Raw genomic sequence first — 55,292 nt, forward strand, 5'->3', positions numbered from 1 at the left:
GTCCAAGGCTACAATCTCGCTCTGAGCTGCCGCAGTTGCGGCCGCCGCAGCGTTCTCAGCCGCCATGCCGTCTGGTGGCGGTTTCGCAACAAGGGATGGTCTCAATGGCTTCGCGACGTTCCGAAGCGCTTCCGCTGCGGGGGCTGTGGCCGACGCGGGGCGGATATGGCGCTGGTCCGCGAGGATCCGACGGACTGCTCACTGCCGATGCCGAGCCAATCGGAATGGAAGCGGGAACTTGGCCGGCGGCGCTGACGGTCTTTTGACGCACCCGGCGATTGCTGGCCGAAGATCGACATCCGTTCGAAATCGGACAGCGGCTGTCCACGCGCGAACAGCCCGGTACCTCGCACGCCCTCCAGTCCAGCGGGAGCAGCGTGGCCCCGAACTTGCAGCAGCGATGCTCGTCCAGATGCATTGGAATTGATAGGAGAAGAGAAGACCGTGACCCCTCCCAGGATACGCTCCGCCTTCGTCGTCGCCCTGCTTTCGAGCTTTGCGGTTCCGTTCGCGTCCCCGGCGCTCGGCGCCGCCGCTCTGCAGTCGGCAGAACGCATGTCCTACATTCTCATGTCGCCTGGCAACCGAACCAACACCATGAGCGGGTCGGTGGACGACTTGAACCGCGCTCGGGCGCTCCGGTCCGGAGACGAGGGCCTCCTCTTTGTTCGCCGGGGCAGCGCCGCCTACGTGATTCGAGACGCCGCCACTCTGCGCCGGGCCGAACTCATTTTCGAACCCCAAAGGGCGCTCGCTGCCCGCCAAGCGCAACTGGGCTCGCGCCAAGCGGCGCTTGGAAGCCGCCAGGCCGCACTTGGCGCGCAGCAGGCACGCCTCGGCGCCCAGCAGGCAAGAGCCTCGGCGCACGAGCAGGCCGAACTCGGTCGCGAGCAGGCCGTTCTGGGCCAAGGCCAGGATGAACTCGGTCGGCAACAGGATGCACTTGGCCGGGAGCAGGAGGCCCTCGGCGGCGAGCAGGATCGTGCCGGTCGGCAAGCAGAGGCTCGGCTGCGCGCGCTTGTTGCCGAAGCATTTGAGAATGGCGTGGCGCGGAGAATAGACTAGTTCAGAGGTCCGTCCGCAGAAGCAGGCTGCGGTGCGGCCCGGCAAGCGATCCGGAGCCCGACGGGCGGGCTCCGGACCCGGCTCAGCCGAGGAAATGCCAGCCAAGGGCGGCGACCGGCCCGACTGTCAGTGCCACGAAGGCGAGCGTCGGAACGAGGCCAAGACGGAAATGCTCCCGATGATCGGCCTTGAACCGAGCCAGAGACGGCTGGAGCCCCTCTCGGGCCGTGGCAAGGCCGACCTCCAGATGGCGACCCCTCTTGAGAAAATCGAGCAGGGCGAGCCGTTCCTCGTCCGCAATCGACGGATAGCGCCGAAGTAGATCGGACATTCGAGACACGCGATCCTTGTCGAACGCATGACCGCTGGTTTCGAACGGGTCATTATCGCCGAGATCCTGGACCTCAGCGGCGTGGAAAGTCTTCATATTGTACGCTCCCATGCGAGCGGGCAAACCGCGCGCTACCGGATTGGATTCGCTGATCGCGAGGCCGCAACCCCACGGTGGGAAATCAGGCCTCGGGAGGAGCGTGAGACTGGAATCCGGACGCTACATGAATCGGGACCCGCGATGACTCGGCTCCGGAGTCGGGCACAGTAGGCCATGTGCCACGGTCCAACGAGGTGAGGGCCGGCGTCGGGCGGTCGGCTTCGTCCGAGTTTCCGCCCAACGAACGGTCGGGCCTTCCGGCCACATCCTCTGCGCTGGCAGGACTGAGGCGCGGGAAAACAAGTTTCCACCGGTCGGCCGATCCAGCTTCGACATGCCGCGGACCCTGGTCACCGGCGACCGCGTCGGGCACTCCCCACAGCAGGCCGAGAAGCAGCGACAGGAGAATGAACGGCCGGCTCCATTCCATGTTCGTCAGGCGCTCGGTCGGCATGGCTCGTTCATCGTCTTCAACTGCCATGTAGGCCCGGGCGTCACTCAGACAACCCGCCGACGATAGCCGAACAGTGGGTGCTGATTCAGGTTAGCTCGCGGATCGGCGGCTCGGCAGTTCGCGCCAGCGGAAGCATCACAGCCCGAAGACCTTGAGAGCCGCGTCACCGAGACCACGCAAGCCGCGGCCCCACAAGCCGCCTTTCTCCGCCGCTCGCGGCATTTCCTCATAAAGGCACCAGCCGGCCTCGCTTTCGAAACTGTCGTTGAACAGTTCCTGTCGGCCGATCAGATAGGCGCCGAACGCCTCGGTTCGATACACCGCATAAGCCAGACCGGCGCTGAATCCGATGGTCGCGGCCTGGTTGATCCCGCGGCCACGTGCCGCCCGCTCGACTCGCACCCCGCGCGTTCCCTGAACGATCAGGGTACAAGGCCCATGGAAGACCAGGTAGCGGAGCTGAAGCGTCAGCCAGGCCGAAAGGTGACCGATCCGCCAGTGTCGAGTGATGCGCATCGGCTCGGCAATCGGCTGAAGCAGCCCGCGAAGCGCCCGAGGGCGAAGAGCGACCGCCGAGCCCCGGCCGATCCGGACCAGAGTGATCTCCGCGAGCGGATCCGGAGTCGCCGAAACGAGGACGTGATCAGGAATCCCGGTTCGGATCCTGACCAGAGCGACCATTCCCGCGGCGATGCTGCTGAACGGCATCCTCCAGCTTAGCAGCCATTGGGTTGCCTTGTCGGCGCCGTGCGGCGAGCTTTGAAGCGCTTCCGGCAGGACCAGCAATTCCCAGCCCGGCTCGAGCTCAACCGAGTGCGAGACAGCGGACGCAGCGCTCGCGACCGCCACTTCTCCCCTTTCCCCCGAAATCAGTCGAACCGGCGGACGGCGGGCCGCCATTGGCGCCACGACAAAATAGAGCGTCGCCTTGACGAGAAGCGGCGCCAACATCGCCACCGCAAGGATCAGCAGGGCCGTTGGAAGCGTTTCAACGATCGGCTGGCGGATCCAGAGCAGCCAGTTGCGCTCTGCAGCGCGGCGAAGCCGGTTCTGGCGTTCGGCCAGATCTCGCCTTTGAGCATCGAAAACGGCGGACAGGTCATCGGCCGCGGCTTGGGTGGCCACGGTCGCACCGAGCAGGCGATCGAGTGTTTCGATCGTTTGGCGTGCGCGGCGATTCTCCGACAAGGCCCGAGCACGCTCCGCCCGAGCGGATTCCAGAGCGCGATAATTGGTGCAGCCCAGAGGCGGTCGAGCACTCTGGCAGAGCAGGTTTCGAGGACCGGAAAGCGGCCGCGCATTGAGTGTTCTGATCCGCTCGTTAGCCTGCTGCCAGCGGGCATGGCTCGATCGAAGCACCTGCAGGGCCTGTGCCCGACGCTGCTGCAGGTCCTGGCGCCGTCCCTGCGCCGAACGGGCGGCGAGCAGCCGGTCGATATAGTCGCGCTCTCGTTCGAACAGGGCTATCTCCGCTCCGGAGCGATAATGGCCAAGAACCCGGTCTGAGCTTCCCGAAGCCGCCGCCAGCGCGAGGCCGGTCGAACTCAATTGCTCCGCTTGTCGTTCCTTGATCAGGTCCGGAATCCTGGCACGGCGCTCTCGAAGCGCCTGTTCTGGAGCGTCGGCGAGCGCCGCGGTTCGGCGCTCCGCCTCGCGGCGGCGCTCGCCGGACCAGCTTTCGAAGCGCTGCCGCGCCTCACGAAACGCCAGCTGCTGCTCGGGCAGAGTCCGCGAGGCTCGAGACTGATCTCGGATCCAATCGATTGCCGGCGGAAGCGCGTAGCGGCCCGCGATTAGGATCAGGACGATGAAAGTGAGAGCCAGCAGGTGCCGGAGCAGCCATAGCAGAGCATTGCGAACGAAAAGGATCACGACTCCATAACGCGCCGGATCGCCTCGGCGTCCCCGCCTCCGATTCCGCGATCCTTCTTCAGCAATTTAGAACCCATGAGCCTCCGGTCCGTTGGCAGGACGAGATGCCTGATACGGAAGCGATGACGATGGTGGAACGGGCAGGTACCAGAAGAAGTGCCCTTCGTCTGCTTCGTATCGCTTCGGTTTCGCGCTGGCGGCCGAGCGGGTCCGGCGGGTGAGCGGCGCCGGCCATCCATCGGCCTGCGCCGCAGCGGCGATGAGGGAGGACGGAAAGATCCCATCAGTGCGGATCGAGCGTCTGTCCCGGCAAGCGCCTCCCCCTGACCATTCGGTTGTGGGCGTCGACTCCCGCCTTGATCCGTCCCCGGTGGTGGGCAACGGGGTTCCTTCGCTCCAAATCGGGGCAGCCTGGCGCCGAGAACGGGAGGAAGCTGAAGAATGATCGTTCTGCTCGCGCTCCTGCCCTTCGTTGGGGCGTTGATCACCGCCCTGCTCCGCCCGCTCGGCGAAGCCGTTCAAGCGGCCGCCGCCGCGGCGTTCACCGTCGCGGCCCTTCTTGTCCTGCTTGGCGAAGCGCCGGCCGTGATCGGCGGCGAAGCCCTGACGGCGCGGTTCGAATGGGTGCCTTCCGTCGGATTGAACGCCAATTTCTTTCTGGATCCACTGGGGCTGATGTTTGCCGGCCTGATCCTCGGCATCGGGCTGCTCGTCATCATCTATGCCCGTTTCTACCTGTCGGCCGCAGACCCGATGGGCCGATTCATGATCTTCCTTCTGCTCTTCCAGGGCGCGATGCTCGGGATCGTCCTGTCGGACAACATCCTTCTGCTGATCGTCTTCTGGGAGCTGACCAGCCTCTCCTCGTTTCTGCTGATCGGCTTTTGGAGGCACCTTCCGGAGGCACGGCAAGGCGCGCGGATGGCGCTTGCGGTGACCGGCGGCGGCGGGCTCGCGCTGCTCGCCGGAATGCTCATGCTCGGCAACATCGTCGGCTCCTACGATCTCACGGCAATCCTTCGCAGCGGCGACCTGATCAGGGCCTCGCCGCACTACCCGCTCGCGCTGGTCCTGATCCTGGCGGGGTGTTTCACCAAATCGGCCCAGTTCCCCTTTCACTTCTGGCTTCCGCACGCCATGGCCGCGCCGACTCCGGTCAGTGCCTATCTTCATTCGGCGACGATGGTGAAGGCCGGCGTCTTCCTTCTCGCGCGGCTGTGGCCATCGCTCGCCGGCACCGACCTGTGGTTCTATGTCGTCGCCACCACCGGGCTGGTCACGATGCTCGTCGGAGCGGCGATCGCCCTGTTCAAGCACGACCTCAAGGCGCTGCTGGCCTATTCGACGATCAGCCATCTCGGTCTTCTGACGATGCTGTTCGGCTTCGGAACGCCGATGGCGGCCGTGATCGGGGTGTTCCACATCCTCAATCACGCCACCTTCAAGGCCGCGCTCTTCCTCAATGCCGGGATCGTCGATCACGAAACCGGCACTCGGGACACTCGGCGGCTCGGCGGGCTCCTCGGCCTGATGCCGATCGCGGCGACCATCGGGATCGTTGCGGCTGCCTCAATGGCGGGCCTTCCGCCCCTCAATGGCTTCCTGTCCAAGGAGATGATGCTCGAAGAGGCGGCACATACCGTCTGGTACGAACTTCACTGGCTCGTGCCGCTCGTCGCCACGCTCGCGGCGACGCTTTCGGTCGCTTACTCGCTCCGCTACATCGCCCATGTCTATCTAGGCCGTCGACGGAACGATTATCCGAAGAAGCCGCACGATCCCGGGGTCGGTCTCTGGGGCCCGCCTGCGTTGCTGGCTCTGATGGTCGTCGCCATCGGCCTGTTCCCGGCGAGCCTGGCCGGGCCGCTCGTCCAGTCGGTATCGGGATCGGTGATCGGGACTGAGCCGCCTGATTTCGCCCTCAAGATGTGGCACGGCTTCACTCCGGCGCTGCTGATGAGCGCCTTTGCCATTCTCGCCGGTGCCTTGATCCTCTGGCGCTACGCGACGGCCGAGCGCATCTGGAACCGCCTTCCCCTGCCGGAGGCGAAGCGACTCTTCGACCTGTCATTCCAGGGGTCGGTCGCGGCAAGCCGCTCCTTCATTTTCACGGTCCACAATGGATCGCTCCAGCGCTACCTGGCGATCATCTTCCTGGCCGGCCTCGTGGTCGCCGTCGGCGGCGCATGGTCAGGCGGAATCGCTCCCGGAGACCGTCCGACGATCCCCGCAACGCCGGTGGCGATCGCCGCCTGGTTCGCCCTCATCGCCGCCACTGGAGCGGTGATCTGGGCCCAGCGGCGGCGATTGCTTGCCCTGATCTTCATCAGCGTCATCGGACTCGTCGTCTCGATGGGCTTCATCCACCTGTCCGCACCCGATCTCGCCTTGACACAGATTTCGGTGGAGGTGGTGACCATCCTCCTCCTTCTCCTCGCCCTCAACCTCCTGCCCCACAAGCCCTCGGCAATCAGCTCGCCTTCCAGACGGGTTTGCGACGGCTTTCTGGGCCTTCTCGGCGGTGGGGCGGCGGGCTACGCCGCCTGGGCGGTGATGACCCGCTCGCCCCGCGACCCGATCTCCGATTTCCATTGGCAGAACAGCTATTCCGGCGGCGGCGGCACCAATGTGGTGAACGTCACGCTGGTCGATTTCCGCGCCTTCGACACGTTCGGCGAAATCATCGTCCTGGGCATCGCCGCGCTCGCCATCTACGCCTTGCTCCAGCCGGCGGTGCGCGGGATTTCAGGGCAGCGCCTGCTTCACTGGAAGTTTGAGCTTACCCAGTCGCCCGAGCGTCATCCGATGATGCTGGTGGTCGCCACCCGCCTGCTTCTCCCGCTCGCAATCATTGCCGGTCTCTACATCTTCCTTCGAGGCCACAATATGCCGGGTGGCGGCTTCATTGCCGGTCTCATCTTCTCGGTCGCGATCTTGATGCAATATATGGCTTCGGGCTTCGAATGGGCCGATCGCCGAAGACCGGTGGACCGGCACGCCATGATTGCCTGGGGCGTTCTGATCGCGGCGGCGACCGGGATCGGTTCGGTCCTGTTCGGGGTTCCGCTCTTCACTACCGGCTTCGACTATTTCGACCTTCCCCTGATCGGCGAGGTCGAGCTCGCGACGGCGCTTCTGTTCGACCTCGGTGTGGCGCTGGCAGTCGTCGGCGCGGTAATGCTGGCTTTGGCCGAACTGTCGCACGTCGCCCAGCGCGCGGAGAAGATCGAGCATAGGGACGAGCCGATGGACGTCGACCCGAGCCGAAGCACGGAGGAACTGGCATGAGCCTCGAATTTCTCGTCGCGAGCACGGTCGGGATCCTGACGGCGGCGGGAATCTATCTGTGCCTGCGCGGTCGGACCTTCCCGGTGGTGCTCGGCCTGGCGATGCTCTCCTACGCGACCAACGTCTTCCTCTTCGCGATGGGTCGCCTGGTGGTGAACAGGCCACCCATCTACGGCAAGTCGGTCGCCGCTTATACCGACCCGCTGCCCCAGGCGCTGGTGCTCACCGCGATCGTGATCGCCTTCGGGATGACGGCTCTCGCCGTCGTCCTGGCGCTCCGCACGTACCTGGAAACGGGCACCGACCAGGTCGACGGCAAGGTTCAGCCGGGAGACGACGAGCGGTGGTGAACCACCTCGTTCCCGCGCTCATACTGCTTCCGGCGCTGGTCGCGGCGATCAGCCTGTTCGGCCTTCGCCGGCCGCTGATCATCGGCCGAACCTTTTCGATCCTTTCCACGGTCGCCCTCGTCATGCTCTCGATCCACCTGCTCCGACTGGCGAGCGACGGTACCGTCATCGCTTATTCGCTTGGCGACTGGCCGGCACCATACGGCATCGTTCTCGTTCTCGATCGCTTGTCGGCGTTGATGCTGCTCGTCACGTCCCTTCTCGCGCTGATCGTGCTCTGGCATGTCATCCAGACGGGGCTCGATCGGCGCGGCTGGCATTTTCACCCGCTTTTCCATTTCCAGCTGCTGGGCCTGAACGGCGCCTTCCTCACCGGCGACCTGTTCAACCTGTTCGTCTTCTTCGAAGTGCTTCTGATCGCCTCTTACGGGCTGATGCTCCATGGCCAAGGGGCCGAACGGCTCAAGGCCGGAGTTCATTATGTGGTGATCAACCTCGTCGGCTCCACCTTCTTCCTGATCGCGCTCGGGATCCTCTACGGAGTGACCGGGACCCTCAACATGGCCGACATGGCCGGGCGCGTCGCCGGAATCGCGGAAGCCGATCGCGGCCTGCTGCGCGCGGCGGCATTTCTGCTGTTTGCGGTGTTTGCGCTGAAAGCCGCGCTGCTTCCGCTTCATGTCTGGCTGCCGCGCACCTATGCGCGCACCTCGCCGCCAGTCGCGGCCCTCTTCGCGATCATGACCAAGGTTGGGGTTTATTCGATCATTCGGGTGGCTACCCTGATCTTCGGAGTGGGGTCCGGGGCGGAGGCCTGGCTGTTGGGCGCCTGGATGCTCCCGGCGGCTCTGCTCACGACGACGATCGGTTTCGTCGGCCTTCTAGCCGCGCCGGCGCTTCGCGATCTGGCAGCCTTTGCGCTGATCGGATCGACGGGGACCCTGCTCGTCGCGGTTACGCTTTTCGACCAGCAGGTCCTGGCGGCGGCGCTTTACTACCTTCCGCATACCACGCTTGCGGCCGCGGGCCTGTTCCTCGTCTGCGACCTGACCGACCGCCGGCGTTCGCGGTCGGCGATTGAGTCGGCGGGCGGTGTTCCCCCGGGATGGGACGCCGTGGCGGCCCTGTTCCTACTCGTGGCGGTCGCCATCATCGGATTGCCGCCGCTGTCCGGCTTCGTCGGCAAGCTACTGATCCTCGAAACCGCCTTCGCTCTTCCGGCGGCACCCTGGATATGGTCGACGATCCTGATCACGACCTTCATCGGCCTGTTGGGCTTCGCTCGCGCAGGAAGCCGCTTGTTCTGGAAGGGCGTCCCTGAAGCGCCGGTGCTGGAGGGCGCCAACCCACCGGGGACGTGGAGCGAGCTGATCCCGTCCTGCGCCCTTCTCGCCCTGCTCTTCGCCCTGACCGTCTTCGCTGCGCCGGTGCTTGCCTATATGGACGAGTCTTCGGCGCAGCTCTTCTTCCCCAGCGACTATGTCCAGGCGGTGCTCGGCTCCGCCGGAGGAAGGTGATTGGATGCTGACTCGGTTCTTCCCTCACCCCGGCCTGTCGGCGATGCTGATCCTCGTCTGGGTGCTGCTTCTCAACAGCCTCACCCTGGGCGGAATCCTGCTGGGGCTCCTGTTGGCGGTGCTGGTGCCGATCCTCACCGCTCCCTTCTGGCCGGATCGCCCGCCGCTGCGCTTTGGCTGGGCGATGGCCGATTATCTGGCCGTGGTCGTGTGGGACATCGTCGTCGCGAATTTCGAGGTCGCCTGGCTGATCCTGTTCAGGCGCAGCGCCGACCTGCGCTCGCGCTGGCTGGTCGTCCCGCTCGATCTGCGCTCGCCCGAGGCGGTCACCATGCTTGCCGGAACGATCAGCCTCACCCCGGGAACCGTGTCAGCCGATGTTTCGGCGGATGGTCGGTCGCTGCTGGTCCACGCCCTGGACGTGGCCGACGAGGCGGCGGCGGTCGACCGGATCAAGCAGCGCTATGAAGCCCGACTGGTGAGGATCTTCCGATGATCGCCCTTGCCCTGTCCTTTGCCTTTCTTTGCCTCAGCCTGGCTGTCCTGCTCAATCTCTATCGCCTTTTGGCGGGGCCGGCGCCGGTCGACCGAATCCTGGCACTGGACACGATGGTGATCAATTCTATCGCCCTGATCATTCTCTTCGGAATCCACCAGTCAACGACGCTCTATTTCGAAGCGGCCTTGCTGCTTGCCATGGTCGGCTTCGTCGGCACCGTGGCTTATTGCAAGTTCACCCTTCGCGGCGACATCGTGGAGTAGCCCATGCTGGTCGTCGAACTGATCGTTTCGGCTCTGTTGATCCTCGGCGGTGCCTTCGCCCTCATCGGATCCTGGGGTCTGGTCCGCCTGCCCTCGCTGATGACCCGTCTTCACGGCCCGACCAAGGCGACGACCTTGGGCGTGGGAAGCTGCCTGATTGCCTCCGCCATCTACATGCCGGCGACCACGGGCACCTATACGGCGCACGAATTGCTGATCACCCTGTTCCTCTTCCTGACCGCGCCGGTTTCCGCGCAGATGATGGCCAAGGCTCATCTCCACCGCCACGGCAACCACCTTGATCCCAACCCCGCCGATGGCATCGAGCAGGGGCTTCCGCAGCCGGAGGGCAGCGCGGGCTGGGCAACATTCGCCTGCGATCTGGAGGGCCCCGATCCCGAGCGCACGCCAAGGCAGGAGCGGCCGGGAAAGTAGAGCAGGGCTCGGCCGGAGCGCATCCGGTCACTGGGGGAGCGACGGCGCCTGTTCGAACTGCTCCGCTCCGTCGGCGATATCGTAATAGTCGCCCTTGTCGGCCGTGTAGATGTGAATGGCGAGGCGGGTGTTGGTGGGGCCGTCGAACGCCCCCATCGCGATCGCTATCGAATCACGGCCGATCGGATCCCAGAACAAGGTCGAACCGCAAGTCGAGCAGAACCCTCGGCGCGCTTTGGCGGAAGATCGATACCAGCCGATACTCTCTTCTCCGCTTACCTTCAGCAAAGACCTGGGAACGTCGGTCGAGGCAAAGTAATGCCCCGACTGCTTTCGACATTGGCTGCAATGGCAGCCGTCCGGCGCCTTGAGCTCGCCCTCGATCTCGAAGGTGACGGCGCCGCAAAGGCAGGAACCTCTGTGCATATTCGATCGCTCCAGCTTGTGAACTGGCGCCGACACTATTGACTGGCCGACCGCCCGGCAATTCGCTGCACATCATGATCGCGCGGGCTGGGGACCGGCCTCAGTTCGGCTCGCCACGTCAGTACCAGGCGTCGAAATGGCTTCCGGGCCGTTCACGAGGGACCTGCCCCCGAAGGCTGGCAGGCAGATGCGGCATCAGCTTTTCCTCCCACGACGAGCGGACACCGGACGGGCGACCCGGACACTGGTGATAGCCGATCTGGCGGTCTCCGTTGGCTCCGGCGAACACGGCAATGCCCGAAAAGGTCCGACCGGGATCGGTCGCGAGCGAACCATTTTCGCCCTGGAAGACGACATAGTGCACGTTTCCGCGGTTGAAGCGGACGTGTGACTGGTGTCCGCCTCCCTGCCCGACGACCTGACCGACGCGCACATTGTTCCACCCGCCGTCGCTGGCGAGGTCGATCTCGGGGCGGCCCGGCGGCCCGAAGCGGTAATGGACGGCGCCTTGCCGACCGCAGACGCTCCCGACCCGGCGGCCGAACCGACAGGAATAAAGCAGGTCCTCGTCCGCCCGGCAGTGAGAAGTGGCGGACCCGGCCGGTGCCTGAGCAGCAGCTCTGTCCTGAGCCAGCATTGCCGCGGTGAAGAGCAGGCTGAGCAGCATCAGGACCTCCCTGGTCGCTGCGAGTTTAGCAAGCGCGACCGATCGGCGCATCTCCAACTTCGCTTTAGCACACAGAGGCGAGGCCATGACTTCCGACCTATGGTCCCAAATCGTCCGCTGTGGCAGCCTGGGAGAAATCTTGGGAGACGGGTGATGAGCAGGCTTTCCGACTTCGTTTGGGGAACTTCTGGCGCAATCGCTTCGCTGGGTTTGCCGGTTGCGGCCATGGCCGCTACCCAACAGCTTGGGCCGCCGCCACAGCCGGCCACCCCCGTTCAGGAAAACGAGCTCGTCGAAACCTGGAACCCGCGAGTTGCAACCGGCGCACCGGTTGGCGCCTATCCGGAGTTCGACGGGTGGAGCCTGGGCGCCGCCATGCCCCTCCCCCGCTCCGAGCATGCCATCGCAGAGCTGAACGGCCAGATCTGGGTGCTCGGCGGCTATCCCCCCGGCCGTCTGCCTTCCAATCTCGTCCAGATCTACGATCCGGCGACGAGCCGCTGGTCGCTTGGGCCGCGCCTGCCCCAGCCGATCCACCACATGATGGTCAAGGCGGTCGACGGCCGGCTCTACGTGATCGGGGGCGAGATTGACGGCGCGAGCACCGGGCGGCCGGAAATATTCGTCAACCACGTCTGGATGCACGATCCGGCGATCGGCGGGTGGGTCCAGCGCGCGCCGATGCCGACGCCGAGGAGCGGCGGCGGCTCGGCGGTGGTCGACGGCAAGATCTACGTCGCCGGCGGCCGCCCGCCCGGCGGCTCCGCCTTCGAAGTGTACGACCCAGCCACCGACCGCTGGGAAAGGCTTCCTGACCTTCCGACCCAGCGCAACCATCTCGCCATGGTCGCGATCAACGGCCGGATCATCGTCGCCGGCGGCCGCACTGGCCCCGTTGCGATGGCCGAGCGCGTCGACGTGGTCGAAATCTACGATCCCGCCACCCGTCGCTGGAGCCGTGGCGCTCCGCTGCCGGCGCCGCGGGGCGGGATCACCGGGGCAGTCCATGCCGGCTGCATGTTCGTCTTCGGCGGCGAGGGCGAGCGCAGCCACGTGCTTGGACTGACGCCGACCACATATGTTTACGATCCCCGCACCGACCGCTGGACGCGGCTTCCGGACCTGCCCATCGCCGTCCACGGCCTGAAGGGCAGCGCCGTGATCGGCGGGCGAATCTTCCTGCCGGGCGGCGGCATCACTCTCGGCGGCAATTCCGGTACCAACGCCATGCAGGTCTACCGGCCGACCGTGCGCTGCGAATGACCGCGCGGCCGGGCTCCGCCCCTTACGGGCGCTCGCGCTTTCGCTTCCGAAGTCTTGCCCCTTTGCGGCGATCAGTCATCGCCGACGAGGACCCGACGGACGAACTCCCCGCCAAGCCGTAGCCCGTCGGGATCGACCATGTGGCCGAGACCCGGCGAGACATGCGCCTGGACCTCCAGGCCCAACCGCTCGAGCGCCGCCTTCGAACGGTGCATCGCTCCGACAGGAACGATCGGGTCGGCGGACCCGTGGACGAGCAGGACGGGCGGCCGGCTCACGATTTCATGGACCAGGCGGGCCGCGCCCGTGACCATTCCAGAATAGCCGACGATTCCCGCGACCTGTCGCTTGCGGCGAAGGCCGACATGGAGCGCCATCATCGTCCCCTGACTGAAGCCGACCAGAGCGAGACGATCCTCCGAAAGACCATAATGATCGAGCTGCTCGTCGACATAGGCATCCAGCGTCCCGGCCGCACGCTCGGCGCCCGCCGCAAGCGCCTGGTCAGTCAGGCTCGACAGCTCCCACCAGTGGAAGCCGAGCCCCATGCGCAGCGCCTGGCCGGGAGCGTCGGGGGCAATGAACAGGGCATCGGGAAGGAAGCGTCGCCAGTGGGGCGCGAACGAAATCAGATCGCTGCCGCGCGAGCCGTAGCCGTGCAGGAGCAGGACGATCTGCCGGGGTGGATTGCCGGAGGCCGGCGCGAGTTTGGCGACCGTGCTGATCGAAGGACTGGTCAATTCTTGGTCTCGAGGAAGTCGACGCGGAAGAGCGCCGGAGTGGGATCGACGGGCTCAACGCGACAGCGGCAATCGGTTTCCGTTCGGCAAACGGACTGAGGCAGCCGCTTGGCGAGTCGTGGAACGCCGCCATTTCGGGCGAAGTTCATGTCCGGATAAAGGTTCAGCGAACCGGGCCCTGAATGGCACAAAGCCTGCCCTTCCGGCAAACCGATCAACTCAGCTTGTTGCCTCAATGGCCTCCCGGTCCCTATGCGACTTCCGGGGGGCCGCGACCGGATTCGGAGATTGAATGGCGCAGGCAGACGAAGGCAGCGGATCGGCGAAGCTCCAGGACACGGAGCGCCGACTTCAGGCGGTGCTCGACAATGCGACCGTTTCGGTCTTCCTGATGGATGATCGGCAGCATTGCATCTACATGAACAAGGCGGCTGAGCAGCTGACCGGCTATTCGCTTGACGAGATTCTCGCTATCTCCCGACCGCTCCACGACATCATTCATCACACTTATCCCGACGGACGGCCCTTTCCGCTGTCCGAATGTGCAATCGACCGCGCCTTTCCCGAGCACAATCATGTTCAGGGAGAAGAGGTGTTCGTTCACAGGGACGGGAGCTTCTACCCGGTCGCCTTCACCGCCAGCCCGATCCAGGACGAGAGCTCCGAGACGATCGGGACGATCATCGAGGTACGGGACATCAGCGAGGAAAAGGCCGCTCAGGAACGGCAGCGGCTGCTCATTGCCGAACTCAACCACCGGGTGAAGAACACGCTCGCCGCCGTCCAGTCCATTGCCCACCAGTCGCTCAAAGGCGCGGACACCGCCGCCCGCGACGCGTTTCAAGGTCGGCTGGCGGCGCTTTCGGCTGCCCACGATGTCCTCACTCGCGAAGGATGGACCGGCGCCAGCCTCGCCGCCGTCGTTCAGACCGCGGTCGCGCCCTTTGCTTCACCGGAGCGGATCGAGCTTCAGGGTAGAGACCGAGCCCTGCCCCCGAAGATGGTCGTTTCGCTCTCGATGGTCCTCCACGAGCTTGCGATCAACGCGGCGAAATATGGTTCGCTCTCGAAGCCGGAAGGCAAGGTGCGGGTCATATGGTCGGCCCGCGGCGGCGACGATGATGGGCGGCTTTCGATGCGGTGGGAGGAAGCGGGCGGACCGCCGGTGACACCGCCCGCTCACAGAGGCTTTGGCTCGCGCCTTCTGGAACGCCAGTTCGCAAGGGAGTTCAACGGCACGGTCGAACTCGACTTCCGACCCTCGGGACTGGTCTGCTCGATGGAGCTTGAGCTTCCCCCGCCCGGTGGGAACGTTGAGCAGGTGCTCGAAGACTCGGCGGGCCCGGTCGGGTGAGATGACTGACCAACCGTTTTCTCTTGCCGGCTGCCGGGTTCTGCTCGTCGAGGATGAGAGCCTCGTTGCGGCGCTGACAGAGGATATCCTGCTCGAGGCGGGCTGCGACGTCATCTTGGCCATGCAGCTCGCCGAGGCGCTGGCTCTCGCCGCCGACGAGACCGTCGAGGTCGGCGTCCTCGATGTAAATCTTGGCTCTGCTCGGAGCTATCCCATCGCCGAGACTCTTCGTGCCCGAGGCGTCCCTTTCCTGTTTGTCACCGGCTATGGTCGGGACGGGCTGGACGAAGCCTATCGCCACATTCCGACGATCCAGAAGCCCTACCGGCCTCATCAACTCCTTGCCGCCATTGCCCAAGCGCTTGGCGGATCGGGGGAGCGCTGAACTCGATCGTGGTTATGCGGCCAGTGATGGAGCCCGGCAACGGCCCGAACTCAGCGCCTTGACTGCTTTTGGCACATCCTCTGCCGCGACGGCCCGGCTGTAAAGGAAGCCTTGGGCGTAACGACAGCCGCGGGCGACGAGATAATCGTGCTGCTGGAGGGTCTCGATACCTTCCGCCACCACGCCGATCCCGAGGCTCCTCCCAAGACCGAGCACCGCATCGACGATCGCCGCACCGCCGCCTGGCCTCCCGATCGACTGGACGAAGGACCGGTCGATCTTGATGAAGTCGACCGGAAACTGGTTGAGGTGGGAAAGCGAAGCATAGCCGGTTCCGAAATCGTCCAAGGCGATCTTGAGGCCGGCCGAGCTCAGCGCTCGAAGGGCTTGCTCCACATATTCGGCTCCCCGTCCCAGGAACACCGTCTCGGTCACTTCCAGTTGCAGCGCCGAAGGGGGAATGTTGGCGCCGTGGAGGCGTTCCAGCAGCCGGTCGACGAAGTCGCCGCGCCTCAGCTCGGCGGCGGCGACGTTGATGGCGACATGGCCGAACGGAAGATCCGCTTCCCTCCAGCGGATCACATCTTCGATCACCCGGCCGATCATTCGATCGCTGATTTCCGCGGCCACGCTCATATCCTCGAAGGCGGCCGAGATTGAGGCCGGCATCCGAAGCTCGCCCGAAAAGTCGCGCCAGCGCAGCAGCGCTTCGAATCCGAAAACCTTGCCTTGCCCCAGGTCGACCTTGGCCTGGTAGTGTGGGAGGATCGCGTCCTTTCGGACCGCGTCCCTGGCGAGGTTGAGCATCGATGTGCGCTTCTGCATCTCCTCGCGCATCGACGGACGGAAGATCTTGTACCCCCCTCGCCCCGAAGCCTTGGCGGAGTAGAGTGCGACGTCCGCATTCTTGAGCAGGTCGGCCTTGCACCGGCCATGCAGACCGAAAAGCGTCGCACCGATGCTCGCGCGGCATTCGAGCAGTCGGCCGCTGAACGAGAAAGGTTCAGCCAGCGCGCTCATGATGGCCGCCACGGTCGAGGCCACGGCTTCGGCATTCTCCGCTCCCGGAAGGATCATCGCGAACTCGTCTCCGCCGAGACGAGCGATGGTGTCGTCGGGGCGAAGAGCGCCTTTCAGCCGGCGCGCAAACTCGCACAGCAACGCATCTCCCGCGTCATGGCCGATCGCGTCATTGACCCGCTTCAGATAATCGACGTCGAGCATCAGCAGGGCAAAGCCCCCGCCCGAATGCTCGGCCCGGCCGATCTCTTCCTCCAGCTTCTTCTGGAGCAGAAAGCGGTTCGGAAGCTGGGTCAGCGGATCGTGGTTGGCCGCCCACTGGGCAAGGTCCTCGGCCTGCTTCTGTTCGGTGAAGTCGCGCGAAATGACGACATAGTTGATCGGCTTGCCGGCGGAGCCGAGGATCGGCGCGACCACGACGTCGAACCACCGGTTCCGGCTCGGAGTCCCACGAAGGACCAAGCGGCCAACGCCGCCATTCTGAGCCACCTCCAGCGCGGCTTCGGCCTGGATTCGTTCGCTCCTATTGAATGCGCTTCCCCAGCGCTGCCCGACAAGATCGTCCGCGCTCGCAACTCCATAGGCCCGGACCGTTGCGTCGTTGACGAACAGGACCTGCGCCTCGAGGTCGAGCACCGACACGCAGTCGGGACTCGCCTGGACGATGCCGCGATAAAGCTGCTCGATTTGGTCGCGCTGCCGCTCGGCGCGAACTCTGTCGTCGATGTCGGTGCAGGTGCCGTACCAGCGGACGATATCGCCATCCTGGTTCCGTTCGGGGATCCCGCGAACCAGGGTCCAGCGATAGTCGCCCGGGCAGAGCTGAAACCGGACCTCGGCTTCATAATTCGTGCCTTCGACGAGACAGCGGCCCCACTGGCGAAGGGTCGGCTCCACGTCGTCGGGATGGAGCATCGACAGCCATTCACCCGCCATCAGCCTCGTCGACTCACCGCCGTAGAAGTTCTTCCACTGGTTGCTGATGAAATCCACGCTGCCGTCCGGCCCGGCCGACCAGATGACCTGCGGAATGGAGTGCAGGATCGCTCTCCCACGCGCCTCGCTCCGCCTCAGCTCCTCCTGCTGGACATATCGCTCGTGAATGTCCGTGACAGTCCCGTACCAGCGGATCACATGGCCTGCTGAGTCCTTCTCGGCACGCGCGTTGCAGACCACCCAGCGATAGGTGCCGCTGCGATGGCGGACCCGGAACTCGGCCTCATAGGGTTCACCGCTGGCGCGGGACCGCTTCCAGGCATCGATGGAGGCCTGCCGGTCTTCGGGGTGAACGATCTCGTCCCATTCGCCGCTCGCCGTCGAGCCCTCCGGAAGACCCGTAAATTCGTACCAGCGGCCGTTATAGTAATCGGGCTGGCGGCCGTTTCCGGGTATGGACCAGACCATCTGCGGGATGATGTCGAGCGTCGATCGCCACCGCGAAGCAGCGGCCTTTTCCGCCGCCTCGAGCTTCTTGCGCTGGGTGACGTCGCGGAAGAAGACGGTGATCCCGTCGGGCGCCGGTGTGACTTGAAGCTCATACCAGCTCTTGTGGGATTCCAGATAACCCTCGACCCAAGCTGATTCCCCTCCCTTCATCGCCTGCTCGAACAATTGACGGAAGTCGGACTCGCGTCCGTCAGGGAAAAGGCTGAGGATCGATCGGCCAATCAGGTCCTTATCGCCAAAATATTCGCGCGCGCGCCGATTGAGGTAGGTGAGCCTCCAGTTCCGATCGAGCGAATAAACGCATTCGGAAGTGCTCTCCAGCACCGTCGCGAGCATGGCTGAGCGCTCCTGGGCTGCCGCTTCGGCAGAGCGCGTTGCCTCCTCGAGGTGCCGCACCGCGGTGAGATCGTCGATGAAGCCATCAATATAGACTGGGCCGCCGCCAGCAACCTGGTGGACATGGGCCTGCTCCCGGATCCAGCGCTTGTCGCCGCAGCGATGAGTGATCCGATAGACGATCGAATATTCTCCGGACCCGGCAACGGCTTTCTCCACCGCCTCCCTGACTCTGGGCAGATCTTCAGGATGAATGATCGCTGCCCAACCGCCGGCCTCCTCGAACGTCTCTCGTCGATATCCGGTAAGGTCTTCGACGCGCTTGCCGATGAACAGCATCCGCCACGGTGCCGCTGCCTCGCAGCGATAGACCACTCCCGGGACGTTGTTGATCAGGTAGAGGAACTGACGGCGAATCTCCCGGAGCGCTTCTTCCGAGCGTTGAGCGCGGTCTTCCGCCTCGGCAAGGAGGGTCGCCGAAGCGTCGGCGGGCGCGCAGGGCTTCGCCTGCCTACGCAGCTTCCTAAAGGCGCGACCGCGCCGATACCGCGCTCCAGGTTCTGCCGCCACGCTTCCTCCAACGACGGATCTTCCGCTCGTTGGAAAATTCGTAGAATGAACAGGTTAAGGCAGAGTACCAGGACTTGGGGGAAAACACGGTCGTCGCAGGGCCTGATCGAGCCGGCTTCGGTTTCCGGAGCGGGAAAGGGTTCGTCAAGGATCAGCCTTGCTCAGAAAGCGTAGACGACCGTCGCTCGGCTTGTGGTTCCGGAAGAATCGACCCCTCGCAGGGGATCGCGGTCGAACCTCAGTTCGTACGACATTCGAAGCCGCAGCGGACCGAACAGCGCCGCGTCGAGTGCAGTCGTCGCTCGCGCATTGCTGCTGCCGCCGTCAACGAACAGCGAACCGGTCTGCTTGAGCTCAAGGGCGGAGTTCAGTTTCCAGCTCGCATCGAGCGAGGCCCGTCCGGCGACATTCTCGCGCTTCGAACCGTCGAGGAAATCCGTGAGGCGCAATACTGCGCCGCCCTCCAGTTCCAGGCGCAACGCATTGGCGTTGACCAGCAAATAGCCCGCGCCCAGACCGGCCGAATAGCGGCTGCGATAACCGACAAAGGGATCGCGCTCGAATTGTGCGATCCCAAAGCCGTAGACCTGCCGACTGAGCGCCAGCCGCGGTTGCCACTCGGCGGAGAAGCGCTCGATCGTTCGCCGTCCGTCCGTTTCCTGAACTTCGGCCCGACCAGTCAGCCGGTGAGTCCAGTCGATGCCCGATCGACTGGCCGAAACGGTTCCGAACAGGCCGAAGCTGCTGGCGTCGCCCGTGGTGCGCGACGCGCCCAGTTCCAGATCGCCCCGCCAATTGTCGAACAGGCCAGCCTCGGCCAGGCGCGCTTGCTGCCGGGCGGCCTGCTCGGCCTGACGTGAGGCTCGAGCCGCACTGAACGCCTGGGTGAGCCGGTTGATCTCTTCGGCGGCGGCGGGATGCGCTCGAGCAACGAAGCGGGCGACCATCTCTACAGCAGCCGGATCATCGCTTGCGATCGCCTCCTCGATCACCGCTCGCACCCCCGGCGGGAGGACAGCGGCAGCCGGGCTGTCCGCCTCCACCGGTGATGCCGCTGCCTGGGCGCCGGCAGCTGCGATCAGGAATCCGAAGTCGAGCATGCTCATGCCTTGGGGCCATCCGACGCCGAGTTCAAGTTTGCGACGGTTTCGCTGAACCGATCGAAGCGGCCACACCAGGCCAAGGAGGGCCGGCAGATTGCACCGTCCAGCGCGCTTCGAGTGGGCCTTCGAAGAGCCGCCGACGGCTAGTTCGACTGGTGCGGCACAGGGACTTCAATCTCCGCCGCGTCAAGAAGGCTGCGCACCCTCAGTGCCAGCTGTTCGAGCGTGAAAGGCTTGGAAATCAGCTGGACTCCCGGATCAAGTCGGCCGTGATGGATGATGGCGTTGCGCGAATAGCCGGTGGTGAAGAGCACCTTCAGCCCCGGCCGGATCCGGACCGCCTCGTCGGCGAGCACCCGCCCGCTTTTGCCCGGGAGAACGACGTCGGTGAACAGCAGATCGATGCGCTGGTCGCCACGAATCAAGTCGAGAGCCGAGTCCGCATCCGAAGCCTCGACCACCTGATATCCAAGTTCGCGAAGAACCATTCCGCTAAAATCCCGGACATCGTCATTATCCTCGACCAGCAGAATCACTTCTCCCTCGCTTGCGCCCGGCACCGACGTCTCCTCCTGAGATCGCGCGAAGTGCGAGTCTCCGAAGTAGCGCGGGAAATACATCTTGACGGTCGTGCCCTGACCTTCCTCGCTGTAGATGGTGACGTGTCCGCCGGACTGCTTCACGAAGCCGTACACCATCGACATTCCAAGCCCCGTTCCGCGGCCAACTTCCTTGGTCGTGAAAAAGGGTTCGAAGACCCGAGCGAGAGTTTCCTTGGACATGCCCGAGCCGGTGTCGCTGACGCAGATCGCGACATATTGCCCGGGAATGACTTCACTGTCCGTGGCGGCGTAATTCTCGTCGAGCGCCGTGTTCGCCGTTTCGATGGTCAGCTTGCCGCCTTCCGGCATGGCGTCGCGCGCGTTCAGCGCAAGATTGAGAATCGCGTTTTCCAGCTGATTGCGGTCGGCTTCGATGGTCCACAGCCGGGGGGCAAGCACGCCTTCGAGTTCGACCTGCTCGCCAAGCGTCCGGTGGAGCAGCTCGGTCATGTCCCGGACCAGCGCGTTAAGGTCGAGCGGTTTGGGATCGAGCGGCTGCCGGCGGGAGAAAGCGAGCAGCCTTTCCGTCAGGCTGGCGGCGCGTTCAGCTCCGTGCATCGCCATGTCGAGCGCTCGGCGGATCCGGCGCTCTTCGTCGGGCTTGCTTCGTCTAATCGTTTCCAGCCCGCCCATGATGACGGTCAGAAGATTGTTGAAGTCGTGGGCAACGCCGCCGGTCAACTGGCCGACTGCTTCCATTTTCTGGGCCTGTCTCAGCGCTTCTTCCGCTCTCAACCGCTCGCTTACTTCGCTAGCGACCCGCTCCTCCAGTCCCGCATTGAGTGCTCGAAGCTCGGCCTGCTTCTGTTCGAGGGCGCGGGTCGCGGCGCGCTCCTGGGTAATGTCGATGACGACACCCGCCATTCTCTTTCGGCCATTGGCATCGCGATCGACCCGACCGCGCGCGAGCACGACACGCTCGCGGCCGCTGCCAAGCGTACGATATTCCGCCTCGTAATCCTCGCCCGTCTCGATCGAACGGTTGACGGCGGCAAGCACCCGCTCGACGTCGTCGGGATGGATCCCGCTGACAAACATCTCCAGGGGAAGGCCTGTCTCGGCAGCGTCGGCCGCCACTCCAAAGATCTCGACGAGCGGCCCCTGGATAGCCAGCCGATCCTCGTCGACATTCCATTCGAACACCGCGACGCGGCCCGTGGAAAGCGCCAGCGACAACCGGTCCTGGGTCATCAGATAACGCTGCTCACTCAGGAAGATGGCCCGATTGGCCTCGCGCCTGACCTCCGCCATCTGAATGTTGGCATTGACCCGCGCGATCAGCTCGCGAGCCGCGAAGGGCTTGATCAGATAATCGTCGGCGCCAGCATCCAGTCCCTCGATCTTGGCTTCCTCGCCGGCTCGCGCGGAGAGCATGATCACCGGAACGCTCGCAAGCGTCGGATCCGAACGGATCGCGCGAAGCAGACCAAACCCGTCCAGCCCCGGCATCATCACGTCGGTAAGCAGAAGGTCCGGCGGCGCAGAACGGGCAGCGGCAAGCGCGGAATGGCCGTCCTCTACCGTCTCGACGACATAGCCCTGCGCTTCCAGGAGGCGCGCGACATAGGCGCGCATGTCGGCATTGTCGTCGGCCAGCACTAGCCGCTTTCCGGCGCCTGGTCGGCCCGCCACCTCGGTCACGGCGCCGAGCCCCGCTATCGAGAGCTCGCCGGCGGCTTCGAGCTGTGGAACCGCCTCCGGCAACCAGCGCAACGCTTCGTCGACATATTCATGCGCTCGAATGCCGCTCGGACTGGCCGAGTCCACATCTTGACGGACATGGTCGGCCGGCAGGTGACCCCGGCCGAACGGGATCGAGATCGTGAAGCTGGTTCCCTGTCCCGGAGCGCTCTCGGCGACAATCTCGCCGCCATGCAGCTTCACCAGTTCGAGAACGAGGGCGAGGCCGATGCCGCTGCCCTCGAAGCTGCGCCCTCGCGCCCCTTCCACCCGGTGGAAGCGCTCGAACAGCTTCGGCATCTCGCTTTCGGGAATGCCGATGCCGGTGTCGCGAACCCGCACCAGGGCTGAACGACCGTCCGGCCCAGCCGAAACAGCCACGGAAATCTTCCCCTCGAACGTAAACTTGAAGGCGTTGGAGAGCAGGTTGAGAAGGACCTTCTCCCACATGTCGCGATCTATGAAAACGGGCTGCGGGAGTTCGTCGCAGTCGATCTCCAGCGACAGTCCAGCCTTTTCAACGGCCGATCGGAAGCTGGAAGCGATTTCGGCGCTGAACCCCGCAAGGTCGGTCGGCTCATAGACGGCCCGCACCCTTCCGGCCTCGATTCGGGAGAAGTCCAGAAGGCTGTTCACCAACCGCAACAAACGGGTGCCGTTGCGATGCGCCAGGGCAACCTGCGCCAGCATGGCGTCGGGGTTGCTCTCGCCGGCCAGTATCTCCTCCAGCGGACCGAGCATCAGCGTCAACGGGGTCCGAAACTCGTGACTGACATTGGAGAAAAAGGTTGTCTTGGCGCGATCCAGCTCCGCAAGAGCTTCGGCTCGCCGCCGCTCCTCTTCATAAGCGTCGGCATTGGCGATTGCGGCGGCGATCTGGCCGCCGACCAGCTTCAGGAAACCCTGATACTCGTCATCGAAGAGGCGATAGGGATTGAGCCCTACCACCAGCACTCCGCAGCGACCGGTTTCGCCTGACGGAGCGATGGCAAGCACGGCGGCAGTCTCGCTCGGTCGGTCCCAGGCATGGGTCGGCAGCGCGGCGCCGAAGCGAGCGCCGAGATTGCCGACCAGTTGCGGCTCCGGCTGGGCCAGAGCCTCGCGCACCGGCCAAGGCTCGATCCCGTCAAGGGCAATTGTCGCCGGGACCGCGTCATGATCGGGCTCCAGGCCGGCAGTCCCGCTCAAAGTCAGCACCTCTTCGCCGGGGGCGGCGGTATAAAGGAGGGCGAAGGTGAGATCCTTGGCGTCGCTGGCTAGCGCGCGGACGCTTCGGGCGCAGGCATCGCGCCAGCTCCGCGCATCAACAGTTTCAGCGGCAAGCTCGCGAAGCAGGGCGAGCTGGCGCTCGCCGATGACCCGCTGAGTGTCGTCCGTATTCGCGCAGATGATCCCGCCCGGCGCTCCGTCGTCGTCGGGGATCGGGCTGTAGGAAAAGGTATAGTAGGTCTCTTCCGGATAGCCGTTGCGCTCCATGATCAGGAGCTGTTCCTCGACATAAGTTCCCTCGCTACCGCCCATCGCGGTCGCCAGCAGCGGGCCGATGTCGGGCCAGATTTCCCGCCAGACCTCGGATGTGGGCCGGCCAAGCGCCCAGGGATGCTTGCCGCCGATGATCGACTGATAGGGATCGTTGTAGAGGTAGATCAGCTCCTCGCCCCAGCCAATCCAGATCGGCTGGCGCGACGTGAGCATGATCCGGATCGCGGTCTTCAGGCTCTGCGGCCAGTTCTCCGGCCGGCCGAGCGCGGTTCGGCTCCAGTCGTGCGCGCGGATCAGCGCGCCCATCTCGCCGCCACCTTCAAGGAAGCTGAGGCTGGAAGTCCGGTTCACCTGGTTGAGCAAGCTTCGGGTGTCGCTCATTCCGCAACGAGGCTCGTCAAAGTCTGGACGCCGTTCCCACCACGGCCGAGCCGCTCACCCGACTTCTCTGCTGACATGAAGTCCCCCGTCGCCGTGTCTTCGCACGTCGAACGCTCCGTCGCTTCGCCGGTTCCCGGCGAACTCCGTCCCATCATGGGGCATGACACCTCCCGAAATTGCGGTAACGCTTCCACTCCCCTCGCGACGAACAGGCGGTCAGATGCCGGAGGTATAGGATTCGCAGGCCTGCGGCGAGCCGCCTCGATACCCCCGCATCAGCGCCTGCTGACGCTGAGCGGAAGTGCCGTGAGTGAAGCTTTCGGGCACGACCCGGCCCTGAGCCGCTCGTTGCAGCCTATCGTCGCCAATGGCCGCGGCGGCGGTCATTCCCTCCTCCAGGTCGCCCGCTTCCAGAGCGCCGCGCTCGAGCGACGCCCAAACGCCGGCATAGCAATCCGCCTGCAGTTCCATCCTCACCTGCAGGGCGTTGGCCTCCGCCTCGCTCAGGCGCGCCTGCGCTCGCCTGATCGAGTCGGCCGTACCGGTAACGGTCTGGACGTGATGGCCGACTTCATGAGCGATGACATAGGCCTGAGCGAAATCGCCGGGGGCGCCGTGTCGCTGAGCCAGTTCTTGGAAGAAGGTGGTATCGAGATAGATCCCCTGGTCCGAGGGGCAGTAGAACGGTCCCATCGCGGATTGGGCCGAACCGCAACCGGACCGTCCGAAGCCGTCATAGAATATCAGGCGCGGCGCTCGGTAACGCCCACCGGCGTCGGCGAAGACTCGACTCCACTGGTCCTCGGTCGATGCGAGCACCTGGCAGGAGAATCGGGTAACCGGGTCCGACTGGCACACCGACGTCGCCGATCCTGACGGTCGGCTGGCCTGATGTGGCGCGACAAGCTGCTGCCCGCCTCCGGAAAGTCCCAGCGGGTCGCCTCCCATCACGAACATGATGAGCACAAGAACGACGACCCCGCCGAATCCGAAACGGCTGAACACGAGCCCGAGCAGAAGTCCACCGCCGAACCCTCCACCGCCGAAGCCGCCCCGCTGGCTTTCGACATTGTCGCTGGTACGCCGACCCCCGAACCGCATCGCCCTCTCCTCAAGTGGTCCGGGAACAATGTCCGGCGGGAGCGCCGGTTGCATGCTCAGCGCCGGCGCGATTCGCCATCCTCAAGCAGGGCGGCATCAGCCGCTGATGTTGAAGCCGTCGTTCGGCAGCGCATCGTCCCAAGCCGCGGTGCCTCAGGTGACGGCGCACTCAGCGAGTCGGTTCCAGCCCTTGCCTAGCGATTGGTTCGGCCAAGACCCGAGTCGGCGCTCTGGCCTAGGCCGGCATCATTTTCCCGGTCGCCTTCGACCGTATTCTCGCCCTCGATCAGGTCCGCGTCCTTGCCCTCGTCGCGAGCGAACAGGCCCTTGCTTTGGCCAATGCCCGGATTCTCGTCGAGATCGTCAGGAAGCTCAGCCGGCTGGTCGTTCGGCTCCGGATGCTTGTTGCCCATATATCTGCTCCTTTCGGCAGGGGAAACGCGCACTCGGCAAGTCGGTTCAGCGGCTTGCACGGCCTGTAGCCCAAACGCGGGGAACCGAATAAGGATGGGGCATGAAGCTCCTGCTCCTTCTCGGACTGCTCCTTGTTCTCCCCGCCGCCGCCCAGGCCCAGCTTACACCCGCCGAACGACGAATGGCGGAAATCGTCGAGCGGGAGCGGGAGCGCACGGTCGAGCTGCTCGAGCGGATGGTCAACCAGAATAGCGGCACCCTGAACCTCGAAGGCGTGCGCGCGGTCGGCGACCTGCTACGGCCAGAATTCGAATCGCTGGGAATGCAGGTTCGCTGGGTCGACATGGCTGAAACCGGGCGGGCTGGGCATCTGATTGCCACGAATCGGGCCCGCGGCGGGCGACACCTGCTTTTGATCGGCCACCTCGACACGGTTTTCGAGCCGGACAGTCCCTTCCAGCGTTTCATTCGCGAAGGAAACCGCGCCGTCGGACCGGGCATCGGGGACGACAAGGGCGGCATCGCCGTCATCGTCGCCGCGCTCCGGGCGCTCCACCAATCCGGAGCCCTCGCGGGAATGAACGTCACGGTCGTCCTCACGGGGGATGAAGAACGACCGGGCTCGCCGCTTGCCGTGGCGCGCCGCGACCTGATCGAAGCCGGACGGGAAGCCGACTACGCGCTAGAATTCGAGAATCTCGCCCGCGACGGCGGCCGCGACTATGGAACGGTGGCGCGGCGCAGTTCGACGAGCTGGACGTTGCGGACCAGCGGTCGGTCGGGTCACTCAAGCGGCATCTTCTCGCCGGGGCTTGGCTACGGAGCCATCTACGAGATGGCACGGATCCTCGATGCCTTTCGCCGGGAACTGCCCGAGCCCAATCTCACCTACAATGTCGGCGTGATCGGGGGCGGCACTCCCGCCACCATGGACGATCAGGGCCTCACCGTCACGGCCACGGGCAAGACCAATATCGTGGCCGAGACTGCCGTGGCTCGCGGCGACATCCGCACCCTTTCGGCGGAGCAGGAGCAGAGGATCCGGACGCGAATGCAGGAGATTGTCGCCCAGCATCTGCCGCGCACCGAAGCCGAGCTCGTCTTCGCCGACGACGGCTATCCGGCAATGGCGCCCACCGAAGGGAATCGGCAGCTGCTGGCGCGGCTCAACCGCGTAAATCGCGATTTGGGGCTTGCCGAAATGCCGGAATATGATCCCTCCCGTCGCGGCGCCGCCGACTCGAGCTTCGTTGCCGGCGACGTCGACACTCTGGCTGGCCTGGGCGTTGCCGGCGGCAACACGCACGCCCCCGGAGAGTGGATAGAGCTCGACAGTCTCGTGCGCTCCGCGCAGCGCGCCGCAATCCTGATGAACCGGCTCAGCCGGGAGCGTCGCGACTAGGCGCGCTTCACCGTCACCAGATAATTGAGCGAGGTATCGTCGGTCAGACAGAAACCGCGGCTCACGCTCCAGCCCAGCCCCGTCACATCGACGGCCGTGAGCCCCGAATTCTGGAGCAAGGCGCAAAGCTCTTCGGGACAGAGAAACTTGTCCCATTCATGAGTCCCTTGCGGGATCTGGCCCAGCCCCTCGCCGATCGTGATCATGAGCAGTCGCGACCAGGCGGTGCGATTGGGAGTCGACAGGATGAGCAGCCCGTCGTCGGCGAGCGATTCGGCAAGGCCGGCGACGAAAGCCCGAACGTCGGCGACATGCTCGATCACCTCGAGCGAGGTGACGAGATCGAAGCGACCGTCGAGAGCCTCGACGCCGCCGACGCGGTAGTCGATGTCCAGCCCCTGCCCGAGCGCATGGACTCGAGCCGCTTCCACATTCTCGAAAGCGGCATCCACCGCGGTGACCTTCGCTCCCAAACGCGCCAGCGGTTCGGCGAGCAGGCCGGCACCGCACCCCATGTCGGCCGCGAGCCGGCCGGCAAGCGGCCTGAGATCATGTTCGTCCAGTCGCCAATGCTGGTTGATCCGGTCCCGGATATAAGCAAGGCGGACCGGATTGAGCCGGTGAAGCATCGCCGAGCTGCCCTTCGGGTTCCACCAGTCTGCCGCCAAACGCCCGAAATGCTCCGCCTGCGCGGGATCGATTGTGCTGTGAGTCGCCATGGCCGGATCCTCTTGCACTCAATGCTCGAGGAGGAAAAGAGCGTCCGGCCCCGGCTGGTCCCGGTCGCGGACTTCCCACACTGCCTCGCCTTGCCTTGCGCCCTGCCCCTCCTTAAGCGCCCCGCATGGCCCGCATCGTCATGAAATTCGGTGGAACCTCGATGGCCGGGATCGAGCGGATCCGTCATGTCGCCGGGCTGGTGAGGCGCGAGTCCGAGCGTGGCCATCAGATCGCCGTGGTTGTGTCGGCCATGGCCGGAGAAACCGATCGGCTCGTCCAGCTCTGCCGCGAAGCCGCGTCGCTCTATGACCCACGCGAATATGACGTGGTGGTCGCCAGCGGCGAGCAGGTGACCAGCGGACTTCTCGCCATCACCCTTCAGGGCATGGGAATGAACGCCCGCTCCTATATGGGCTGGCAGCTTCCCATCCGCGCCAGCGGTCATGCCGCCGCCCTCATCGACCATATCGATGCCGACGTACTGGAGCGAGTCTTCGCCTCAGGCGGGATCGCCGTCATTCCCGGCTTCCAGGGTGTCACCCAGGAAGGCGACCTCGCGACCCTCGGGCGCGGCGGCTCCGACACTTCGGCGGTGGCGCTTGCAGCCGCGCTCAACGCCGACCGGTGCGACATCTACACCGATGTCGACGGAGTTTACACGACCGATCCGCGAATTGTTCCCCGCGCCCGCAAGCTCGGTCTCGTCACCTATGAAGAAATGCTCGAGCTGGCCTCCGTCGGCGCAAAGGTATTGCAGACCCGATCGGTCGGTCTGGCAATGCGCTACAACATGCCGCTCCAGGTCCTCTCCTCCTTCGAGGACAAGCCCGGCACCCTGATCGTGGGCGACAACGCCCTTGAGGATGAGTCAATGGAACGGAACGTCATCACCGGCATCGCCCACGACAAGAATGAAGCCATGGTTACGCTGACGGACCTGCCCGACCGGCCAGGCACCGTCGCTGCGATCTTCGCGCCTCTCGCCGCGGCCAACATCAATGTCGACATGATCGTCCAGAGCGTTCCCCGACGCGGTCAGGAGAGCGTGTTGACCTTTACCGTTCCTACCGCCGCGCTTGCCCACAGCGTTGCCGAACTCCGCAAGGTTCAGGACCAGATCGGCTTTGCGGACATACTCACCGAGACCCATGTCGTGAAAGTCAGCGCAGTCGGGGTCGGGATGCGATCGAATGCCGGCATTGCGGCCCAGATGTTCCAGACCCTCGCCGATCGGGGAATCAACATCCTCGCGATCACGACATCGGAGATCAAGGTGTCGGTGCTGATCCCCGAGGAATATACCGAGCTTGCCGTCCGTGTCCTTCACACCGCCTACGGCCTCGATGCGGAGGATCAAGCGTGAACGACATGACGAGCAATGTCGGCCATCATCGTCTCAAGCGACTGATGAAGCGCGGCACCGACTTTCTTGGCTGCGACGTCGCCATCCTGGGCGGAGCGATGAGCTGGATTTCGGAGCGCAACCTCGTTTCCGCCATATCCAACGCCGGCGGCTTCGGCGTCATCGCCTGCGGAGCCATGACCGCGGACCTGCTCGACATCGAAATCGCGGAGACGAAAAAACGAACGACCCGGCCCTTCGGAGTCAATCTCATCACCATGCACCCGCAGCTCAACGAGCTGATCGAGACATGTGCGAAGCATCAGGTCGGCCATGTCGTTCTGGCCGGCGGGCTCCCCCCGGGCGGAGCGATCGAGCGAATCAAGGGCAGCGGCGCGAAGCTGATCTGTTTCGCCCCCGCTCTGGCCCTCGCGAAGAAGCTGGTTCGCTCGGGCGTGGACGCCCTGGTGATCGAAGGCATGGAGGCTGGCGGTCACATCGGTCCGGTCTCGACGTCGGTGCTCGCTCAGGAGATATTGCCGCCTTTGGCCGCCGACGTACCGATATTCGTCGCCGGCGGGATCGGCCATGGCGGACTCGTCGCCGGCTATCTCGAAATGGGGGCGGTCGGCGTCCAGCTGGGAACGCGCTTCGTCTGTTCGCACGAATGCATCGCCCATCCCAACTTCAAGAAGGCCTTCATTCGCGCTTCGGCGCGCGACGCCGTGACGAGCGTCCAGATCGATCCTCGGCTTCCCGTCATCCCGGTCCGCGCGCTGAAGAACCGCGAAATGGAAGCCTTCGCCGCCAAGCAGCGCGAAGTCGCCGACCTGCTCGATCGCGGCGAGGTGGAAATGGCGGAGGCCCAGCTCCAGATCGAACATTATTGGGCAGGGGCGCTGCGCCGAGCCGTGATCGACGGAGATGTCGAGACCGGATCGGTGATGGCAGGTCAGTCGGTCGGAATGGTGAAGGAAGAACAGTCGGTGGGCGAGATAGTCCGGCAGATCGTCGACGAAGCCGCTCAGGCCCTGGAGCGACGCTCGCTGCACTCTTGAATCTGCTGCGGGTCCGCTATTCCAAGCTCAGCCATTTCGCTCTCCACGCTTCCAGCAAGGTCCGAAGCCTCGCCATTGGCGACTTCCCGGCGAGCCGCTTCCGGGAAATCGCACAGGGACGGCGCGACGACTCCGGCCGTCCCTGTGCTTCGTCTTTGTGGCGAGTTCGACCTGCTGAAGCGGGGCGGGTCAGTTGTTCGCGTAGACCCGCGCGGATTGGGCGAGCCGCTGGCGGCTGGTATTGCCAGGCACCGCGATATGCGTTGCCGGGTCGAACTCCCTGCCCACCGCGGAACTGTCCTGGGGAACCCAGATCTGGACCAGGGTGTGGCTGTAGCCCTGCGGCAGGTAGCGGACATGATAGCCGTCCGGATGAAGGCTCCAGCGGCCGGACGGCACGTCCTGGCTGCCTTCGCCGCGCGGCGCCATTCCGGCGAGAACGGCCACTTGCTCCATCTCCTCGAAGCTCGCTCCTGGAGTGGTCAGCATCTGACGCAGCTGCGCCTCGGCTTGCGCGACGGCTCTGAGCGGCGCCGGAAGATCGCCGATTGCCCGCTGAAGCAGCGGTCCGGTCACGACGTCGAGGGCGTTCCGGTTGAGCGACGCGAGCTGACGCGGACTCAGTAGCTGGGCCGCGGTCGCCTTGTGCTCGGCGGACAGGTCCTCGAACTTGGCGCGGGCAATGATCGCCCAAAGCAGAGTCTGGATCCGGCTCTGCGGGATTTCCGGGCGATTCACCGAATTGCGAAGGATCGTCACGACCGCGTCTTCGGCCGGGCCGATCGGCGGCGCATAAAGATAGCCGTCGCCGCCGCCGGGACCGTGAGTGCCCGCCTTCAGGCAATAGCTCTGCGCGTGCATCTCGTAATAGCCCGGCTGAAGGACGAATCCTCCGTTAGGCGTGCGCTGAAGGGTCAAGAGCGATCGCGCGGTCTCGCGCGGAGTGAACTGGTCCCGCGATGCATCGCCCCAGCGAGCATCATCGAGGCTCGTCGTGATGGGCGCCCGGCCGCCGAAAATATTTCCAACGCCGATCCGCTCCCCTGCCTTGCCGAGGGTCCTCCCCAAGCCCCCAAGCTGAGCATCGGCCGGGCCCACGCTGAACAGCAGCGCGGCGGCAAGCGCCGCGCTCGCAAACTTCCCAAATTGCATGCAATTCTCTCTTCGTACCGCTGTTGAACACGCGGTCGGTGCCCCGCCGCGCCGGCCGGCTAGCTTATGTTGCGGTGCATCACCAGCCATTCCGTCGAACCGAATGCCTGCTTCGTCGATCGTGGCCGCGCCGTAAACTGGGCTACGAAAGCCGAAGTCTTTCTGATAGCCCAACGCCATGCCAACGACCTCCGTCACGTCCGCCCGCGAGATTCTGACCGGTCTGCATGACGTGATGGCTTCGAAGGCCAGCGCCCAGGCGAAGCTGAACAAGGTCGTCAAGATCATCGCCGAGGCGATGGCGAGCGAGGTCTGCTCAATCTATCTGTTGCGCGACGGTGTGCTGGAACTCTTTGCCACCGTCGGTCTCAACCAGAGCGCAGTTCACGTTACCAAGCTGGCGATGGGCGAAGGCCTGGTCGGAACCATCGCCAAGCACGTGGCGGTCTTGAACCTCGCCGAGGCGGCCAGCCATCCCGAATTCGCCTATCGGCGGGAGACCGGGGAGGAGCTGTTCCACAGCTTTGCCGGCGTTCCGATCGTCCGGCGCGAGCGGGCCGTCGGCGTTCTCGCCGTTCAGCATGCGGAGCCGCGCGCCTATGACGAAATCGAGATCGAAGCGCTCCAGACCGTGGCGATGGTGCTGTCGGAGCTGATCGCCAATGCCGGCCTGGTCGACCGCGCCTCGGCCGCCGCCGCCGAAAGCCGCGACTCCAGCATGGCGCGTCTCAACGGCTTGAAACTCGTGGTCGGAATGGCTCAAGGCCATGCCGTCTTCCATCAGCCGAGAGTGCTGATCGAGCATACCGTCGCGGAGGATATCGAGGCCGAGCGCCACCGGGTCTACTCCGCCTTCGCGAAAATGCGCGAACAGATCGATTCCATGATGGGCCAGGCCGAATTCGGTACGGTCGGGGAACATGCCGAGGTCCTCGAGACCTACAAGATGTTCGCCTATGACGAAGGCTGGTCGAGGCGGATCAACGAAGCGATCGACTCCGGCCTCACCGCCGAGGCCGCGATCGAGCGCGTTCGGCAGCGGATGCAGATGCGCATGCGCCAGATCGACGACCCGCTCCTCCAGGAACGGATGCACGACCTCGACGATCTGTCGAACCGGCTGCTCCGGATTGTTTCGGGCCAGCTCGGCACGGCGGCGCAGATGGCGCTTCCCCAGGACGCGATCCTGATCGCGCGCAATCTGGGCCCTGCGGAGCTGCTGGAATATGACCGTCGCAAACTGAAGGGGGTCATTCTCGAGGAGGGATCCCTCACCGCCCATGTAACGATCGTCGCGCGCGCCATGGGAGTTCCGATGATCGGCCGAGTTCGCGACGTTCGCCGCCAGGTGCAGGAGGGTGACCTCATCCTGCTCGACGGAACGGAGGCCGTCGCCTTCGCCCGGCCGACCGCAGCCGTCCAGGAAGCCTTCGACGCGCGTCTTGCCGCGAGCCAGAAGCGGCGAGCCGAATATGCTGCAGCCAAGGATCTGCCGGCCGTAACCCGGGACGGCACTCGGATTTCCGTGATGGTGAATGCCGGGCTTCGCGACGATGTCGCCGCGCTCGGACTGACCGGCGCCGATGGCATCGGCCTGTTCCGGACCGAATTCCAGTTCCTTGTTTCCGCCACCCTCCCGCGACGAGAGGCCCAGCAGCGGCTCTATCGGGCGGTGCTCGATGCCGCCGGGGACAAGCCGGTCATCTTCCGAACCGTCGATGTCGGGGGAGACAAGCAGCTCCCTTATCTCCACCCGGAGAATGATGGCGAGGAGAATCCCGCAATGGGCTGGCGCGCGCTTCGGCTCGCGCTCGATCGCGACACGCTGATGAAGGCTCAGGCTCGCGCTCTGCTCGAGGCCGCAGCGGGCCGCGACCTCGACGTCATGTTCCCGATGGTCTCCGAGCCGTGGGAGTTCGAAGAGGCCAAGGCTCTCGTCGAGGAGCAGCGCACTTGGCTCGCTCAACGCAAGAAACTGCTTCCCGCGCACATTCGATACGGCGCGATGCTGGAAGTACCGGCGCTTGCCGAGACTCTCGACCTGCTCCTGCCCAAGATCGACTTTCTGTCGATCGGTACCAACGACCTGACCCAGTTCCTTTTCGCCGCCGATCGCGCCAATCCCCGGTTGGCTGAGCGTTACGACTGGCTATCGCCCGCAATTCTTCGCTTCCTCAGCCGGGTTGTGGCTGCGGCGAACGCGCATGAAGTGCCGCTTGGGGTTTGCGGCGAAATGGGTGGCCGGACGCTCGAGGCGATGGCGCTGATCGGCATTGGCATACGTCGTCTTTCCATCACTCCAGTGGCCGTAGGCCCGATCAAGGCGATGATCCGCTCGCTCGACGGATCGGCAATCCGGTCCGAAATGAAGCGGCTCCTCGAGGCGCCACCGGCCGATCTGCGGGCGGCGCTGGCGCAGTGGGCCGACCGCAATGGCGTGGCGATAGCTTGAGCGGAGCTTCTGCGGCGGGCGCAGGTTGACAGTTGGGGCGAGTGCGTTGAGGAATCGGCTTGATGGAAGAACAGGCGTACGAAGAGCTGCAGAGCGAAGAATCGATCGGCGACCGGCTGAGAAAGGCGCGCGAGGCCAAGGGGCTCAGCCTCGACGATGTCGCAACCCGGACCCGAATACCGATTCGCCACCTTCAGCATATCGAACGCGAGGAGTGGGACGCACTTCCGGCCCCGACTTATTGCGTCGGCTTCGTCCGATCCTATGCCAATACGGTCGGGCTCGATGGCGCTGAGTTGGGTCGCGAGCTTCGTGACCGGCTCGGCGGGACTCGAAGCCGCGCGCCTGCGCCCGAATATTATCAGCCAGCCGATCCGGCGCGCGTTCCTCCACGCTCGCTCGCCATCGTCGCCGCCATTCTCGCGGTGGTCCTGATCGCCGGATACCTCGTCTGGCGAAGCTCGCTGGACGAGGGAGAACCCAGCGCCGCCGTCACCGCCCCGGTTCCCGAGGCCAAGGCGCCCGCGGCAGAACCGCCGCCGGCGACAGCGCAGGCGCCGCAACCGCAACAGCTAGCGGGACAGCCCGTTGTTTTGACCGCGACCGCTCCGGTCTGGGTCCGGATCTATGAACAGGGCGGCGGCACCTTGATGGAACGCACCTTGGCAGCGGGCGAAACCTACCAGATCCCGGCTACCGCCACTCAGCCGATGCTTCGTGTCGGCGCGCCCGAGGCGCTGCGAGTCACGATCGGTCAGACCGTCCTGCCGCAGCTCGGGCCGTCGGGTCGCCCGGTCAGTGTCAGCGCCCGGGCGGAAGATCTGGCAGCTCTCGCCCAGGCACCGGCGCCCGGCGCTCAAGCGCCGACGCGTTGAGCCTTAAGGCTGGCGACAGCCACAATGTTTCACTAAGGCGGCCTTGGGCTAAGCTTTGCGGGGAATATCATGCGTTTTCATCTTCTTGGTCTGATTCTGCTTGCCGGAGTTGCAGCGCCAGCCGCGGCTCAGCGAGCAGAACCCGTGGAGCAGCGCGTCGACCGGCTTGAGCGGGAATTGCGGGCGGTCCAGCGGCGCGTCTTTCCGAACGGCCGCACTCAGTTCGTCGAACCCGAGATTGGACCCGAACGGCCGGCCTCGCCCACGATCCAGCCTACCGGGGATGCTCTTTCAAGCCTGGCGGCGCGACTCGACGCGCTTGAGGCGCAGCTTCGCACGCTCACCGGCCAGGTCGAGGAGCAGGGGTTCCGCACTCGCCAGGTGGAGGACCAGCTCGCCCGTCTTCGCACCGACCTGCAGGGTCGGCTCGACCGTATCGAACAGCAGGCACGGCCGGCGGAACAGCCTCCGGCTTCCGCAACTGTGCCCGCTCCGCCCGCGACGAGCCCGCGTGAGGCCGAACCGGCTCCGGCGACCTCGTCTGGCGGCGACGCGGCCGAGGAGGCGTACAATGCCGGGTACAGGCTCTGGAACGAGCGCCGCTATGCCGAGGCTCAACAGGCCCTCGAAGCGGCCGCCACTCAGCATCCGAACAGCCGCTGGACGAGCTGGATGCGCAACTTGCAGGGACGCGCCTATCTTGATGACAACAAGCCCGCCACGGCGGCGCGCATCCTGCTGGAAAATTATCAGAGCAACCCACGTGGCGAGCGCGCCGCAGACAGCCTGTTCTTCCTTGGCCAGGCCTTGACCCGTCTCAACCGGCGCGCCGAAGCCTGTCGGGTCTATGACGAACTCGAGCAGGTCTATCCTAACATGCGCGACTTCATTCGAACGCGGCTGCCCGATGCCCGCTCTGCAGCTCGCTGCACGGGTGGCTCCGCGACCCGCTAGGTTCGCGAGCGCGCAGATCGGCTGAAGGCGGTTAGGTTCGCGACGTCGCTGACCGAATGGGCGTGGCGAGTGCGATCAGACGGAGAGGTCCGCCGGCACCGGTTACGGCCCCCCACCGCCGAGGTCGCCGCTGTCGTTGGGCGAACCTGAGCCGATCGATCCTCGGCCGGCGCCTGCACCGATCGCCTCCCCTCCCGTTGGTGAGCCGTTGAAGCTGCGGGCTGCGGCGAGCTTGCCCGCGCCGAGCGCATCGCCGTCGTCACCCGAGGCGGCCGAGGCGACAGCCTTCTCGCGATCGCGGGTTCCGCCCGAAGCCTCGCCCGAGCCGGCGACGCTCCCGCCACCACTCGATCCGCCGGTGCCGTCCAGCCCTTCACTTTCCCGCCGCTGCAGTTCCGCGCCATTCAGACCGCCGCCGATTGCGCCCGCTTGCCGGCCAGTCTCGCGCTCATCCATGGGCTTCCTCCTCCGTCCGACGTCCCTGCGCCTGCGGGTCGCGGCTGCTGCCGCCAGGGTGGCGCTGCCCGCCGACACCGGCATCGCCGTGCGGCTGGTTCGACTCACCGCCGGCTGGCATCGGCCGACGGGTGTCGGTGCCCGCTCCGATCGGCCCGTCCTGCGGGCCGTCTTCACCCAGTCGATCCTTTTCTTCGATTCGCTTGCTCATCCTGTCCTCCTTTCCACCCCAACGGTTGAGCCATCGCTGCCGCTCCGCCTCCGGTCGAATGCGGCGAACGCTTCGCCCGCAATCTTGGGAACGGCCGCGGCCTATTCTCGTTGGCCAATGAGCGAGGGTTCAAGAAAAGGAGGTTCTCTCATGAGCGCCACCGGCCTCGATGTTTTCGACAAGACGCTTCAGACCACGAACATGTGGCTCAACGAGATCATGGATCGGCTCGGCGCCGATCGGCAGGCCGCCTGGAAAGTGTTGTCGATCGTCCTTCACAAGCTGAGGGACCGATTGCCAGTCGACCTTGCGGCTCATCTTGGGGCGCAACTGCCATTGCTGGTGCGTGGCGTCTATTATGATCAGTTCGTGCCCGCTCGGCTGCCGCTCGATTGCCACACGCCGGAGCAGTTTCGAGCCGAAGTCGCGGAATGGCTTGCCGACATCCGCCCGGTGGATCCCGACGAAGCGATTGCGGCCGTCTTTGCCGTGCTCGACCGCCATTTGTCGGCGGGGCAGCTTGCGAAGGTACGCAACGCCCTTCCCAGAGGCCTGAAGATGGTGTGGGACGGCGCCGACGCTCGGCTTCTCGCTGAGGCCGGCGCCTAGGCGTCGGGAACGTACCCCCGCAGCCACGAATCTGCTATACGGACTTGGCGGGGGGGGCCTCGAAGGAGACCCTCAATGTCTCAACAACCGAGTCCGTTGCTCGAGCAGGAGCAAGCTCTGGACCATCAGCATCGCCTGATTTCTTCGCGACGAGTTGAAGGCACGCCTGTCTACAACCGCTTCGACCAGCGGCTGGGGTCGATCCATTCCGTGATGATCGACAAGACAAGCGGCCAGGTCGCCTATGCCGTGCTGTCGTTCGGCGGCTTCCTCGGTCTGCGAGAGCATGTGCATCCGGTACCCTGGGAGGTTCTGACCTACAGCGTCGATCTCGACGCTTATGTGGTCGATCTTACCCGGGACCAGCTCAAGACCGCTCCCACCCTTCGACTCGATCAGGCCGATCGTCCGCAGCCGAGCGACTATGAAGAAGTGTCGGGCTATTATTCCAAACTGCCTTGGTGGGGTCTCTAGGCTGACTGGCGCTCCGATCGGGATTCGACCACTATGTCGGTCCTGACGGAATTGGCGATGAAGCAGCGCTCGTGCGCCTCGTGGTGAAGCCGGTCGAGTTCGGCGGAGTCGGGCACGCGCCCGACAAAGGATATTTCGGGTCGGAGGGTGATTCTGGTAATTGCCATTCGCCCCGGAGCGATCCGACCCATTTCCGCTTCGGCCTCGTCCGAATAGCTCTCGACATCCAATCCAGCATCGCGGGCGAGATTGAGGAACCAGAGCATGTGGCAGGACGAGACTGCCGCCAGCAAGGCTTCCTCAGGATCGACCGCAGCCGGATCGGACATCGGCAACGGCACCACGTCGGGCGACGAGGAAGCCGGAACCGTCGCGCCGCCGTCGAACCGCCATTCATGGCGGCGGCTGTAGCGCCCAGAGGCGAATTGGCCATCTGAATGCCAGACGATGAGGGCGCTGTGCTTCATGATCAGTTCGCCGTCGGCTTCCTTTCTGCAAGGGGCGGAAAGAGTCCTCCATCTTTGGCGGACTTGGCGGTCGGCTCCGGCTCCGCCGGAGTGGCGATGAGAACTTCCGCGGCTGAATTGCCCGATACCAGTGCCTCGCGCCGGGCCAGCCGGCCATCGATTCGGCCGCCGGCGGCGATGCTGATCGTCTCGTAAGTGACGTCGCCGGTAATCCGCGCGCTGGCTTCGACGATCAGCGTGCCGGCATTGACCGTGCCCTCGACCAACCCAGCCAGCCGCGCCTCGTCCGCGACGATGTCGCCCGCTATCGTACCGGTTCGCCCCTGGCACAGGTTGGCCGCGCGAACATGGCCATTGATCCGGCCTTCGACGTGAAGTTGCGCGTCGGTCGCGACATCGCCGCCGATCGTTACTTCCGGCCCGATGAAGGAAAGCCCGGGCGCGGATTTGCCAGACCGCCCGGGACTACCCGAGGCAGCGTCTTTGCGTGAGAACATGTCCGGCGCCTCCCCTCGCCCGCCGCGACTATTGCCGCGGGCAGAATCGAGATCAAGGGCGGTCGGCCGATCAGCGGCGATTTTCCTTCTCGCCGGAGAGGGGACTGACGCCTCCCGGCGGGCGATCGTCCGGCGTTCGAGTTTCTGCACGAACTCCACCCATTCCGCCCGGGTCACCGGGATCGATCGGATTGGGAGGGGCGCCGCTCCCTTCGGTGCTGAGCCGCCCGCTATTCGCCACGGACGAACCGGTGCCGCCAATCCGGTCACCGCCGCCCTCCCCGATTGCTTGCTCCCGGGACGCATCTCCGGCCGCGAGGCTTTCTTCCCCCTCGTTCTCGCGCGGAATGCGCTCCGGGCCGTCAGGGGTGGCGTCCAGCGGCCCCGTACCGGCCGTCCCACCGGTGCCACCCCCGATTGCCGGCTTGTTCTCCTCCGCCATGTCGCGTTCCTTTCCGATGTCGATGACGGAAAGCCAACGCCGCGCCGGGGCGGCCGTTCCTGGTGAGCAGTGACGAGTTTCGAAGGCCATGGCCCGGAAACAGTAATGGGGGCTGGCGTCTCCGCCAGCCCCCACTGTCCCGTCGCGGGTGGACACCAAGCCTGGGAGGCGAGGCAGTCCGCTCTGGGCGTTTTCGAGGGCGGTCTCGGGCCTGAGCTCGATGCCGTTCCTCCGGGATCCTTCGCCAAGCTCTCGCTCCGCTCAGGTTTGCCCCGCGGGCTCCCCGTCAGGGCCGAAGCCCTGGCGGTTCGCCGCTCGGCAGATCAGGAGGACCGGGGTTCTCCTGCTCCCTGCCCGCGCTGCTCCCTTCCGCCGAAGCTTGGAGACCAGTGACAGGCAGGTTACCTTGGCCGAAGCCTTAGTTCTGCCTGGCAGTCCATGAGCCGAAGCCCTGGGGCTGCCGATGCAGTTCCGGGCGAACCCTTCCCTGCGCAACGGTCCCAAGCCGGGGCTGGGTACCGCCGATCGCAGTGCGTTGATCCGAAGATCCCGCGTGCTGCCGACAGATCCGACCAAGTCTGACCTGCCTTTCAGCTCCTCGTGCCCGGAGGCCGTAGGAACAAGGTGGGCGCTTCACGAAGCCTGCCGCTTTCGCATCCGCTAAAGGGCGAGCCCGCAGCTTCCGCATGGCGGCGGCTTCGTCAGCCGCCCGGCCTTCGCTCTTCCGTCCGACCGCCTGGTGGGGCGATTCGACGGCTTCGCTCGGGCTGTGACTGGAAGCTTTCGCTCCGGCCACGTCCGAAAGCTGTCACGAAAAGTGATTCGCCCCAAGCCCCTTGAGCCTGTGGATAACGAGGATAGCGGGTATAAGTGAGAGTCGGGATTCCGACGCGTGGCGCTCCTAGCGGGCAGATTCGCGACGTGCAAGAAGGACGATGCTGCTGGAAAGCCGCGGCTTGCGGCGGCGGGCCGGCCCGCATAAAGGGGCGCCAGTCAGCTGTTCAGGCTCGGCCCGGCGCGGCCGCATTTTCTCGGAGGTTCTTGGCGGGATGGACAATCGCTTCAACACGATTGCGGGCTGGGTTCTGGGCTCGGGCATCGTCCTGCTCGGAGCGTCATTGGTTACTGGTGAGCTGTTCCATTCCGAGCGGCCCGAAACTATGGGCTATCCGATCGAAGGCGTCGTCGAAGAAGGCGGGGACGGCGAAGCGGCCGAGCCGCCGATCGCGGCGCTACTCCAGACCGCCGATGCTTCCGCCGGCGAAGCTGTGTTCCGCAAGTGCGCAGCTTGCCATACGATCAATCAGGGCGGCGCCAACGGCCTCGGCCCGAATCTCTGGGGAACGATGGGCGCTCAGGTCGCTCAGGTCGCCGGCTATTCCTATTCCGACGCTCTTCGTTCCAAGGGCGGCACCTGGACGTGGGAAGCCATGAACGAATGGCTTCGCAGCCCCCGAAGCTTCGCGCCAGGCACCAAGATGACGTTCGCGGGTCTCAGCAACCCTGAGGACCGCGCCAATCTGCTCGCTTATATGAATGCTCAGGGCGGCAACCTTCAGATCCCGCCGCCGCCGGCGGCCGACAGCCCGGCACAGAATGCCGCCGAAGCCTCCGACCTGCCCGCCCAGGGCGACCGCGGCCAGGACCAGCCGCAGCTCGATCCCGCCACCACGCCGCGGACGGAAGGCACCGTGAAGGGCCCCGGAGCACCCGACACTTCGGGTCGCACGGTTCAGGAGACCGGCCGCTAGGCACGGCTGGACTCCACAGCGCCGATAGCTGCGCCGGGCATTCGGGCAGAACGGCGCGCGCTCTTCTAGCAGTCCAGCTCAGGTCGCGGTTCGGGCGAAGCCTCGCTTGACACTTCTGGCAAGGGTCGCGTCGCCGCGAGGCCGCTCAGGCGGCCTGCGGCACCTCATAGGCTCGAGCCGCCTCTGATAGCTTCTCGATGAACTCGGCGATGTGCGCTTCCTCGATCACCAGCGGAGGCAGCACGCGCATCACATTGTCGCCAGCGGCGACGGTGAGAAGGCCATGCTCGCGCAGGTGGGTGACAAAGGCTCGACTGTCGCTCTTCATCCGGATCCCGAGCATGAGACCGATGCCACGAACGCTTTCGAACAGATGGTCGTGGTTGGGAATCAGCTGTTCGAGCGCGCCGCGCAGGCGCTCTCCCATGCGGGTGACGTGACTGAGGAATTCGTCATTGGCCACCACATCGAGCACGGCCTGGCCGGCGGCGCAGGCAAGCGGGTTGCCGCCATAGGTGGAACCGTGGGTTCCGATCACCATCCCGGCCGCCGCCTTTTCCGTCGCAAGGCAGGCGCCCATCGGGAATCCGCCGCCAATGCCCTTCGCGGCCGCCATGATGTCCGGCTGGATTCCATATTGTTCATAGGCGAACATCGTCCCGGTTCGGGCGAAGCCGCACTGGACCTCGTCGAGAATCAGCATCAGATCATTCTCGTCCGCCAGCTGCCGAAGGCCCTTCATGAAGGATTCGCTCGCTGGCCTGATCCCGCCTTCCCCCTGAACCGGCTCCACGAGAAAACCGGCCGTGTGCGGTCCCATCGCTGCCTTGGCGGCATCGAGATTGTCGAATTCCACAACGGTGAAGCCGGGCAATAGCGGCGCAAAGCCGTCCCGGAGCTTTTCCTGGTTCGTCGCGCTGATCGTGCCGAGCGTTCGGCCATGAAAGGCGCTGGAGAAAGTGATCAGCTCGTGCTTCTCCGGATTTCCATGATGGTGATGATAACGGCGAGCCGTCTTGATCGCACACTCCACCGCCTCTGCGCCCGAATTGGTGAGGAAGACGGTGTCGGCGAAGGTGAGGTCGACCAGCCGCTGGGCATAGGCTTCGCCTTGTGGCGAGCCGTACAGGTTCGATACGTGGATCAGAGTCGCGGCCTGGTCCTGGATCGCCTTGGTGAGCACGGGATGGCCATGGCCGAGCAGATTGACGGCGATCCCGCTGGCAAAGTCGAGATACTTCTCGCCCTTCTCGCCAAAAAGATAGACGCCCTCCCCTCGGACTGGCCGCACTGGCGAGCGCGGATAGACGGGCATGAGCGGCGTTATGGCCATGTGACGATCCTCAAGGCTGAAAGCGAGAAGGCGGCCCTCAAGGACCGCCTTCCACCTCTTAGAGAGTGAGCCGAGGCGTCGTCAATGCGACGCCCGCTTCGGAGCCGCCGGCTACCAGCGACGACCGTCGCGGTCCCATCGTTCGAAGCGCAGGCGCTGCTCGACGCGATCGATTCGGACCCGAAGCTCATGCACCTCACGATTGCTCAGGCCGTTGCGGGAAGCGCGATAGAGGCGGTGGCGAATTCGGTTGGCTTCGCGGCGGAGGCCGAAAGCCTCGCGCGGGGAAATGAATCCGCGTCGCGCCGACCGGTCGATCCGTACCTGGACCCGATCCAGATCGCGCAATAGAAACTGCGCAGCCCGGCGGTCGCGCCGGTCATCGCGATGATCCCAGCCTCTGTCATGATCACGATATTGGGCGGCAGCCGGAACAGCGGTCAGCGTCGCGGTCGCCACGGCAAAGCAAATCAGCATCTTACGCATGTCTACTACTCCTGCTGCACCATGCAGGATCGACTTACGGCCGATTCGCTGTGACGGCGCTGAATGAAGCCGACAGCATCTGTTCAGCTTCAGAGCGCTTTCTATGAACAGGTCAGGCCTTCAGCTTCCAGCCGCTGCGGAGCAGAGTGAAGCAGAGCGCGCCCAGCACAAGGTTGATGACCAGGAGGATGATGGCGCCGAACCCAACCGGTGAGTCCGCCACTCCGAGAAATCCGTAGCGAAAGCCGGAAATGATATAGAAGAAGGGATTGGCATGGCTGATCGCGCGAAACACCGGCGACAGCGCCTCGACCGAATAGAAGGTCCCGGAAAGCAGCGAGAGCGGAGCCACCACGAAATTGGTCACGGCGGCGGCATGATCGAACTTCTCGGCCCAGACGGAAGTGATCAGGCCCAGGAAGCCGAGCATCATGCTGCCCATCAAGCCGAACCAGAAGATAGCGAGCGGATGGCTCGGGAAGACGTGCACTCCGGGCCAGGCGAGCATCGCCAGCCAAACCGCAAAACCTACCAGAAAGGCCCGGGTGACGGCCGCTCCGATGAGCCCGGTGATCAACTCCCCGACCGACAGAGGCGGCATGAGATAATCCACGATCGTTCCCTGGATCTTCCCGACGAGGAGCGAGAAGCTCGAATTGGCGAAGCTGTTCTGGATCATCCCCATGACGATCAGCCCCGGGGCGAGGAAATCGGCGAAAGGAACGCCGAGCACCGATCGGCCCTCGCGGCCGAGGGCGACGGTGAAAATCACCAGAAACAGCATGGTGGTGACGGCAGGAGCCCAGATCGTCTGCAGCTGGACCTTGAAGAAACGCCGCACCTCCTTCACATAGAGCGTTCCAAGGCCGCCCCAATTGACGTTCCTGATGACAGGCACGCCGGGGGCGGCTCGAACCCAATTCGAAGGCTGGTCGTTCACAGGCGCCGTGGCTAGTCGCAGTCGCCGGGCGGAGCAAGCCGTGAAGCTGGAGGACAAGTGACGCAAATGTCGTGGACGGACGAGCGGATCGAACGGCTCAAGGAGCTGTGGAGCCGGGGAATGACGGCGAGTCAGATCGCCGATGAGCTTGGCGGAGTGTCGCGCAACGCCGTGATCGGCAAGGCACACCGACTTGGGCTCCAGTCGCGGCCTTCGCCAGTCAAGGCGAACGAGGGCGAAGCTGATGAAGCCGCGCCCGTCACGCCACCGCCGCCGCCCGCAGCAGCCAAGCCCGAACCGCGGCCTGCTCCCGCCCGCTCGGCGCCCGAGCCGCAACCAGAAGCGGAAGTGGCACCGCCGGCGCCGCCCGCTGCCTCACCGCCGCCGCCGCAGCCTCAGATCCGTTCGATCGGGCCCGGCGGGTTCGTTCGGCAGGGACCGGGGGACCAGCAGGCGCCGATACCACCCGCGCCACCCCGTCGCCTGGTGCCCGCGAAGCCCAGCCCGGAAATCGCCGACAAGACGAGCCTGCTCGATCTCAACGAGAAGATCTGCAAGTGGCCGATCGGTCATCCCGGCGAGCCGGACTTCCACTTCTGCGGCAAGCCGTCCAATCCCGGCTTTCCTTACTGCGTGGAACATTGCGGCGTTGCCTATCAGGCACAACTTCCGCGACGCGACCGGAAACCTGCTCCGCCCCTTCCGTTCGGTGGTCCGCGGGTAAGATAAGGGCAAGCAATTCAGCGGCTTGCCCAAATTCAGGTTAAGCTGAATCTCAGGAACGGCCGAAGCCATTTCCGCGTTCTTCCTCTAGTTCCGGATGCGAAAGCACCCGGTCCAGCAATCGACCAGGAGAACAAGCAGAAAATGGCCGGTAAGGACGTTCACTATTACGAGCGGCGGGCGGAAGCTGAAATCACGATGGCACAACGTGCGGAGGACAGCCGCGCCGTTCAGGCGCATTATGAACTTGCCACCGCCTATCTCGACCTGATCCACGGCGACTCGCCGGAAGCAGCGCCGAACTTTCTCGGTTCCTGAAGTCTCGGGGGGCGGCTCTTGGGTCGCTCCTTGCCTGCCAGCTCCAGGTCGTGGCCGCGTCACGGCCCTGCATATTGGCGGAAGAACTCTGCTCAGCGTTAACCGTCGTTTGCGGCAGGCGATGACGGCGCGCCTCCTCGAGAAACGACCGCAAGCCGGGCTCGATGTCGTGCGACCGGACCGAGCATGACCAGACTGCCGATGCCGCTTCCGGGCCGATCAGGCCCGGAAGCTCAAGGGTCGTCAGTGCCGAGTCTCGGCATTGATCGGGATCCTGCGACTGCGAGTCGCTTCCGGCGACTTCGGCATGCGGACCGTCAGCATGCCGTCGCGGAAGTTCGCCTCGCAACGCGAGTCATCGGATCCGTCCGGGAGCGCGATGCGGCGTTCGAACCGGCCATAATAGCGTTCGGACCAGCCGCGGTCGCGATCCTGATGCTCGCTCTTCCGCTCGCCGCGGATGGAAAGGATGCCGTCCTGCACATGCAGCTCGACGTCCTTCTCGTTCATTCCCGGCAGCTCGACGGTGATCCGGACCTCGTCGTCCGTGTCGCTCACTTCGATGCTCGGCCAGCTCATCATCCTGCTCCAGCCGCCGCTGAACAACGGAGCGCTGAAGACGTCTTCGAACAGCCGGTCCATTTCGTTACGAAGCCTGAAGAAGGGGCTCCTTTCCTCGTCCCGATACATCGCAGGCATCCTGCTTTCCTGCCGGCCCCACGGGATCAAATCACGCATGGCCATGATCTTCCTCCTTTGTTGCTGACAGTGGACGAGAAGGCGGCTCCCCCGGCGCTCGCGCACCGGAGGCTACCGCTTGGGGGCTTGGCCGATCAGGCGGCCTCGAGCTCCCTGCTGTTGTCGTTTTCGACCTGCTTGGCCGTGGCCTCGCTCTCCAGCTGGCGCACGGAACCACCGCCGATCTCGATCTTGCGGGGCTTCATCTCCTCGGGAATTTCCCGCTGCAGTTCGATCGACAGGATCCCGTCGCGAAGCTCGGCGCCCTTGACCTGGACATAGTCGGCCAGGCCGAAACGACGCTCGAACGCGCGAGCGGCGATGCCGCGATGGATGTAGCGGCCCTCATCCTCGTCCCGCTTGCGGCCGGAGACGATCAGAAGGTTCTGCTGTGCGGTGACGTCGATCTCGTCGGGACGGAACCCGGCCACCGCCAGAGTGATCCGATAACTGTCCTCGCCCTCCCGGATCAGGTCGAAGGGCGGATAGTTGTCACTGATCTGGTTCGGAATGCTGCTTTCCAGCAGGTCGAACAGCCGGTCGAAGCCGACGGTCGAGCGCCGGAAAGGCGTGAAGTCGAAACTGCTTCTCATAGCCATGTCCTCCTTTGAGCAACGTGGTTCCAAAAGAGGGGGCAGCTGAAGAGAGCGGCTGCCCTCCTCGCCGGACCCGACAAGGCGTCCGACAGAACCGATATGGTTCACGCATGAGACAATTCAAGGCCTGATTGGCTCGTTTGGCTATCAGTGCGCCACCGGGCCAGGGCGCAGCCCGCTCACGCAGCTCTGCAGTTTTCCGGGTGTGCTCAATGGCTCCTGATCAATTGGCAAGGGCCGCAGCCGATTGTGGACAGAACAGGCCAAGAACCTTGCTCCTGGAACTCCCCGCCCCCTATAGCTGACCCATGTCAGACCTGTTCGCGTCTTCCGCCCACGCATCGACCGACTACGACGCCCATTCCATCGAGGTGCTGGAGGGGCTCGAACCTGTTCGCCGGCGCCCGGGCATGTATATCGGCGGCACCGACGAGCGGGCGCTCCATCACCTTGCCGCCGAGGTGCTCGACAACAGCATGGACGAGGCGGTGGCTGGTCACGCCACCCGGATCGAGGTCAGTCTGGAGGCCGGCAACAAGCTGACCATCATCGACAATGGCCGTGGAATTCCGATCGACCAGCATCCCAAATATCCGGGCAAATCTGCGCTCGAAGTGATCCTGACCATGCTCCATTCCGGCGGCAAGTTCTCGAACAAGGCTTATGCCACGTCCGGCGGCCTTCACGGCGTCGGGGTCAGCGTCGTCAATGCGCTGTCGAGCGAAACGGTGGTCGAGGTAGCCCGCAACCGGGAAGCGTTTCGCCAAACCTTCGCCAAGGGACACGTCACCTCTCCGCTGACGCCGCTCGGGCCCACGCCCAACCGCCGCGGCACCAAGATCAGCTTCACGCCCGACCCGGAAATTTTCGGGGAGGAGGCGAAGTTCCGGCCGGCGCGGCTTTACCGGCTTGCCCGCTCAAAGGCCTATCTGTTCGCCGGCGTGGAGATACGCTGGCGATGCGATCCTTCGCTGATCAGCGACGACACTCCTTCCGAGGCCGCGTTCCAGTTTCCGGGGGGACTGGCCGACCATCTCAAAGAGCAGATCGGCGAGCGCGAGACGGCGACCAACGCGCCGTTCGTCGGCAAGCATGACTTCCCGGACGGCCAGGGTTCGGTCGAGTGGGCGGTGGCCTGGCCGATCTGGGGCGACGGCAACGCTTCCTATTACTGCAACACGATTCCTACACCGGATGGCGGGACCCACGAGCAGGGGCTGCGCAATGCTCTGACCCGCGGCCTTCGCGCCTTCGGCGAACTCGTCGGCCTGAAGAAGGCCAAGGACATTCAGGCGGAGGACGTCGTCACCGGTGCCGAGATCATGCTTTCGGTCTTCATCCGGGATCCTCAGTTCCAGAGCCAGACCAAGGATCGTCTCACCTCGCCGGACGCGGCTCGGCTGGTCGAGAATGCGGTCCGGGACCATTTCGACCATTTCCTGGCCGACCATATGGAGCGTGGCCGAGCCTTGCTGGGCTTCGTTCTCGACCGGATGGACGAGCGACTGAAGCGTCGCGCAGAGCGTGAGATCAAACGCAAGACCGCGACGTCCCACCGCAAGCTCCGCCTGCCGGGCAAGCTCACCGACTGCGCCAACGACGATCCCAGAGGCACCGAGCTGTTCATCGTCGAAGGAGACAGCGCCGGCGGGTCGGCCAAGCAGGCGCGCGACCGGAAGACTCAAGCGATCCTTCCGATCCGCGGCAAGATCCTCAACGTGGCCGCGGCCACCGCCGACAAGATCCGGGCCAACCAGGAGGTCGCCGACCTCATCCAGGCACTGGGCTGCGGGACCCGCGATCGCTGCAACCCCGACGACCTCAGATATGAGCGAGTCATCATCATGACCGACGCCGATGTCGACGGTGCGCACATCGCGACCTTGCTGATGACCTTCTTCTTCCAGGAGATGCCCGAACTGGTGAAGCGCGGACACTTGTTCCTCGCTCAGCCACCGCTCTACCGTCTCTCCGCTGGCGGAACTGTGGCTTATGCCCGCGACGACGCGCATCGCGCCGAGCTTGAGCGCGACCTGTTCAAGGGCAGGAAAGTTGAGGTATCCCGCTTCAAGGGCCTAGGCGAAATGAACCCGCAGCAGCTCAAGGAGACGACGATGGACCCGAAGAGCCGCGGGCTCATCCGGATCACCTTGCCGCAGGATTATGAGGATCGCGCCGTCGTCAAGGACCTCGTCGATCGGCTGATGGGCCGCAATCCCGAACATCGCTTCGCCTTCATTCAGAGCCACGCCGCCGAACTGGACGAAGAGGCGATCGACGCATGAGCGGCCCCATACCTTTGTTCGAACTCAACCCGGGCCTGAATCGGAAAGCCCTGGCCCGAAACTTCGCGCGCGATCGGCGAATCCAGATCCGCGACGTGCTGACTGAGCGGACGGCCAACGAGGTCCGACGCGTCCTGCAGCATCGCACGTCCTGGGGAGTGGCGTGGCAAGCGGGTGAGACGGACGGCCCGCACCCGATCAAGGCCGAGGAACTGGTGCGGATGACGCCGCAGCAGAATGCGGAGATCGGGCAAAAGCTGATGCGCGCGATGAGCGGGCGTGACTACGCCTTTGTCTATTCTCATTTCCCGATCCTCAACGCCTATCAGGAAAAGTGGGACGAAGGCTCGCCCCACGACCTGCTGATGGAACATATCAACGCCGAGCCGTTCATGGATTTCGTGCGCGAGGTGACGGGATTTTCGACTCTCACCAAGGCGGATGCGCAGGCAACCCTCTATCGGCCGAGCCACTTCCTCGCCCTTCACGACGACAGCCATGTCGCGGAGGGTTGGCGGGTCGCCTATGTGCTGAACCTGACCAGCGAAGAATGGCGGCCCGAATGGGGCGGCTATCTCCAATTCTATGACGAAGAAGGCGACGTGGTCGCCGGCTTCAAGCCGCGCTTCAACTCGCTCAACCTCTTTGCGGTGCCGCAGAAGCATTGCGTCACCTACGTGCCGCCCTTCGCGCCGCTGGCGCGCTATGCCATAACCGGCTGGTTCAGGGACTGGTGAAGAGGTGCTGAAAGGCTGGACCCTGGCTCGTGCCACCGCCGCGGGCATTGCGGCCGGAATCGCCGCCCTCCTGATTGCGGCGCTCATCGACGTCTGGCCGGAGGGTCTCTTCTATCCCTACGTCGCCCTGCTGCTTGCGACAGCCGTTTGCGGCGCCTCGATTCTGTGGATCACCGCCACCGATATGCGCGTGCGTGGCACCACCGGGCGGATGCGGCCGATCCGCGGCTTCGACCTGGCGGTCGGCCTGGCGCTGCTTCTGCCCTCGCTTTACGCCCTGCGCGGAATCTGGCCTGAACTCGGGCTATGAGCCGACGCCCTCGCCGGCCTCGGCGAGCGCCGCCTCGATCATCCTTTCCCAGGTCTGGACATCACCGGCTGCCGCCATCGCCGGATCCGGCTCGCGCATGGTCCGGATGATCGAAAGCGCGTCGGCGCGATAGTCGCGCCAGATCGCGTCGATCCGTTCGCCCGCGGAGGAATCGTCGCCACCCGCATTGATGCTGACGACCCTTCCCGCAATTACCCGCGAAATCCGCTCGACCAGACTAGTGTTCGAAACCGGCATGCTTCGTCTCCCGATGCTTTCGTGCCTGTAACGGTGGAGCGGCCCGGCGGTTTCGCCTAGCATCTCCCCGGGGAGAAGAAGCATGGCGCCACGATTCATATTCGCAGTGCTGGCGTTGATCGGACTTGCCTCGACCGCGCGTGCGCAGGAGGCAAGTCCGGAGCTGAGGAGCCGGGGCGAGCAGGTGGTGGCGCTGCTGCACGGCCGAGGCAATCCCGCCGAAATGTTCACTTCCGAGTTCCTCGCTCAGGTCCCAGTGGCTCAGATCCGCGGCATTTCCCAGCAGCTTGCCGCCCAATATGGCGCTCCTCGAGGACTGGCCCGGATCGAGGCTCAGTCGCCGAGATCGGGCGTGCTGCATATCAACTATGATCGTGCCGTGCTTCGGCTCAACATCGCGCTGGAACCGCAGCCACCCCACCAAATTGCCGGACTCCTTGTGATCGGCGCGGACCTGCTCGGCGACAGCCTCGAGGCGGTCATCCAGGAGATCGGCTCGCTGCCGGGCGAAACCTCAATCGCGGTGGCTCGGCTCGACGGTGCCGCCCCACAGATCCTCGCCGGGATCGAGCCGGACCGGCCGCTGGCCATCGGCTCCACCTTCAAGCTGTTCATCCTTGCCGAACTTTCGCGTCAGGTTCGGGCCGGTCATCGCCGCTGGAGCGATGTGGTCGAACTTGACCGCCGCTCGCTTCCTTCCGGCTCGCTGCAGAATTGGCCCCAGGGCTCGCCGCTGACCCTGCACACGCTCGCGGCGCTGATGATCTCGGTCAGCGACAATACTGCCACCGATATGCTCCTGCACCTCCTTGGAAGGGAGAATGTCGAGCGGATGATGACGATGATCGGGGTGGAATCGGCGCCCCGCAATCGGCCACTGCTCTCCACGCTCGAACTCTCTGCAATCAAGACCGCACCAGAAGCCGCGGTAGAGGCGTGGCGGACGGCGAACGAGGCTCGGCGCCGGCAGCTGCTCGCCTCTGAATATGCTTCGGTCGATGCGAGCCGGATGGATTTTTCCCGCTACACCGGTGCGCCGCTTCATATCCAAAGCGTCGAATGGTTTGCCTCGGCCTCTGATCTGGTCCGGACGATGAACTGGCTGCGACTCAACGGCGACGAGGCCGCTCGCGCCATTCTTGCCATCAATTCCGGCGTTGGGCCGGCGGTGCGCGCCGAATTGCCCTATCTTGGATATAAGGGCGGCTCAGAGCCGGGCGTTCTCAACCTGACTTGGCTGGCGCGCAACCGGGCCGGCACCTGGTACGTCGTCACAGGAAGCTGGAACAACCCCGCCGCGCCGGTCGACGAGGATCGCTTCATCGGCCTGATGAGCCGCGCCCTCCAGCTGGCGCGCTAGCCGGAAACGGCCGGAGCGATGAGCGGAAATCGGGGAATCGCCACGTCGAACGTCGAGCCGTCCGCCCCGACCATGAAATAGCGGCCCTCCATTGCGCCGGTCGGCGTGTTGAGCGGGCATCCCGAAACATAATCGAAGGATCCGCCCGGCTCGAGTACCGGCTGCTCCCCGACGACGCCTTCGCCGCGCACTTCGTGGGAACTGCCGCGGCCGTCGCTGATGATCCATTCGCGGCTGACCAGCTGGACCGCCGAAGCGCCGCCATTCTCGATTCGGATGTGGTAGGCCCAGAACCACCGTCCCTTCCCCGGCTCCGACTGCTCGGGAAGATAGCTTACCGACACCCGGACCGTGATGTCGCGGGTGGTGGCGCTGTGCGGGAAGAACTTGGCCGCGCTTTCGGAGAAGGACTCTTTCACATACTCCTCCTGTAACGCCGCGGTGAATGGGTCAACCGTCCATCCTCTTCAGCCGCTCGATCAGCCTCTCCCGAGCGGCGAGTGCCTCGCCGCGGCGTCCGGTCAGCAGGTCACGTTCGAGCCGCTCGCCACACCGTCGAAGCGCTTGCCAGTCGATCCCGGCGCCGCTCGGCGGGAGGCTGCCGGCCCCAAATCCGGTCTCGCCGAGCAGCAATTGCTCGTAGCGGATCAGAGCCACAACCCAGCCGCGGGCGCTCGGCGCCGATTCGATCGCGGTGAGCAATCCGTCGAGTCCGTCATAGAGACGCGGATAAGGCTGGCCTTCGGGAAGGGCCGTCGCCGTGAGCGTACAGGCCCATTCTATGCCGGCCGCAGCGAGCGCCTCCGAAAGAAGGAAGGCGCGGCTGTGGATCATTTCCACGCTCAGGTGGGGAAGCTGCTCCTCCGAGCGGGAACGATACTCGGCCTGCACCAGATTGCCGGGTACCAGCACCGGTCGAAGTCGCCTCGACTTGCCGCCACGGACATAACCGGCCTGCACCCCCTCTGCCCGGGTCAACGCCCGAGCGATCGCGCCATGCTCGCCATGGCCCCGAACGGCAATGACGATGGCTTCGGTCTCGAGCCTCATCGTCAACCGCCCGGATGGAAGAAGTCGTAGATCCCCCTTGCCGTGGCGCGGGAGATGCCGGGAACCTTCTCCAGATCCTCCAGGGCAGCGCTTTTCACCGCTCGAGCCGTTCCGAAATGCATGAGCAGGGCGCGCTTGCGGCCGGGACCGATACCCGGCACCTCGTCGAGCGGGCTGGCGGCCATGCTCTTCGCCCGCTTCTGCCGGTGCGCGCCGATGGCGAAGCGATGCGCCTCGTCGCGAAGCCGTTGCAGGTAGAAAAGAACGGGGGAGTTGGGAGGAAGGGTGATTTCCCGACCGCCCGGCAGATGGAACACCTCGCGCCCGGCATTTCGGTCCGGGCCCTTGGCGACGCTGACCACCGGCACGTCCTGAACCCCGGCATCTTCGAGCACTTCGCAGACGGCGGAGAGCTGCCCCTTGCCGCCGTCGATCAACAGGAGATCGGGCCATTCTCCACGGCTCCGGTCAGGATCCTCCTTTTCCAGTCTCGCGAAACGTCGCGAGAGAACCTCGCGCATCATCGCGAAATCGTCGCCGGGAGCGGTTTCCGGGCGCTTGATGTTGAACTTGCGATAGGCATTCTTGCGGAAACCCTCCGGACCCGCGACGATCATCGCACCGACGGCGTTGGTTCCCATGACGTGGCTGTTGTCATAGACTTCGATGCGCTGCGGAGGCTCGGGCAGCTCGAACAACTCGGCAATCTCGCGAAGATTCCTGGCCTGAGTCGAGCTTTCGGCCAGACGCCGGTCGAGCTCTTCCTCGGCATTGCGCTTCGCCTGCCGGATCATTCGCGCCTGCTCGCCGCGCTGGGGCGTCTTCAGCAGCACCTTGCGATCGGAGCGGGCGGTGAAGGCTTCCGAAAGAAGCTCCGCCTCAGGCAGTGGCCGGTCGGTCAGGATCAGGCGCGGCGGCGGCACTTCCTCGTAGAACTGGGCCAGGAAGCTCTGCAGCACTTCGGCTTCGGGAACATCGCTGGTGTGAGCTGGAAAGAAGCTGCGATGGCCCCAATTCTGCCCCCCGCGGATGAAGAATGCCTGGATGCACATCGCCCCGCCTTTGGAGGCGAGCGCGAAGAGGTCGGCATCGCCCAGCCGCTCGGCATGAATGGCCTGGCTCCCCTGGATGAACGTCAAGGCACGCAGGCGGTCGCGGAAAATCGCGGCAAGCTCGAAATCCTGCCGTTCCGCCGCTTCCGCCATCAGCGAGCCAAGCTTCTGCTGGATCTTGGTCGAACGGCCGGAAAGGAAGTCCTTGGCGTCGCGGACCAGCTCCTCATAGCCCGCCTCGTCGATCCGGCCGACGCAGGGGGCGCTGCAGCGACGGATCTGGTGCAGGAGGCACGGCCGCGAGCGATTGGCGAAGAAGCTGTCGGTGCAGCTCCTCAAAAGAAAGACTTTCTGCAGCGAGTTCAGCGTCTCGCGCACCGAGCCGGCGCTTGCGAAGGGACCGAAATACTGCCCCTTGTAGCGCCGCGCGCCGCGATGGAGCTGGACCCGCGGAAAGTCGTGATCCTCCCTCAGAAGGATGAACGGAAAGCTTTTGTCGTCGCGGAGGAGGACATTGTAGGGCGGGCGGTACCGCTTGATCAGCTGCGCCTCCAGCAGGAGGGCTTCCGCCTCGCTGTTGGTGGTGACGATCTGCATCGAGCGCGTCTGCGCAATCATTCGCTGCAGTCGCTTCGACTGCCGATTCACCTGCGTATATTGGTTGACCCGGTTCTTCAGGGCCCTGGCCTTGCCGACATACAGAACGTCGCCGCGCGCATCGAGCATCCGGTAGACTCCCGGGCGAACCGGGAGGGTCTTCACGACCGCCCGGACGGCGGCAATGCCTGCCTCCAGATCGGGCGCGTCGGCGCCGCGAACCGTATAGGTGGCCTTTTCCTCGTTGAAACGGGTGGGGGCGTCGGGTTTCTCAGTCACGTCACCCATTTAGGGTCTGGCGAGCGCAACGACCATAACGGACCGATAAAGCAGCAGCTTGTTCCGCGGCTCCTCGAAGCCGTCTCCTCCACCGTCAGACGGCAAGCCTAAGGAACGGAACCGGCGCGGTCGGGCGAAGCACGATCGGTCGGTCGTCATTGGCCTCGAACAGCTCACCGTCGAGGATCACGCTGGAATGAGCGCCTTCGATCCGGATTTCGTCACCGCGCTCGAGATGAACTCCGCTAAGCCGATAGCGGCCGAGCCGGCCCCGAATGGAGGCGACGAGCGCCCGGACGAGCGCCGGCAAACTCCGTTCGATGACGAGGAGCTGCATCGATCCCGTCGCCTTCTCCGAACCGGGCATGTGACCGCTGAACAGAAGCCGCTGCAACGTTGTCACCATAAGGAAGGCGAAGCTTCCCTGAAGCACCCCACGCTTCAGCACCGACACCTTCACCGGCTTTGGCTGCATCGGCAGGAACCTGGGTGGCCGGCCGATCAGCACGGCAAGAAGTCCGAGTACGAGAGTGATCCCGTGCGCCAGCCAGTTGGGAAGGCCGAGGGGATAGATTTTGTGCCGACAATAAAGGATCGTGTCGGCCAGCCCCGCTCCGCCAAGGAACATTCCCAGCACCGGGCGACGTCCCGGCTCGCCGTCGCTCAGCTGGATGAGCTCGCGCTGGACGATGTTCGGACTCATGTCGGTACGGGCAAGCTCCAGCACTCGCTCGAGCGCCACGATCGGATCTCCTTCCGCACCGAGGTCGTGGGCGATCAGGTTGGTCTTGCCATTGGGCAGCACCGCCACGGGAGGCCGCGACTCCGGCGCGAAATGACCGCCATGATAGAGTTCGGTCAGTGCCACCTGGACCGTGCCGTCGCCGCCGTTGATGACCAGCACCTTCGGTTTGACCCGGGCGATCGTCCTCAGCGCCGGACCGATCTGGTCCGCATGCTCGACTTCATAGTGGAAGATGTCGCGGTGCTGGGCGCAGAAACCGCGCACGCGTGGCAGCAGCGATCGGTTACCGGTCGCGCGGGGGTTCGAAAGAAGCGCGACAAGGGCCACGGCTCAGCCCCTCACCGGCCTGATCGACAGGCCGAAGCGATAGTTGAGCACTACCGAGACATTCTCGACCCCGCCGTCAACGCTGACGGCGACATTCCGGAAGTTCGGGCGAAGATTGGTCAGCGACAGGCGCGGATTACGCGAAAAGCCGCCCCCATCGCCCCAGTCATTGCCGTTGCCCGACACATCATGCCTCACCGCAACCGCATATTGGCCGGTGCGGGGCAGGCGCACGCAGATCGGCATCGGCCCTGAGCGGGTTACCGAGACGTTGATCTGCCGCACATAGCGTCCGCGTTCGAGAAACGTATCGGCGCTGTTGTAAACATTGACCCGAAGATTTCCGCGCCGCTCCTTGAAGCCGTCGACATGGACAAGCATCGCGGGACCGCTGGCGCCGCTTCGGCAATGGGCGGCATCGGGGCCCAGAGCCTGCGCGGCGGCCGGCTGTGCCGTCACCGCCAGGGCAAGCAGGGCAGCTCTTGCCGTCAGTTTCAACATGACCACTCGACTCCTGGAGGCTATAGCCCGACGCACCCGCCTGGCTGGTTGTCTCAAGCCCCCATGCATGCCAGATCGGATAAGCTTTTGGCCAAATTGTGGTCTCGGAACGACGAACTTGGGATTTGCGACACAAATCGATCGCTACCTGGCGAGACTGATCCTCGTTCCCATGGTGGGAACCCTCGTGCTCGCCGCCATGCTGCTGCTGCTCGAAAAGATGCTGCGGCTGTTCGACTTCGTCGTGAGCGAAGGCGGCCCCGTCAACGTCGTCTGGCAGATGCTCGCCAATCTGATCCCGGAATATCTCGGCCTCGGGATTCCGATCGGCCTGATGCTCGGAATTCTGCTCGCCTTCCGCCGCCTCGCCTTGTCGTCCGAACTGGATTCGCTGCGCGCCGTCGGCCTCAGCTACGGCCGACTACTGCGCGTGCCCTATTTCTACGCCCTGGTCCTGATCGCCCTCAATTTCGTGATCGTCGGCTTCATCCAGCCCAAGGCCGAATATGCCTATGCCTCGCTGCGTTTCGAGCTCAGGTCGGGCGCGCTCGGAGCGTCGGTCAAGGTCGGCGAATTCACGAACCTGGGACGGCGGACGACTCTTCGCGTGGAGCGTAGCGAGAACGAAGGCACCGATCTTTACGGAGTGTTC

Annotated in this window: 54 protein-coding genes (1 of these 54 only partly in view); 26 read left to right on the top strand and 28 right to left on the bottom strand. The window is 64.8% G+C overall.

Going from position 1 to position 55,292, the window contains the following annotated elements; translation table 11 throughout:
* The first annotated feature begins 444 nt into the window (after positions 1-444).
* A complete protein-coding gene (locus tag ACRYLT_RS00575) occupies positions 445-1,065 on the top strand; it encodes a hypothetical protein (protein ID WP_482662169.1) in 621 nt (206 codons plus the stop codon).
* Between the two features lie 82 nt (positions 1,066-1,147).
* On the opposite strand, the gene ACRYLT_RS00580 is transcribed toward ACRYLT_RS00575, so the two are convergent.
* Together ACRYLT_RS00580 and ACRYLT_RS00585 are read right to left on the bottom strand one after the other, a co-directional pair.
* On the bottom strand, positions 1,148-1,492 hold the full coding sequence (locus ACRYLT_RS00580) for a hypothetical protein (RefSeq protein ID WP_482662170.1): 345 nt from the start codon (positions 1,490-1,492) through the stop codon (positions 1,148-1,150).
* A 592-nt stretch (positions 1,493-2,084) separates the two neighbouring features.
* Complete coding sequence (locus ACRYLT_RS00585; RefSeq protein ID WP_482662171.1) at positions 2,085-3,821, bottom strand: hypothetical protein; 1,737 nt, start codon at positions 3,819-3,821, stop codon at positions 2,085-2,087.
* A 441-nt stretch (positions 3,822-4,262) separates the two neighbouring features.
* Here ACRYLT_RS00585 and ACRYLT_RS00590 point away from each other — a divergent pair, with 441 nt between their 5' ends.
* From ACRYLT_RS00590 to ACRYLT_RS00615, 6 genes are read left to right on the top strand one after another with little or no spacing between them, the layout of a single operon-like run.
* On the top strand, positions 4,263-7,109 hold the full coding sequence (locus ACRYLT_RS00590; RefSeq protein ID WP_482662172.1) for a monovalent cation/H+ antiporter subunit A: 2,847 nt from the start codon (positions 4,263-4,265) through the stop codon (positions 7,107-7,109).
* Positions 7,106-7,459 carry a Na+/H+ antiporter subunit C gene (locus ACRYLT_RS00595; RefSeq protein WP_482662173.1) on the top strand — a complete coding sequence of 118 codons (354 nt, stop codon included), beginning with the start codon at positions 7,106-7,108 and terminating at the stop codon, positions 7,457-7,459. The genes ACRYLT_RS00590 and ACRYLT_RS00595 overlap by 4 nt, the downstream gene beginning before the upstream one ends.
* On the top strand, positions 7,456-8,976 hold the full coding sequence (locus ACRYLT_RS00600) for a monovalent cation/H+ antiporter subunit D (protein WP_482662174.1): 1,521 nt from the start codon (positions 7,456-7,458) through the stop codon (positions 8,974-8,976). Before ACRYLT_RS00595 ends, ACRYLT_RS00600 begins: the two co-directional genes overlap by 4 nt.
* Before the next feature lie 4 nt (positions 8,977-8,980).
* The gene (locus tag ACRYLT_RS00605; protein ID WP_482662175.1) at positions 8,981-9,472 is read left to right on the top strand and encodes a Na+/H+ antiporter subunit E; all 492 of its coding nucleotides are present in this window, start codon (positions 8,981-8,983) and stop codon (positions 9,470-9,472) included.
* On the top strand, positions 9,469-9,738 hold the full coding sequence (locus tag ACRYLT_RS00610) for a K+/H+ antiporter subunit F (protein ID WP_482662176.1): 270 nt from the start codon (positions 9,469-9,471) through the stop codon (positions 9,736-9,738). Before ACRYLT_RS00605 ends, ACRYLT_RS00610 begins: the two co-directional genes overlap by 4 nt.
* Before the next feature lie 3 nt (positions 9,739-9,741).
* Positions 9,742-10,173 (top strand): Na+/H+ antiporter subunit G, encoded by a 432-nt coding sequence (locus tag ACRYLT_RS00615; RefSeq protein WP_482662177.1) that lies wholly within the window; start codon positions 9,742-9,744, stop codon positions 10,171-10,173.
* A 27-nt stretch (positions 10,174-10,200) separates the two neighbouring features.
* Here ACRYLT_RS00615 and ACRYLT_RS00620 read toward each other — a convergent pair whose 3' ends face one another.
* Entirely contained in the window at positions 10,201-10,599 is a 399-nt protein-coding gene (locus ACRYLT_RS00620) for a GFA family protein (RefSeq protein WP_482662178.1), read from the bottom strand.
* 118 nt (positions 10,600-10,717) lie between these two features.
* Entirely contained in the window at positions 10,718-11,266 is a 549-nt protein-coding gene (locus ACRYLT_RS00625) for a hypothetical protein (protein WP_482662179.1), read from the bottom strand.
* 153 nt (positions 11,267-11,419) lie between these two features.
* On the opposite strand from ACRYLT_RS00625, the gene ACRYLT_RS00630 reads away from it, so the two are divergent.
* The gene (locus ACRYLT_RS00630; RefSeq protein WP_482662180.1) at positions 11,420-12,529 is read left to right on the top strand and encodes a Kelch repeat-containing protein; all 1,110 of its coding nucleotides are present in this window, start codon (positions 11,420-11,422) and stop codon (positions 12,527-12,529) included.
* A 71-nt stretch (positions 12,530-12,600) separates the two neighbouring features.
* On the opposite strand, the gene ACRYLT_RS00635 is transcribed toward ACRYLT_RS00630, so the two are convergent.
* Positions 12,601-13,269, bottom strand: a complete 669-nt coding sequence (locus ACRYLT_RS00635) for an alpha/beta hydrolase (RefSeq protein ID WP_482662181.1) — start codon at positions 13,267-13,269, stop codon at positions 12,601-12,603.
* Between the two features lie 292 nt (positions 13,270-13,561).
* On the opposite strand from ACRYLT_RS00635, the gene ACRYLT_RS00640 reads away from it, so the two are divergent.
* On the top strand, positions 13,562-14,623 hold the full coding sequence (locus ACRYLT_RS00640) for a sensor histidine kinase (protein ID WP_482662182.1): 1,062 nt from the start codon (positions 13,562-13,564) through the stop codon (positions 14,621-14,623).
* A gap of 1 nt (position 14,624) precedes the next feature.
* The gene (locus ACRYLT_RS00645; protein ID WP_482662183.1) at positions 14,625-15,008 is read left to right on the top strand and encodes a response regulator; all 384 of its coding nucleotides are present in this window, start codon (positions 14,625-14,627) and stop codon (positions 15,006-15,008) included.
* Between the two features lie 12 nt (positions 15,009-15,020).
* Here ACRYLT_RS00645 and ACRYLT_RS00650 read toward each other — a convergent pair whose 3' ends face one another.
* The 5 genes from ACRYLT_RS00650 to ACRYLT_RS00670 all read right to left on the bottom strand — a co-directional run bounded on the left by ACRYLT_RS00650 (position 15,021) and on the right by ACRYLT_RS00670 (position 25,142).
* A complete protein-coding gene (locus tag ACRYLT_RS00650) occupies positions 15,021-18,380 on the bottom strand; it encodes a sensor domain-containing protein (RefSeq protein ID WP_482662184.1) in 3,360 nt (1,119 codons plus the stop codon).
* 161 nt (positions 18,381-18,541) lie between these two features.
* The gene (locus ACRYLT_RS00655) at positions 18,542-19,486 is read right to left on the bottom strand and encodes a DUF481 domain-containing protein (RefSeq protein WP_482662185.1); all 945 of its coding nucleotides are present in this window, start codon (positions 19,484-19,486) and stop codon (positions 18,542-18,544) included.
* A gap of 140 nt (positions 19,487-19,626) precedes the next feature.
* Positions 19,627-23,628, bottom strand: a complete 4,002-nt coding sequence (locus tag ACRYLT_RS00660; protein ID WP_482662186.1) for an ATP-binding protein — start codon at positions 23,626-23,628, stop codon at positions 19,627-19,629.
* 216 nt (positions 23,629-23,844) lie between these two features.
* Positions 23,845-24,729: a KPN_02809 family neutral zinc metallopeptidase gene (ypfJ, locus tag ACRYLT_RS00665; protein ID WP_482662187.1), complete on the bottom strand. Its 885-nt coding sequence runs from the start codon at positions 24,727-24,729 to the stop codon at positions 23,845-23,847.
* A 194-nt stretch (positions 24,730-24,923) separates the two neighbouring features.
* Positions 24,924-25,142, bottom strand: coding sequence for a hypothetical protein (locus tag ACRYLT_RS00670; protein WP_482662188.1), 219 nt, complete (start codon positions 25,140-25,142; stop codon positions 24,924-24,926).
* A 101-nt stretch (positions 25,143-25,243) separates the two neighbouring features.
* Here ACRYLT_RS00670 and ACRYLT_RS00675 point away from each other — a divergent pair, with 101 nt between their 5' ends.
* Positions 25,244-26,545 carry a M20/M25/M40 family metallo-hydrolase gene (locus ACRYLT_RS00675; RefSeq protein WP_482662189.1) on the top strand — a complete coding sequence of 434 codons (1,302 nt, stop codon included), beginning with the start codon at positions 25,244-25,246 and terminating at the stop codon, positions 26,543-26,545.
* Here ACRYLT_RS00675 and ubiG read toward each other — a convergent pair.
* On the bottom strand, positions 26,542-27,264 hold the full coding sequence (ubiG, locus tag ACRYLT_RS00680; protein ID WP_482662190.1) for a bifunctional 2-polyprenyl-6-hydroxyphenol methylase/3-demethylubiquinol 3-O-methyltransferase UbiG: 723 nt from the start codon (positions 27,262-27,264) through the stop codon (positions 26,542-26,544). The genes ACRYLT_RS00675 and ubiG overlap by 4 nt on opposite strands.
* A 125-nt stretch (positions 27,265-27,389) precedes the next feature.
* Between ubiG and ACRYLT_RS00685 the strand changes: the two genes are divergently transcribed.
* Both ACRYLT_RS00685 and ACRYLT_RS00690 read left to right on the top strand, forming a co-directional pair.
* Positions 27,390-28,628: an aspartate kinase gene (locus ACRYLT_RS00685; RefSeq protein WP_482662191.1), complete on the top strand. Its 1,239-nt coding sequence runs from the start codon at positions 27,390-27,392 to the stop codon at positions 28,626-28,628.
* A gap of 5 nt (positions 28,629-28,633) precedes the next feature.
* The gene (locus tag ACRYLT_RS00690; RefSeq protein WP_482665366.1) at positions 28,634-29,665 is read left to right on the top strand and encodes an NAD(P)H-dependent flavin oxidoreductase; all 1,032 of its coding nucleotides are present in this window, start codon (positions 28,634-28,636) and stop codon (positions 29,663-29,665) included.
* A 189-nt stretch (positions 29,666-29,854) separates the two neighbouring features.
* Here ACRYLT_RS00690 and ACRYLT_RS00695 read toward each other — a convergent pair whose 3' ends face one another.
* Complete coding sequence (locus ACRYLT_RS00695; protein WP_482662192.1) at positions 29,855-30,817, bottom strand: hypothetical protein; 963 nt, start codon at positions 30,815-30,817, stop codon at positions 29,855-29,857.
* 178 nt (positions 30,818-30,995) lie between these two features.
* Between ACRYLT_RS00695 and ptsP the strand changes: the two genes are divergently transcribed.
* The 3 genes from ptsP to bamD all read left to right on the top strand — a co-directional run bounded on the left by ptsP (position 30,996) and on the right by bamD (position 35,098).
* The gene (gene ptsP, locus ACRYLT_RS00700) at positions 30,996-33,269 is read left to right on the top strand and encodes a phosphoenolpyruvate--protein phosphotransferase (protein ID WP_482662193.1); all 2,274 of its coding nucleotides are present in this window, start codon (positions 30,996-30,998) and stop codon (positions 33,267-33,269) included.
* A gap of 62 nt (positions 33,270-33,331) precedes the next feature.
* Complete coding sequence (locus ACRYLT_RS00705) at positions 33,332-34,144, top strand: helix-turn-helix domain-containing protein (RefSeq protein WP_482662194.1); 813 nt, start codon at positions 33,332-33,334, stop codon at positions 34,142-34,144.
* A gap of 69 nt (positions 34,145-34,213) precedes the next feature.
* A complete protein-coding gene (bamD, locus tag ACRYLT_RS00710) occupies positions 34,214-35,098 on the top strand; it encodes an outer membrane protein assembly factor BamD (RefSeq protein WP_482662195.1) in 885 nt (294 codons plus the stop codon).
* Positions 35,099-35,200: 102 nt separating this feature from the next.
* Here the strand turns inward: bamD and ACRYLT_RS00715 are convergent, their stop codons facing one another.
* A complete protein-coding gene (locus ACRYLT_RS00715; protein ID WP_482662196.1) occupies positions 35,201-35,554 on the bottom strand; it encodes a hypothetical protein in 354 nt (117 codons plus the stop codon).
* Complete coding sequence (locus ACRYLT_RS00720) at positions 35,547-35,765, bottom strand: hypothetical protein (protein ID WP_482662197.1); 219 nt, start codon at positions 35,763-35,765, stop codon at positions 35,547-35,549. Before ACRYLT_RS00720 ends, ACRYLT_RS00715 begins: the two co-directional genes overlap by 8 nt.
* A 150-nt stretch (positions 35,766-35,915) precedes the next feature.
* Between ACRYLT_RS00720 and ACRYLT_RS00725 the strand changes: the two genes are divergently transcribed.
* Positions 35,916-36,374: a DUF2267 domain-containing protein gene (locus ACRYLT_RS00725; protein ID WP_482662198.1), complete on the top strand. Its 459-nt coding sequence runs from the start codon at positions 35,916-35,918 to the stop codon at positions 36,372-36,374.
* Positions 36,375-36,449: 75 nt separating this feature from the next.
* The gene (locus tag ACRYLT_RS00730; RefSeq protein ID WP_482662199.1) at positions 36,450-36,848 is read left to right on the top strand and encodes a PRC-barrel domain-containing protein; all 399 of its coding nucleotides are present in this window, start codon (positions 36,450-36,452) and stop codon (positions 36,846-36,848) included.
* Here ACRYLT_RS00730 and ACRYLT_RS00735 read toward each other — a convergent pair.
* The 3 genes from ACRYLT_RS00735 to ACRYLT_RS00745 all read right to left on the bottom strand — a co-directional run bounded on the left by ACRYLT_RS00735 (position 36,845) and on the right by ACRYLT_RS00745 (position 38,254).
* Positions 36,845-37,315: an OsmC family protein gene (locus tag ACRYLT_RS00735; protein WP_482662200.1), complete on the bottom strand. Its 471-nt coding sequence runs from the start codon at positions 37,313-37,315 to the stop codon at positions 36,845-36,847. The genes ACRYLT_RS00730 and ACRYLT_RS00735 overlap by 4 nt on opposite strands.
* A gap of 2 nt (positions 37,316-37,317) precedes the next feature.
* On the bottom strand, positions 37,318-37,812 hold the full coding sequence (locus ACRYLT_RS00740) for a bactofilin family protein (RefSeq protein ID WP_482662201.1): 495 nt from the start codon (positions 37,810-37,812) through the stop codon (positions 37,318-37,320).
* Between the two features lie 70 nt (positions 37,813-37,882).
* Positions 37,883-38,254 (bottom strand): hypothetical protein, encoded by a 372-nt coding sequence (locus tag ACRYLT_RS00745; protein WP_482662202.1) that lies wholly within the window; start codon positions 38,252-38,254, stop codon positions 37,883-37,885.
* Between the two features lie 1,049 nt (positions 38,255-39,303).
* Between ACRYLT_RS00745 and ACRYLT_RS00750 the strand changes: the two genes are divergently transcribed.
* Positions 39,304-40,005: a c-type cytochrome gene (locus ACRYLT_RS00750; RefSeq protein WP_482662203.1), complete on the top strand. Its 702-nt coding sequence runs from the start codon at positions 39,304-39,306 to the stop codon at positions 40,003-40,005.
* A gap of 145 nt (positions 40,006-40,150) precedes the next feature.
* On the opposite strand, the gene ACRYLT_RS00755 is transcribed toward ACRYLT_RS00750, so the two are convergent.
* The 3 genes from ACRYLT_RS00755 to ACRYLT_RS00765 all read right to left on the bottom strand — a co-directional run bounded on the left by ACRYLT_RS00755 (position 40,151) and on the right by ACRYLT_RS00765 (position 42,722).
* Positions 40,151-41,338, bottom strand: coding sequence for an acetylornithine transaminase (locus tag ACRYLT_RS00755; RefSeq protein WP_482662204.1), 1,188 nt, complete (start codon positions 41,336-41,338; stop codon positions 40,151-40,153).
* Positions 41,339-41,449: 111 nt separating this feature from the next.
* Positions 41,450-41,824: a hypothetical protein gene (locus ACRYLT_RS00760; RefSeq protein ID WP_482662205.1), complete on the bottom strand. Its 375-nt coding sequence runs from the start codon at positions 41,822-41,824 to the stop codon at positions 41,450-41,452.
* A 112-nt stretch (positions 41,825-41,936) separates the two neighbouring features.
* Positions 41,937-42,722, bottom strand: a complete 786-nt coding sequence (locus ACRYLT_RS00765; protein WP_482662206.1) for an ABC transporter permease — start codon at positions 42,720-42,722, stop codon at positions 41,937-41,939.
* A 108-nt stretch (positions 42,723-42,830) separates the two neighbouring features.
* Between ACRYLT_RS00765 and ACRYLT_RS00770 the strand changes: the two genes are divergently transcribed.
* Both ACRYLT_RS00770 and ACRYLT_RS00775 read left to right on the top strand, forming a co-directional pair.
* Complete coding sequence (locus tag ACRYLT_RS00770; protein ID WP_482665367.1) at positions 42,831-43,493, top strand: GcrA family cell cycle regulator; 663 nt, start codon at positions 42,831-42,833, stop codon at positions 43,491-43,493.
* A 138-nt stretch (positions 43,494-43,631) separates the two neighbouring features.
* Positions 43,632-43,805, top strand: a complete 174-nt coding sequence (locus ACRYLT_RS00775) for a hypothetical protein (protein WP_482662207.1) — start codon at positions 43,632-43,634, stop codon at positions 43,803-43,805.
* A gap of 243 nt (positions 43,806-44,048) precedes the next feature.
* Here ACRYLT_RS00775 and ACRYLT_RS00780 read toward each other — a convergent pair whose 3' ends face one another.
* Positions 44,049-44,549 carry an Hsp20/alpha crystallin family protein gene (locus ACRYLT_RS00780; protein WP_482662208.1) on the bottom strand — a complete coding sequence of 167 codons (501 nt, stop codon included), beginning with the start codon at positions 44,547-44,549 and terminating at the stop codon, positions 44,049-44,051.
* Between the two features lie 89 nt (positions 44,550-44,638).
* Positions 44,639-45,136, bottom strand: a complete 498-nt coding sequence (locus ACRYLT_RS00785; protein ID WP_482662209.1) for an Hsp20 family protein — start codon at positions 45,134-45,136, stop codon at positions 44,639-44,641.
* A gap of 311 nt (positions 45,137-45,447) precedes the next feature.
* Between ACRYLT_RS00785 and parE the strand changes: the two genes are divergently transcribed.
* From parE to ACRYLT_RS00800, 3 genes are read left to right on the top strand one after another with little or no spacing between them, the layout of a single operon-like run.
* Positions 45,448-47,424 (top strand): DNA topoisomerase IV subunit B, encoded by a 1,977-nt coding sequence (gene parE / locus ACRYLT_RS00790; protein WP_482662210.1) that lies wholly within the window; start codon positions 45,448-45,450, stop codon positions 47,422-47,424.
* Positions 47,421-48,161 carry a 2OG-Fe(II) oxygenase gene (locus ACRYLT_RS00795; protein WP_482662211.1) on the top strand — a complete coding sequence of 247 codons (741 nt, stop codon included), beginning with the start codon at positions 47,421-47,423 and terminating at the stop codon, positions 48,159-48,161. Before parE ends, ACRYLT_RS00795 begins: the two co-directional genes overlap by 4 nt.
* A gap of 4 nt (positions 48,162-48,165) precedes the next feature.
* A complete protein-coding gene (locus ACRYLT_RS00800) occupies positions 48,166-48,471 on the top strand; it encodes a hypothetical protein (RefSeq protein ID WP_482662212.1) in 306 nt (101 codons plus the stop codon).
* Here the strand turns inward: ACRYLT_RS00800 and ACRYLT_RS00805 are convergent.
* The gene (locus tag ACRYLT_RS00805) at positions 48,466-48,729 is read right to left on the bottom strand and encodes a hypothetical protein (RefSeq protein WP_482662213.1); all 264 of its coding nucleotides are present in this window, start codon (positions 48,727-48,729) and stop codon (positions 48,466-48,468) included. The genes ACRYLT_RS00800 and ACRYLT_RS00805 overlap by 6 nt on opposite strands.
* A gap of 82 nt (positions 48,730-48,811) precedes the next feature.
* On the opposite strand from ACRYLT_RS00805, the gene ACRYLT_RS00810 reads away from it, so the two are divergent.
* The gene (locus tag ACRYLT_RS00810) at positions 48,812-50,089 is read left to right on the top strand and encodes a serine hydrolase (RefSeq protein ID WP_482662214.1); all 1,278 of its coding nucleotides are present in this window, start codon (positions 48,812-48,814) and stop codon (positions 50,087-50,089) included.
* On the opposite strand, the gene apaG is transcribed toward ACRYLT_RS00810, so the two are convergent.
* From apaG to ACRYLT_RS00835, 5 genes are all read right to left on the bottom strand, one after another.
* Positions 50,086-50,508, bottom strand: coding sequence for a Co2+/Mg2+ efflux protein ApaG (apaG, locus tag ACRYLT_RS00815; RefSeq protein ID WP_482662215.1), 423 nt, complete (start codon positions 50,506-50,508; stop codon positions 50,086-50,088). The two genes, ACRYLT_RS00810 and apaG, sit on opposite strands and share 4 nt — an antisense overlap.
* A 31-nt stretch (positions 50,509-50,539) precedes the next feature.
* Positions 50,540-51,139, bottom strand: a complete 600-nt coding sequence (recO, locus tag ACRYLT_RS00820; RefSeq protein WP_482662216.1) for a DNA repair protein RecO — start codon at positions 51,137-51,139, stop codon at positions 50,540-50,542.
* 2 nt (positions 51,140-51,141) lie between these two features.
* Positions 51,142-53,076 (bottom strand): excinuclease ABC subunit UvrC, encoded by a 1,935-nt coding sequence (gene uvrC, locus ACRYLT_RS00825; protein ID WP_482662217.1) that lies wholly within the window; start codon positions 53,074-53,076, stop codon positions 51,142-51,144.
* Positions 53,077-53,161: 85 nt separating this feature from the next.
* On the bottom strand, positions 53,162-54,139 hold the full coding sequence (locus ACRYLT_RS00830; protein WP_482662218.1) for a diacylglycerol/lipid kinase family protein: 978 nt from the start codon (positions 54,137-54,139) through the stop codon (positions 53,162-53,164).
* A gap of 3 nt (positions 54,140-54,142) precedes the next feature.
* The gene (locus tag ACRYLT_RS00835; protein ID WP_482662219.1) at positions 54,143-54,640 is read right to left on the bottom strand and encodes a DUF2141 domain-containing protein; all 498 of its coding nucleotides are present in this window, start codon (positions 54,638-54,640) and stop codon (positions 54,143-54,145) included.
* Between the two features lie 118 nt (positions 54,641-54,758).
* On the opposite strand from ACRYLT_RS00835, the gene lptF reads away from it, so the two are divergent.
* On the top strand, positions 54,759-55,292 hold the 5' end (the start) of the coding sequence (lptF, locus tag ACRYLT_RS00840) for an LPS export ABC transporter permease LptF (protein ID WP_482662220.1). 681 nt of this gene lie beyond the right edge of the window; 534 of the gene's 1,215 nt are visible here — the first part of the coding sequence; the start codon lies at positions 54,759-54,761; its stop codon lies beyond the right edge, outside the window.

This window comes from Sphingosinicella sp. SM1-17 (assembly GCF_056821765.1).

Bases quoted from the DNA above. Each gene is read 5' to 3' on its own strand.
- ACRYLT_RS00580 (WP_482662170.1), bottom strand. From the start codon at position 1,492: ATGAAGACTTTCCACGCCGCTGAGGTCCAGGATCTCGGCGATAATGAC.
- ACRYLT_RS00590 (WP_482662172.1), top strand. From the start codon at position 4,263: ATGATCGTTCTGCTCGCGCTCCTGCCCTTCGTTGGGGCGTTGATCACC.
- ACRYLT_RS00595 (WP_482662173.1), top strand. From the start codon at position 7,106: ATGAGCCTCGAATTTCTCGTCGCGAGCACGGTCGGGATCCTGACGGCG.
- ACRYLT_RS00605 (WP_482662175.1), top strand. From the start codon at position 8,981: ATGCTGACTCGGTTCTTCCCTCACCCCGGCCTGTCGGCGATGCTGATC.
- ACRYLT_RS00610 (WP_482662176.1), top strand. From the start codon at position 9,469: ATGATCGCCCTTGCCCTGTCCTTTGCCTTTCTTTGCCTCAGCCTGGCT.
- ACRYLT_RS00615 (WP_482662177.1), top strand. From the start codon at position 9,742: ATGCTGGTCGTCGAACTGATCGTTTCGGCTCTGTTGATCCTCGGCGGT.
- ACRYLT_RS00620 (WP_482662178.1), bottom strand. From the start codon at position 10,599: ATGCACAGAGGTTCCTGCCTTTGCGGCGCCGTCACCTTCGAGATCGAG.
- ACRYLT_RS00625 (WP_482662179.1), bottom strand. From the start codon at position 11,266: ATGCTGCTCAGCCTGCTCTTCACCGCGGCAATGCTGGCTCAGGACAGA.
- ACRYLT_RS00630 (WP_482662180.1), top strand. From the start codon at position 11,420: ATGAGCAGGCTTTCCGACTTCGTTTGGGGAACTTCTGGCGCAATCGCT.
- ACRYLT_RS00640 (WP_482662182.1), top strand. From the start codon at position 13,562: ATGGCGCAGGCAGACGAAGGCAGCGGATCGGCGAAGCTCCAGGACACG.
- ACRYLT_RS00645 (WP_482662183.1), top strand. From the start codon at position 14,625: ATGACTGACCAACCGTTTTCTCTTGCCGGCTGCCGGGTTCTGCTCGTC.
- ACRYLT_RS00655 (WP_482662185.1), bottom strand. From the start codon at position 19,486: ATGAGCATGCTCGACTTCGGATTCCTGATCGCAGCTGCCGGCGCCCAG.
- ACRYLT_RS00660 (WP_482662186.1), bottom strand. From the start codon at position 23,628: ATGAGCGACACCCGAAGCTTGCTCAACCAGGTGAACCGGACTTCCAGC.
- ypfJ (WP_482662187.1), bottom strand. From the start codon at position 24,729: ATGCGGTTCGGGGGTCGGCGTACCAGCGACAATGTCGAAAGCCAGCGG.
- ACRYLT_RS00670 (WP_482662188.1), bottom strand. From the start codon at position 25,142: ATGGGCAACAAGCATCCGGAGCCGAACGACCAGCCGGCTGAGCTTCCT.
- ACRYLT_RS00675 (WP_482662189.1), top strand. From the start codon at position 25,244: ATGAAGCTCCTGCTCCTTCTCGGACTGCTCCTTGTTCTCCCCGCCGCC.
- ubiG (WP_482662190.1), bottom strand. From the start codon at position 27,264: ATGGCGACTCACAGCACAATCGATCCCGCGCAGGCGGAGCATTTCGGG.
- ACRYLT_RS00685 (WP_482662191.1), top strand. From the start codon at position 27,390: ATGGCCCGCATCGTCATGAAATTCGGTGGAACCTCGATGGCCGGGATC.
- ACRYLT_RS00690 (WP_482665366.1), top strand. From the start codon at position 28,634: ATGACGAGCAATGTCGGCCATCATCGTCTCAAGCGACTGATGAAGCGC.
- ACRYLT_RS00695 (WP_482662192.1), bottom strand. From the start codon at position 30,817: ATGCAATTTGGGAAGTTTGCGAGCGCGGCGCTTGCCGCCGCGCTGCTG.
- ptsP (WP_482662193.1), top strand. From the start codon at position 30,996: ATGCCAACGACCTCCGTCACGTCCGCCCGCGAGATTCTGACCGGTCTG.
- ACRYLT_RS00705 (WP_482662194.1), top strand. From the start codon at position 33,332: ATGGAAGAACAGGCGTACGAAGAGCTGCAGAGCGAAGAATCGATCGGC.
- bamD (WP_482662195.1), top strand. From the start codon at position 34,214: ATGCGTTTTCATCTTCTTGGTCTGATTCTGCTTGCCGGAGTTGCAGCG.
- ACRYLT_RS00715 (WP_482662196.1), bottom strand. From the start codon at position 35,554: ATGGATGAGCGCGAGACTGGCCGGCAAGCGGGCGCAATCGGCGGCGGT.
- ACRYLT_RS00720 (WP_482662197.1), bottom strand. From the start codon at position 35,765: ATGAGCAAGCGAATCGAAGAAAAGGATCGACTGGGTGAAGACGGCCCG.
- ACRYLT_RS00725 (WP_482662198.1), top strand. From the start codon at position 35,916: ATGAGCGCCACCGGCCTCGATGTTTTCGACAAGACGCTTCAGACCACG.
- ACRYLT_RS00730 (WP_482662199.1), top strand. From the start codon at position 36,450: ATGTCTCAACAACCGAGTCCGTTGCTCGAGCAGGAGCAAGCTCTGGAC.
- ACRYLT_RS00735 (WP_482662200.1), bottom strand. From the start codon at position 37,315: ATGAAGCACAGCGCCCTCATCGTCTGGCATTCAGATGGCCAATTCGCC.
- ACRYLT_RS00740 (WP_482662201.1), bottom strand. From the start codon at position 37,812: ATGTTCTCACGCAAAGACGCTGCCTCGGGTAGTCCCGGGCGGTCTGGC.
- ACRYLT_RS00745 (WP_482662202.1), bottom strand. From the start codon at position 38,254: ATGGCGGAGGAGAACAAGCCGGCAATCGGGGGTGGCACCGGTGGGACG.
- ACRYLT_RS00750 (WP_482662203.1), top strand. From the start codon at position 39,304: ATGGACAATCGCTTCAACACGATTGCGGGCTGGGTTCTGGGCTCGGGC.
- ACRYLT_RS00755 (WP_482662204.1), bottom strand. From the start codon at position 41,338: ATGGCCATAACGCCGCTCATGCCCGTCTATCCGCGCTCGCCAGTGCGG.
- ACRYLT_RS00760 (WP_482662205.1), bottom strand. From the start codon at position 41,824: ATGCGTAAGATGCTGATTTGCTTTGCCGTGGCGACCGCGACGCTGACC.
- ACRYLT_RS00770 (WP_482665367.1), top strand. From the start codon at position 42,831: ATGTCGTGGACGGACGAGCGGATCGAACGGCTCAAGGAGCTGTGGAGC.
- ACRYLT_RS00775 (WP_482662207.1), top strand. From the start codon at position 43,632: ATGGCCGGTAAGGACGTTCACTATTACGAGCGGCGGGCGGAAGCTGAA.
- ACRYLT_RS00780 (WP_482662208.1), bottom strand. From the start codon at position 44,549: ATGGCCATGCGTGATTTGATCCCGTGGGGCCGGCAGGAAAGCAGGATG.
- ACRYLT_RS00785 (WP_482662209.1), bottom strand. From the start codon at position 45,136: ATGAGAAGCAGTTTCGACTTCACGCCTTTCCGGCGCTCGACCGTCGGC.
- parE (WP_482662210.1), top strand. From the start codon at position 45,448: ATGTCAGACCTGTTCGCGTCTTCCGCCCACGCATCGACCGACTACGAC.
- ACRYLT_RS00795 (WP_482662211.1), top strand. From the start codon at position 47,421: ATGAGCGGCCCCATACCTTTGTTCGAACTCAACCCGGGCCTGAATCGG.
- ACRYLT_RS00805 (WP_482662213.1), bottom strand. From the start codon at position 48,729: ATGCCGGTTTCGAACACTAGTCTGGTCGAGCGGATTTCGCGGGTAATT.
- ACRYLT_RS00810 (WP_482662214.1), top strand. From the start codon at position 48,812: ATGGCGCCACGATTCATATTCGCAGTGCTGGCGTTGATCGGACTTGCC.
- recO (WP_482662216.1), bottom strand. From the start codon at position 51,139: ATGAGGCTCGAGACCGAAGCCATCGTCATTGCCGTTCGGGGCCATGGC.
- uvrC (WP_482662217.1), bottom strand. From the start codon at position 53,076: ATGGGTGACGTGACTGAGAAACCCGACGCCCCCACCCGTTTCAACGAG.
- ACRYLT_RS00835 (WP_482662219.1), bottom strand. From the start codon at position 54,640: ATGTTGAAACTGACGGCAAGAGCTGCCCTGCTTGCCCTGGCGGTGACG.